General features: G+C 46.9%; 53 protein-coding genes and 2 pseudogenes (2 of these 55 cut by a window edge). 14 read left to right on the top strand and 41 right to left on the bottom strand.

Features of this window, described 5'->3' with window-relative positions:
• From istB to AM1_RS36645, 3 genes and pseudogenes are all read right to left on the bottom strand, one after another.
• Positions 1-774: the 5' portion of an IS21-like element ISAcma26 family helper ATPase IstB gene (gene istB, locus AM1_RS36655; protein WP_012168214.1), read on the bottom strand. It extends 45 nt beyond the left edge of the window; only the first 774 of its 819 coding nucleotides appear in the window; its start codon is at positions 772-774; its stop codon lies off the left edge, out of view.
• Between the two features lie 430 nt (positions 775-1,204).
• Positions 1,205-2,209, bottom strand: a pseudogene (gene istA / locus AM1_RS43810) (IS21-like element ISAcma26 family transposase); the annotation flags it as partial.
• Positions 2,210-2,691: 482 nt separating this feature from the next.
• A complete protein-coding gene (locus tag AM1_RS36645) occupies positions 2,692-2,907 on the bottom strand; it encodes a hypothetical protein (RefSeq protein WP_012168363.1) in 216 nt (71 codons plus the stop codon).
• A 404-nt stretch (positions 2,908-3,311) separates the two neighbouring features.
• Between AM1_RS36645 and AM1_RS36640 the strand changes: the two are divergent.
• Positions 3,312-3,553, top strand: a pseudogene (locus AM1_RS36640) (hypothetical protein); the annotation flags it as partial.
• A 58-nt stretch (positions 3,554-3,611) separates the two neighbouring features.
• Here AM1_RS36640 and AM1_RS36635 read toward each other — a convergent pair.
• Both AM1_RS36635 and psbU read right to left on the bottom strand, forming a co-directional pair.
• Entirely contained in the window at positions 3,612-4,814 is a 1,203-nt protein-coding gene (locus AM1_RS36635; RefSeq protein WP_041661514.1) for a peptidylprolyl isomerase, read from the bottom strand.
• A gap of 145 nt (positions 4,815-4,959) precedes the next feature.
• Positions 4,960-5,403, bottom strand: coding sequence for a photosystem II complex extrinsic protein PsbU (gene psbU, locus AM1_RS36630; protein ID WP_012168360.1), 444 nt, complete (start codon positions 5,401-5,403; stop codon positions 4,960-4,962).
• A 1,298-nt stretch (positions 5,404-6,701) separates the two neighbouring features.
• On the opposite strand from psbU, the gene AM1_RS42770 reads away from it, so the two are divergent.
• Complete coding sequence (locus tag AM1_RS42770; protein WP_012168358.1) at positions 6,702-6,857, top strand: hypothetical protein; 156 nt, start codon at positions 6,702-6,704, stop codon at positions 6,855-6,857.
• A 12-nt stretch (positions 6,858-6,869) separates the two neighbouring features.
• Here AM1_RS42770 and AM1_RS36625 read toward each other — a convergent pair whose 3' ends face one another.
• From AM1_RS36625 to AM1_RS43805, 10 genes are all read right to left on the bottom strand, one after another.
• Positions 6,870-7,715, bottom strand: coding sequence for a serine/threonine protein kinase (locus AM1_RS36625; RefSeq protein WP_012168357.1), 846 nt, complete (start codon positions 7,713-7,715; stop codon positions 6,870-6,872).
• Between the two features lie 669 nt (positions 7,716-8,384).
• Positions 8,385-8,768, bottom strand: coding sequence for a DUF1622 domain-containing protein (locus AM1_RS36620; protein WP_012168356.1), 384 nt, complete (start codon positions 8,766-8,768; stop codon positions 8,385-8,387).
• Positions 8,769-9,280: 512 nt separating this feature from the next.
• Positions 9,281-9,823, bottom strand: coding sequence for a hypothetical protein (locus tag AM1_RS36615; RefSeq protein ID WP_012168353.1), 543 nt, complete (start codon positions 9,821-9,823; stop codon positions 9,281-9,283).
• Positions 9,824-9,962: 139 nt separating this feature from the next.
• Positions 9,963-10,868 (bottom strand): hypothetical protein, encoded by a 906-nt coding sequence (locus AM1_RS36610; protein ID WP_012168352.1) that lies wholly within the window; start codon positions 10,866-10,868, stop codon positions 9,963-9,965.
• Positions 10,865-11,089 (bottom strand): hypothetical protein, encoded by a 225-nt coding sequence (locus AM1_RS36605; protein ID WP_012168351.1) that lies wholly within the window; start codon positions 11,087-11,089, stop codon positions 10,865-10,867. The genes AM1_RS36610 and AM1_RS36605 overlap by 4 nt, the downstream gene beginning before the upstream one ends.
• Before the next feature lie 765 nt (positions 11,090-11,854).
• Positions 11,855-12,121: a hypothetical protein gene (locus AM1_RS36600; RefSeq protein ID WP_012168349.1), complete on the bottom strand. Its 267-nt coding sequence runs from the start codon at positions 12,119-12,121 to the stop codon at positions 11,855-11,857.
• Between the two features lie 8 nt (positions 12,122-12,129).
• Positions 12,130-12,819 (bottom strand): hypothetical protein, encoded by a 690-nt coding sequence (locus AM1_RS36595; protein ID WP_012168348.1) that lies wholly within the window; start codon positions 12,817-12,819, stop codon positions 12,130-12,132.
• Between the two features lie 63 nt (positions 12,820-12,882).
• The gene (locus tag AM1_RS36590; RefSeq protein WP_148216129.1) at positions 12,883-13,296 is read right to left on the bottom strand and encodes a hypothetical protein; all 414 of its coding nucleotides are present in this window, start codon (positions 13,294-13,296) and stop codon (positions 12,883-12,885) included.
• A complete protein-coding gene (locus AM1_RS36585) occupies positions 13,289-14,344 on the bottom strand; it encodes a ParM/StbA family protein (protein WP_012168346.1) in 1,056 nt (351 codons plus the stop codon). The genes AM1_RS36590 and AM1_RS36585 overlap by 8 nt, the downstream gene beginning before the upstream one ends.
• Positions 14,345-14,888: 544 nt before the next feature.
• Positions 14,889-17,153, bottom strand: coding sequence for a phosphate ABC transporter substrate-binding protein PstS family protein (locus tag AM1_RS43805; protein ID WP_012168344.1), 2,265 nt, complete (start codon positions 17,151-17,153; stop codon positions 14,889-14,891).
• 200 nt (positions 17,154-17,353) lie between these two features.
• Between AM1_RS43805 and mobF the strand changes: the two genes are divergently transcribed.
• Complete coding sequence (gene mobF / locus AM1_RS36565) at positions 17,354-21,283, top strand: MobF family relaxase (RefSeq protein WP_012168343.1); 3,930 nt, start codon at positions 17,354-17,356, stop codon at positions 21,281-21,283.
• 188 nt (positions 21,284-21,471) lie between these two features.
• Positions 21,472-21,882: a site-specific integrase gene (locus AM1_RS36560; RefSeq protein WP_012168342.1), complete on the top strand. Its 411-nt coding sequence runs from the start codon at positions 21,472-21,474 to the stop codon at positions 21,880-21,882.
• Between the two features lie 560 nt (positions 21,883-22,442).
• On the opposite strand, the gene AM1_RS36555 is transcribed toward AM1_RS36560, so the two are convergent.
• Positions 22,443-22,679 carry a hypothetical protein gene (locus tag AM1_RS36555; RefSeq protein ID WP_012168340.1) on the bottom strand — a complete coding sequence of 79 codons (237 nt, stop codon included), beginning with the start codon at positions 22,677-22,679 and terminating at the stop codon, positions 22,443-22,445.
• 243 nt (positions 22,680-22,922) lie between these two features.
• A complete protein-coding gene (locus AM1_RS36550; protein ID WP_012168339.1) occupies positions 22,923-24,446 on the bottom strand; it encodes a hypothetical protein in 1,524 nt (507 codons plus the stop codon).
• Between the two features lie 268 nt (positions 24,447-24,714).
• On the opposite strand from AM1_RS36550, the gene AM1_RS41875 reads away from it, so the two are divergent.
• Entirely contained in the window at positions 24,715-24,897 is a 183-nt protein-coding gene (locus AM1_RS41875) for a hypothetical protein (protein ID WP_148216128.1), read from the top strand.
• Between the two features lie 68 nt (positions 24,898-24,965).
• The gene (locus AM1_RS40630; protein WP_083776924.1) at positions 24,966-25,160 is read left to right on the top strand and encodes a hypothetical protein; all 195 of its coding nucleotides are present in this window, start codon (positions 24,966-24,968) and stop codon (positions 25,158-25,160) included.
• 8 nt (positions 25,161-25,168) lie between these two features.
• Here AM1_RS40630 and AM1_RS36545 read toward each other — a convergent pair whose 3' ends face one another.
• From AM1_RS36545 to AM1_RS44165, 3 genes are all read right to left on the bottom strand, one after another.
• Entirely contained in the window at positions 25,169-25,606 is a 438-nt protein-coding gene (locus tag AM1_RS36545) for a hypothetical protein (protein WP_012168337.1), read from the bottom strand.
• A complete protein-coding gene (locus AM1_RS36540; RefSeq protein ID WP_012168336.1) occupies positions 25,596-27,398 on the bottom strand; it encodes a type IV secretory system conjugative DNA transfer family protein in 1,803 nt (600 codons plus the stop codon). Before AM1_RS36540 ends, AM1_RS36545 begins: the two co-directional genes overlap by 11 nt.
• Before the next feature lie 295 nt (positions 27,399-27,693).
• Entirely contained in the window at positions 27,694-27,816 is a 123-nt protein-coding gene (locus AM1_RS44165) for a hypothetical protein (protein ID WP_269150248.1), read from the bottom strand.
• A 345-nt stretch (positions 27,817-28,161) separates the two neighbouring features.
• Between AM1_RS44165 and AM1_RS36535 the strand changes: the two genes are divergently transcribed.
• From AM1_RS36535 to AM1_RS36525, 3 genes are read left to right on the top strand one after another with little or no spacing between them, the layout of a single operon-like run.
• Positions 28,162-29,001, top strand: coding sequence for an SDR family NAD(P)-dependent oxidoreductase (locus AM1_RS36535; protein WP_012168331.1), 840 nt, complete (start codon positions 28,162-28,164; stop codon positions 28,999-29,001).
• A 23-nt stretch (positions 29,002-29,024) separates the two neighbouring features.
• Positions 29,025-29,843, top strand: coding sequence for an oxidoreductase (locus AM1_RS36530; RefSeq protein WP_012168330.1), 819 nt, complete (start codon positions 29,025-29,027; stop codon positions 29,841-29,843).
• A 36-nt stretch (positions 29,844-29,879) separates the two neighbouring features.
• Positions 29,880-30,878 carry an AraC family transcriptional regulator gene (locus tag AM1_RS36525; protein WP_012168329.1) on the top strand — a complete coding sequence of 333 codons (999 nt, stop codon included), beginning with the start codon at positions 29,880-29,882 and terminating at the stop codon, positions 30,876-30,878.
• 15 nt (positions 30,879-30,893) lie between these two features.
• Here AM1_RS36525 and AM1_RS43800 read toward each other — a convergent pair whose 3' ends face one another.
• From AM1_RS43800 to AM1_RS36505, 5 genes are all read right to left on the bottom strand, one after another.
• Positions 30,894-31,040 carry a double zinc ribbon domain-containing protein gene (locus tag AM1_RS43800; protein ID WP_238549399.1) on the bottom strand — a complete coding sequence of 49 codons (147 nt, stop codon included), beginning with the start codon at positions 31,038-31,040 and terminating at the stop codon, positions 30,894-30,896.
• Complete coding sequence (locus tag AM1_RS43795) at positions 31,031-31,294, bottom strand: helix-turn-helix domain-containing protein (protein ID WP_012168328.1); 264 nt, start codon at positions 31,292-31,294, stop codon at positions 31,031-31,033. Before AM1_RS43795 ends, AM1_RS43800 begins: the two co-directional genes overlap by 10 nt.
• Positions 31,295-31,354: 60 nt before the next feature.
• Positions 31,355-32,230: an alpha/beta hydrolase family protein gene (locus AM1_RS36515; protein ID WP_012168327.1), complete on the bottom strand. Its 876-nt coding sequence runs from the start codon at positions 32,228-32,230 to the stop codon at positions 31,355-31,357.
• 64 nt (positions 32,231-32,294) lie between these two features.
• On the bottom strand, positions 32,295-33,140 hold the full coding sequence (locus AM1_RS36510) for an SDR family oxidoreductase (protein WP_012160901.1): 846 nt from the start codon (positions 33,138-33,140) through the stop codon (positions 32,295-32,297).
• 62 nt (positions 33,141-33,202) lie between these two features.
• On the bottom strand, positions 33,203-33,859 hold the full coding sequence (locus tag AM1_RS36505; RefSeq protein ID WP_012160902.1) for a TetR/AcrR family transcriptional regulator: 657 nt from the start codon (positions 33,857-33,859) through the stop codon (positions 33,203-33,205).
• 192 nt (positions 33,860-34,051) lie between these two features.
• On the opposite strand from AM1_RS36505, the gene AM1_RS44705 reads away from it, so the two are divergent.
• Positions 34,052-34,261: a Tn3 family transposase gene (locus AM1_RS44705; protein WP_049783922.1), complete on the top strand. Its 210-nt coding sequence runs from the start codon at positions 34,052-34,054 to the stop codon at positions 34,259-34,261.
• 1 nt (position 34,262) lies between these two features.
• Here the strand turns inward: AM1_RS44705 and AM1_RS36495 are convergent, their stop codons facing one another.
• The 3 genes from AM1_RS36495 to AM1_RS36480 all read right to left on the bottom strand — a co-directional run bounded on the left by AM1_RS36495 (position 34,263) and on the right by AM1_RS36480 (position 39,121).
• Positions 34,263-34,481: a hypothetical protein gene (locus AM1_RS36495; protein WP_012168325.1), complete on the bottom strand. Its 219-nt coding sequence runs from the start codon at positions 34,479-34,481 to the stop codon at positions 34,263-34,265.
• A gap of 450 nt (positions 34,482-34,931) precedes the next feature.
• The gene (locus AM1_RS36485) at positions 34,932-38,132 is read right to left on the bottom strand and encodes a D-alanyl-D-alanine carboxypeptidase family protein (protein WP_012168323.1); all 3,201 of its coding nucleotides are present in this window, start codon (positions 38,130-38,132) and stop codon (positions 34,932-34,934) included.
• 494 nt (positions 38,133-38,626) lie between these two features.
• Positions 38,627-39,121, bottom strand: a complete 495-nt coding sequence (locus AM1_RS36480) for a hypothetical protein (RefSeq protein WP_012168322.1) — start codon at positions 39,119-39,121, stop codon at positions 38,627-38,629.
• A 377-nt stretch (positions 39,122-39,498) separates the two neighbouring features.
• Between AM1_RS36480 and AM1_RS36475 the strand changes: the two genes are divergently transcribed.
• Positions 39,499-39,897: a hypothetical protein gene (locus AM1_RS36475; RefSeq protein WP_187153007.1), complete on the top strand. Its 399-nt coding sequence runs from the start codon at positions 39,499-39,501 to the stop codon at positions 39,895-39,897.
• Between the two features lie 201 nt (positions 39,898-40,098).
• On the opposite strand, the gene AM1_RS36470 is transcribed toward AM1_RS36475, so the two are convergent.
• The 5 genes from AM1_RS36470 to AM1_RS44160 form a co-directional block, all read right to left on the bottom strand.
• Positions 40,099-40,839: a class I SAM-dependent DNA methyltransferase gene (locus tag AM1_RS36470; RefSeq protein ID WP_041661532.1), complete on the bottom strand. Its 741-nt coding sequence runs from the start codon at positions 40,837-40,839 to the stop codon at positions 40,099-40,101.
• A 133-nt stretch (positions 40,840-40,972) separates the two neighbouring features.
• Complete coding sequence (locus AM1_RS36465; protein WP_012168318.1) at positions 40,973-41,428, bottom strand: DUF29 domain-containing protein; 456 nt, start codon at positions 41,426-41,428, stop codon at positions 40,973-40,975.
• Positions 41,429-42,693: 1,265 nt separating this feature from the next.
• Positions 42,694-43,188: a hypothetical protein gene (locus AM1_RS36460; RefSeq protein ID WP_012168316.1), complete on the bottom strand. Its 495-nt coding sequence runs from the start codon at positions 43,186-43,188 to the stop codon at positions 42,694-42,696.
• Between the two features lie 173 nt (positions 43,189-43,361).
• Positions 43,362-44,738, bottom strand: a complete 1,377-nt coding sequence (locus tag AM1_RS36455) for a hypothetical protein (RefSeq protein ID WP_012168315.1) — start codon at positions 44,736-44,738, stop codon at positions 43,362-43,364.
• Between the two features lie 33 nt (positions 44,739-44,771).
• Entirely contained in the window at positions 44,772-44,900 is a 129-nt protein-coding gene (locus tag AM1_RS44160) for a hypothetical protein (RefSeq protein ID WP_012168314.1), read from the bottom strand.
• 209 nt (positions 44,901-45,109) lie between these two features.
• Here AM1_RS44160 and AM1_RS36450 point away from each other — a divergent pair, with 209 nt between their 5' ends.
• Positions 45,110-46,420, top strand: a complete 1,311-nt coding sequence (locus AM1_RS36450; RefSeq protein ID WP_012160919.1) for an IS701-like element ISAcma8 family transposase — start codon at positions 45,110-45,112, stop codon at positions 46,418-46,420.
• Here the strand turns inward: AM1_RS36450 and AM1_RS36445 are convergent.
• The 8 genes from AM1_RS36445 to AM1_RS36410 form a co-directional block, all read right to left on the bottom strand.
• Positions 46,417-46,845 (bottom strand): hypothetical protein, encoded by a 429-nt coding sequence (locus AM1_RS36445; protein ID WP_012168313.1) that lies wholly within the window; start codon positions 46,843-46,845, stop codon positions 46,417-46,419. The genes AM1_RS36450 and AM1_RS36445 overlap by 4 nt on opposite strands.
• The gene (locus tag AM1_RS36440) at positions 46,838-47,317 is read right to left on the bottom strand and encodes a hypothetical protein (RefSeq protein ID WP_012168312.1); all 480 of its coding nucleotides are present in this window, start codon (positions 47,315-47,317) and stop codon (positions 46,838-46,840) included. Before AM1_RS36440 ends, AM1_RS36445 begins: the two co-directional genes overlap by 8 nt.
• 66 nt (positions 47,318-47,383) lie before the next feature.
• On the bottom strand, positions 47,384-48,802 hold the full coding sequence (locus AM1_RS36435) for a hypothetical protein (RefSeq protein ID WP_238549401.1): 1,419 nt from the start codon (positions 48,800-48,802) through the stop codon (positions 47,384-47,386).
• Positions 48,687-49,832, bottom strand: a complete 1,146-nt coding sequence (locus AM1_RS36430; RefSeq protein WP_041661512.1) for a hypothetical protein — start codon at positions 49,830-49,832, stop codon at positions 48,687-48,689. The genes AM1_RS36435 and AM1_RS36430 overlap by 116 nt, the downstream gene beginning before the upstream one ends.
• Positions 49,833-49,835: 3 nt before the next feature.
• The gene (locus AM1_RS36425; RefSeq protein ID WP_012168308.1) at positions 49,836-52,961 is read right to left on the bottom strand and encodes an ATP-binding protein; all 3,126 of its coding nucleotides are present in this window, start codon (positions 52,959-52,961) and stop codon (positions 49,836-49,838) included.
• An 11-nt stretch (positions 52,962-52,972) separates the two neighbouring features.
• The gene (locus AM1_RS36420; RefSeq protein WP_012168307.1) at positions 52,973-53,629 is read right to left on the bottom strand and encodes a hypothetical protein; all 657 of its coding nucleotides are present in this window, start codon (positions 53,627-53,629) and stop codon (positions 52,973-52,975) included.
• Positions 53,630-53,713: 84 nt separating this feature from the next.
• Positions 53,714-54,577 (bottom strand): hypothetical protein, encoded by an 864-nt coding sequence (locus AM1_RS36415; RefSeq protein WP_012168306.1) that lies wholly within the window; start codon positions 54,575-54,577, stop codon positions 53,714-53,716.
• A 60-nt stretch (positions 54,578-54,637) separates the two neighbouring features.
• Positions 54,638-54,913 (bottom strand): helix-turn-helix domain-containing protein, encoded by a 276-nt coding sequence (locus tag AM1_RS36410; protein ID WP_012168305.1) that lies wholly within the window; start codon positions 54,911-54,913, stop codon positions 54,638-54,640.
• A 910-nt stretch (positions 54,914-55,823) separates the two neighbouring features.
• Here AM1_RS36410 and AM1_RS36405 point away from each other — a divergent pair.
• Complete coding sequence (locus AM1_RS36405; RefSeq protein ID WP_012168303.1) at positions 55,824-57,095, top strand: sigma-70 family RNA polymerase sigma factor; 1,272 nt, start codon at positions 55,824-55,826, stop codon at positions 57,093-57,095.
• Positions 57,096-57,621: 526 nt separating this feature from the next.
• Positions 57,622-57,671, top strand: the 5' portion of a protein-coding gene (locus tag AM1_RS36400) for a plasmid replication protein, CyRepA1 family (RefSeq protein ID WP_041661511.1). 3,706 nt of this gene lie beyond the right edge of the window; the window shows 50 of its 3,756 coding nt (coding positions 1-50); it begins with the start codon at positions 57,622-57,624; its stop codon lies beyond the right edge, outside the window.

Below are 57,671 nucleotides of genomic sequence, written 5' to 3'. Positions count from 1 at the left end.
TCTCTGAGTCGCTGATTTGCGCCGATAACTATCGGCTTGAATTTCGATAATCAAGCCATGATGAATTAAGCGATCAATGGCAGCCACCGCCATCATCGAATCAGTGAAAATGTCATCCCATTGGCTGAAGGGTTGATTCGCTGTAATCAACAAACTTTTTCGTTCATAGCGATGCGCAATTAATTCAAACAGAACGGACGTTTCCGCTTCCGACTTTTTGCAATAGCCCAAGTCATCCAAGATCAACAGATCATAGCGGTCCAGTTTTTTGAGCATTGGATGCAGCTGCAGTTGGAGCTTCGCCTGTTGCAGTTGCTGGACCAATGCGTTGGCTGCAAAGAACTTCACCCGCTTACCGAATTCCAGCATCTTTTTGGACACCCCAGTGGCCAGATGTGTTTTTCCAACACCCGAGGGCCCCAGAATAAGGCAATTCTCGGCGCGCTCCAACCAACCCGGATCTGCGGCTAATTGCATCAAGGGAGCTGGATTGAGCTGGGGACAATGGCTAAAGTCAAAGTTGGTAAAACTTTTTGCGTTTGGGAGCCTGGCTTCGGTGAGGGCACGTTTTAGACGAGCTTGTTCTCTTCGTTGGGCCTCCGTTTCGCACAAGGCTAGTAAGAATTCCGCATAAGACCAGTTTTCCTGCATGGCTTGGGATTCGATAGATTCCCAATGGGTCAACATGTGGGAGAGCCTGAGCTTTTTTAAATAGAGGCTCAGGTGCTGGTAGGGGCTCAGCGGGGACTGAGCAGGAGGGGAGGAGTTTGTCATAAAGTTCAAGTGAATGTTGTTCAATGCTGAGTTCAGGAACCTGCTTCATCTGAGGCGGCTCAAACTGTTTTTTCAGGCGATTGAGGGTAAGGCTGGATGAGCGAAGCTGCTGCTGTAAGTACACTGCTACGGCCTGTTCTTTATCTTGAACCGCAGCAATATACAGGGCTTCCACGATGATCTTGGCAGCCTGCTCCAGGTCAAATTGGGCTTTGAGCTGTTCCCAGATTTGGCGGTATTCAGGATTGGGAAGTAGGTCTGATTGCCAGGTGCAATAGATAAAAGCACGAGGCTTCAATCGCATTGAACCAATAACATGGCGATAGTTGATGCAACGGTCGCGACGTTTGCCTTTGCCACTGACGCGCTTCCTCGGCAATTCCACCACCGGGTGTCGCTCCAGATAGCCGACAATCCGGTCATGGTATAGATGCAGTTCCAATTGACGACCAATCAGTCGAGAAGGGACGGTGTATAGAATGCAGCGAACATCGATGGTGCTGCGTTTGCTGACTTTAGCCGTGAGCACTTCATAGTCAGGGGTTCGATATTTGGGCAGTGGTTGTAGATGGTCTTTCTCTTGCTCATACTTGGTTTGGCACTGCTGATTCAACTTGGCAACCTGTGCATCAATTAAGGCTTGATACTCAGCAACGCTCGTAAAATCTGCACTGCCGCGCAGATAGATCGCCTGCTTAATTCGGTTCTTCAGATGACCATGGGGAGATTCAATGGAGCCATTCTCATGGGCTACACCTTTGTTGTTACGAGTGGGTTCTAGCCGATAGTGGTCACACAGTTCGTCGTACAGACGAGTGAGGTTTTTGGACCGGCGGCCGCCCATGTTGCGATAGGCTGCACTCAAACTATCAGTACGATGCTGTGTAGGAACACCTCCACAGGCTGCAAAGGCATTTTGCAATCCTTCTGAGAGGGCGACAAAGCTTTCGCCTCCTTCGATGATCTGGGCATATCGCCAGCCGCTGTATCCCAGACGGTAATGGTAAATCAGGTGCTCAAAGGGTTTGCCGGCAATGGTAATCGTGATGCCCTTGAGTTCTGTAAAGTCGGAAAACCCTTGTACCCCGGGTTCATGACGCAATTCAAACATCACTTCAGGGCTTGGTCCATGTAAGGCTTTCCACGTTCTCACCCGACGTTGTAGGGTCCGCAGGACTTGGGGATACTGGCCTGGATACTTATCCTGCAGGTACTCATACAGGGTCATGGGTTTGAGGCGTGGGTCTCGACGCAGCATTGGTTCTAGCTCGTCTTCCCACACATCAGCTAAGGGGTCGGGAACGGTGCGTTGGTCCTGAAGGCGGCCGCGATTAGGTTGATGGGTGCCGGCCTCAATTCGTTGTCCGGTTCTTGTAGATATTTCGGCAATGTAAGCTGCATCAGCTTGTTTCAAGCCGAGGTCTCTTCCGTTCATATAAACACGAGTATGATAGGAATCAATTCTTTTGTTAGGCACTTGTACAGCCCTCTATTGATTAGGGATGTAAAAAGTGTCTTTTTTCTTGAGATTGAATTCTAGAAACGCGATCTCACACATCATTTCTAGGGAATTGAGATCTAGTTTTATCCTTCTCAGGGGATGCCTGGTTTCTTCATAGCTATAGCCGACGTGACATCGTCATTAATCCGTCAGCTCGATTGTCGTCTAATAATCTGAGGAATTGCCGCTCTGCTTCACGAATAAGCATCAAATCTGAGCATCACTTAAGCACTATCGGTTTCCGGGTAGTCTGTTCCTCATTCAGCTCTCTTCCGCAGGATTATCTATCTACAAGAAATCCATAGAAAATAAATCTGAAAATTCAGTCTAGGGCTGCCCTTACCAACAAGATTCACCTAATTCCTATGAACAAGTATCACAGATCCGATCGCAGCCAACTCCACCCCAAAAACACCCTAATCCCAATCCCGTAACCACCCTTGTTCTTTCGCCGCTTGGGCAAGGACCATCCGCATCCACTCAGACTGATTATCCACGTGCTCCACAATGGCATCCTTGAGCCGCTGATCCAGTCTGAACGTCACCTGAGCCGTTCGGGGTTCGTCCCCCTCTGGTTTAAAGCGCTGAGCCTTAAATAAAGGGGATAGGGGTTTCGTTTTATGTCCACTCATTGTCTCTATCCATACCCTGAAATGCATGGGATTTGAGCCAATGCTATCACACTAGGATCTGCTTATACCTCCCCTCAGACAAATAAATTATAGTGATTGAATTTCCCTCGCACTGCATAGGAAAATTAGATATATTATTGACATGGATGAGAGGGACTTCTCTACAACCCTCAATCCTCTGCACTAATCAGGTCCATAGCCCATCGGTGGGGGCAATCAATACCCACCCTCCAGACGATGCACTCGGGATATATCAGGAAGTCTAAACCTCTTCCAACTCGCTAACGGGGCTGTTCCTCAGCGAGAGAGGGCAGAGAACGCTGAGCGGATCTATCCAATGTTTCTAGTCGCTATACCAGGAGAAATTTATGGATAACTCACAGACCATCCTGGATTTACTCACACAGGTGCAAGAGAAAGGAACTTCTTTATGTGCTTCCGAGTTTCAACAAGAAAGCTGGACCGAGTACTGTGACGAGATTGACTATCCCAAGCAAACCGATTGGGACCGATGGAGGCAGGGATTCATTGTCCAACTCAGTGAGGGCTTTGAAAGCCTGATGACTCCAGGAAAAAGCTTGGGGCAATTCTCTAAGGTATGGATCCGAGAGATTGGCTTCGAGGGGTTCAGCCAAGTAGTCTGTGAGTGGGGTTTGCATTTATAGTAGGGGCCAATTTGAATCAGTCATTCGATTTGCAGCAGTTCAAGCCATGCCCTTTAAACTGCTACTAAGTCTTTGAACAAGGATCCAATCTAGATACCGGAAAGTGAAGGCGTTTGGTGGAGAGATATCAACCACCTTAGCTGAACGTAGAAGGTCACCTTGCTGTAATTGAGCTAAGACCTCTTGGCCCGCAATCACGTATCCAAAAACAGCGTAGCGGCCATCTAGAAGGTTTAATCCAGCAGGAGTCAAATCAGGCTCAAACAAGTGAAAGAAAAATTGAGACGAGCCACCGTTAGGGTCGCCCTGTGGATGTCCCATGGCGACAGTCCCATAGGCAGAAAAAGGAAGGACTGGTTCAGACAACGATAAACCTAGCTCTTCTAAAGTAGCCCCATAAACAGCTTCAGAGTCCCCTTTGACCATTACCTCCAAAGGAATAGAGCGATATTGCCCTGTATCAGGATCAATAAATCCCGCTTGGGGACCTTCTGGATTCCCCGTCTGTACCACATAAGCCTCATCTTCACGAGTAAACGTGAGGTCATCGTAGAACTCTCGCTGAACAAGATCTAGGAAATTACCAGCGGTGATTGGAGCGTTATAGCCATCCACCATGATAGTGATGGGTCCCTTGCTAGTGTCGAGGGCAACAACTGCTCGACCATTGAGCTGCGGTAGCGTTTGATAGTCCTCGGGTATGTTGACAGAATATTCTGGCACCATAGAAGCCGCTAACAAATCGATAGAGTTCCAAGCCTGTGTTCGTTTAGCTACGAATAGGTCTTTACTTTGCTCGTCAGACAATATTTTGAGATCGGCTAGTGCTGCGTTGATTTGATTCATGCGGACTAAAGCTTGAGGCCGATAGGGAGTGGGAATATCAGAAAGAAGGTCTGAAGCTTCTCGATTAAACGTTTTAATTGCTTTTGATATCTGATTTCCCACCTCAGACCATTGTTTGGGTTGCATCCGCGCTGTGGGATCATCTAGTTGAGGTGGCATCTCTTCTAGATATTGATGAATAGTATGAATAGCTTGGCTATCAACAGGCAAAGCAAGCCTCAATATACTCATGGGATTAGTGAACGCATCCCCTTGAGGCAGAGCAGCCCAGCCAATTCCTACATCATTGTTTAGCCAGCCCATCGACATGACACCCCAGGAAAAAATAATACCGACAACCAATAAGGTGAATCGATGGAAGATTGAATTCCAAAGTTGGCCCAAAAAATTTTTCATGGTGGATGGACCCAATTGTTGGACACAAAGGGTTAAATCAGTTATTTCAAGCCTGGGATTGACTGACTTATAAACTACTTCTTAATGTTCATGGCCTTGCCGCTATAGGGATGGAATCGCAGCATATTCCATCCCTATAGAGAACTTAGGAACGACGGACAGGGTAATAAGCCCCTGTGTTATAGCGGTCTTGACCTCCGACTAAAGCTGGATCTGGGTCAGTTACCGTAAAGTCACCCATGTGCTGCTGCAACAATTTCTTTTGAGGTTCAGTTAAACCATCAATATTTAATACTTCTTCTACACTGCTATAGGGTGCATTCTGAACCACTTTACCCGCAATAGTGGGATAAAGTCCCTTATATTGGCTAAAGGCAATGACATTCGTATTATTCAAGTCGATTTTTTGGCCATAGTCCGTTTCGAGTTTGGCATCTACGGGATTACGGTAAGCAGCAGCCAGGAGACCTGGTGAGTTGGATTGCCCTTGGATATCCAGAGCACTAACAGGTTGTAACCAACCCATCAAACTTAAACAACTTGCTACTACTAAGGTTAATAAAGCAAAGCGGCGGATGAATAGTCGCATATGAATAAATTCCTTCCTATTAATCAGATATAAACAAGAGAGCGAACGAAACTGAATAACTAAAAAGAACAGACACCAAGGAATATAAAAATTAAAACTATCCTTCTACAGAAATAGTCCAGTTAAAATTCATAAGGCTGTGGCAAAAAAAGGTTTTTACTGAAAGCGAATAGCCTATGGTGAAATATCCTTCTCAACAAGGATAATTACGAAAATATTCTATTGTCTAAGAGAATGCTGAATACAATTACAGCATCTCTAGGCGGTTGCTTAAGAGAAGTCTAATGATAACTATTATCTCACTGTTATAGAGAGGAATCTTCAATAACACTGATAGACAGCAAATACTATCATTAATCTATTGCTCACACAGACCTAAACGCTTGAAGAAATCATTTTCTTAGACTCCTACATAATCTAGCTATAGATGTTTAAGCTAGATGCTAGTAGAATCTTCAATCAAATGATTTAGCGATTTTAAGGATAGAAATGAGCACAGGCTAATCAGGTCTATCAATGTAGACCATGATTCATTTACTGAGCTTTAATCACGGTTGTACTTTAGTCTTTTTCTTTTAGAGTGAGTAAAAATGGAGTCTATAAACTTTCTATGAATATTACCAGAATTATAGTTGTTATATTTTAGTGATTAGTAAAAGTAAAAAATTATAAGAGTAATCACTCAATATTCTTTTACATATAGCAATCTGTAGATTCTCAATCTGACAAGTGTTTGAGGCTAATCCTCCTATTAGAGCCTTAATTTATCCATTTAAAATAATTTTATCAATCCTCTACATCACCACGAGAATACTTTTTAACCTTGGGCAAATAGAGTCTATAGGTATGATATGAAGCCAGCTCTTAGGACAAAGATAAAGCAAAACACACAAGAATTATCTCAGGCACCTATGTGTTAACTTAGGAGTCTTCCATCACCAATTGAGATGGTATGTAAACCTCAGAATATCTCAGTGAACACTCCCCTAAAGCTCATCAGCGACTCTAGGGGAGTGGATCTGTTTAACAGGAATTTGATCATTCATACGATAGAGTCATGAACTGACTCTCTATCAAGTTATCCATTAACTTTGAGGAAACTGTGGGGATATGTATGGTTCAAATCAGGGGGGATTTTCCGCTCAATTTGGCTGACTTGAATGACAGGTCAGAATCTTCTCTTGGCTTACAACTGTTCTGTTAGAAGATTTCAAAAAGTACCAACCAAGTTCTGCTTAGTACTAGTCAAACTCCTAAATACTCAATTGATACTATGCAGCTAACTACCCCACCCCACCATGATCACCCTCACCGGGAGGACCGCAGACTACATCCTCCAACTTCGCCACCAAGTTTTACGGCTAGGATTACCTATCACTGAGGTCATTTTCCCAGAAGACCACGACCAAGGCCAGAACCGGGAACAGACAACCCGGCATTATGGGGCATTCTAGCAACGAAGATTCTTACATGGTGGAAGGTTCAACGGGAACCTCCTGCAGAGCCACCAGCATTTCACGGGCTGTGACGAACCGCTGCCCTGGATCATAGTGAATCGCTCGTTCGAGGATATCAGCTAGCACAGGGTTGATCTCTGGTACATATTGACGCCAACTCACTTCCCCATAAAAGTGAAATTCCTGTTCGAACTGGTTAAAAGAATTCCCTATCATTAGGATGATCATGGTTAAACCAAGACTATAGTAGTCGCTAAAAGGCCCCGTTCTACTGCCCTTGGATTGCTCGGGAGACCTGTAGCTAAACGGGACAATACGGGGGCCAGGTTCATCATGAAGGTTCAAGAGGCTGGTGATTTCTTTAAAAACTCCAAAATCAGTCAGTACAACCTTACTGTCTCCTTTTCGCCAGATGATATTGCTTGGCTTCAGATTCAAATGCAGGATGCGTTGACTGTGGAGGGAGTCCAATGCAAGCAAGGTCTGACATAAAATTTCTATGATTATGCCTGGTTCTACAGGATATTCCCATTTAGCTAATGATTGGCCTTCAATCCATTCACGAACCCAATAGAATTGTCCTTCTTTTTCGAAGCAGGTATATAACTTAGAGATTTGGTCATTTTCGCTACTAACCTCCACAAGGCTTACCGCTTCTTGGTTCAATCTCTCTTGAACTAATTTGATTTGTTTAGGAGTCCTCTGATTAACCGTAGGATTCAAGACAAACGGTTTCGTTTGTTTGACCACACAGAGCTGTTTAGAGGGGTGATGCAAATCCTCCGCTAAATAAGTGATTCCACCGTTTTGCTCACCAAGTTGCTTGATGATTCGATACTGATTCTGAATAAGCATCACAGCTTTATTTTGAAGACACTCTTACCAATCAAGTCTTGACCCAGTCACCCAATAACACCAGATGATGACGCACCACTCGAAATGAACAAGATGGCATTTTTAGAGGTGGGGGCGATCAACTAACATTCAAGCTTACCCAATATCAAACGAATGGATCATATTCCGGGATATTTCGCATTGGGCTTGAAATAACTTAAAACTTATCTTCAAGAGGTTCAGTGACCTAGTCAGAGTAGCTAGGCAATATGAATTCTATCGAGAAAATGAAAGATAAGGCTTAATCGTGAGTTGCGATCTCATTTCCGAATACCAGCCCTAATCCCGAACCTCGAAAATTTTACTCAGTGCAGCGTCAAGCTAAAAAATTAGGGTAGACAATCTTCAGAAGGCTTTCATAATAAGACTTACCAGAGATTCTCACCCTAAAATTCAGTCTTGACGATGTATTAGGCAACATAAATCCCCTGCAGAATCTGAGATTTTAGAGCTTCAAAATCATTCAACGGTATTTCATCAGAAGGATTGCAGAGCTTCCTAAGCAGCATTTCAAGCATGGGATTATCGCTGTTTGGGGTATCGTGGCCCTCCTAAAACAACGATTCTGAACTATCCTTACGAATTTTGAATTATCCATCTAGCATCCAGGTCTTATTAATCGGAGTTGGATCAATTAGTCTCGTCTTCATCTAAGTGTTTTTGCATCTCAAAGACCTCGATCAGCTCTTTGTTCAGAAAGTAGTTGAGAAAGGTACGAATGATGGCGATAGCACCCAGTTTCCCTAACGCCTCAAACGTTGGGGCTACGGTTGTGGCTAAGACATCTGCCCCCAATTGAAACTCAAGGGCTAACGCCAACCATCGGCCAAAGGTTAACCTCAATCGCCCCAGGGGGAATTGAATACTATTGCGACGGCGGCGCAGAGCAACTGAGAGCTTGATGCTCACGAGCAGGCCCAACACAATGCAAAAAGCCGCTACTGTTTCCAGTACCACTTCTAAAAAAGATACGATGATTTCCAAGTTGCCTTGCAAATGGTGGACGACTTCCATCAATCTTCAACCTTGGCCAGCACAACACCCTGCCAAAGAGACTACCTTGTTGTGTACCTTGTTTGAGCTATTCATGCTGGAGGATTGACAACTCAAAGGCTTAAGTATTCCACGAACATTTTCTACCTCATCTATTTGGAAACCTGCTAACAGTAATACCTGCCTGCAATTGCATGTGCAAAAGATGCCTAGCTCAAACCCAGAGAAATCACCGTTAAGGATGGTGTTGGCGAGATTGAGAGAGCCGAAGAGTCGATCCAGGTTTATAGTTTTTGCTGACCTGGTTCAGTCTCCAGATATAGGTAATACAAAATCCACAGGGAATCTAAAAACTTGAGTGAATTAATAGGTACGATATCGGGAATTGGTTTTGGAGTGCGATCGCAAACCCCAATACCAATAACTCACACTCAAAACGGCACATCACCAGAGATATAGCTTTGATATTACAAAGACCACATTTGCCAAGGGTTCAAAATCCTGGTGAGAGACAACCCTCTCACTCTTGGGCCTTACCCTAGAATATGGTAGTCATCACCCTTAAATTGCGGATTACCCTCATCATCTAAACAGGGGAGCACCTGCTCAAAAAGACCTCTCAAAAATATATCGTTAGCCTTGCCTTCCTCGTCATCGACTAAAAGGGCTAGCTTATCCCACTGGGGGTATTTATGAAGGGGATGGGTTACTGGCTTCCTGTTATAACTACCGTCCCAAGCAAACTGCTCATCCCAAGGGATTAAATCAGGATACTCGCTTTTGTCGTATGTATCGGTGTAAGTCTCCAGATAATTCTTAGAGATGTACTCGAAAGAGTTTTGGTACTCTAACGTTTTTTTCTCGGGGATCGGGTGAGCAAGCTTCAAATGGTCTACATCAGGCAGAAAAATTTTGTAAGTGGGAAATTCTTCTTTAAATGCAGTCTCGATACTGTCTAAATCAGATTGTACGTTTAGGACCCAGAACTTCTTAATTTCGTTAAGGGCTTTTTCTGCATGGTCGGGGTCAGTGAGAGGGTCGAGCGTTGTTCGATAATGTATGTTTAGTAATGGCATTGATTTGACCTGTAAGTTTGCAAGATTTACTTTATTCGTCGAAAAACAGAAAGTTAGAGATTGGATGCATTAATAGGTGCAATGTCGGGAGTTGGTATTGGAGTTTGCGATTTCATTGCCACAGTACGAACCCCAATACTCAAAACGGCACGTCATCAATCGTTAGCTCAGGAATTGGAGTACCACCGTCCTCACACTCAAATTCCCGGCATTGCTCAGATGGGTTACCCGTGCCACAATCGAAGGGCACAACCGCGCAGCAATCGTAATACTTGCCAATATATTTGCACCGGGAGCAGCAACGAAAGGGACGGAAAAGCGTTTGCTCAATTTCATCTGTTTCGTCTGGTGGATCATGATCAGGGTCAAGACTCCAAACGATATGATTGTCTCGAATAGTGGGCCAGATCTTCCCCTCGTTGTAAAACCGCTGTGTGTCAATGTGAACTGTTGCAATCCTTGCTGGATGCTCCCACAGCCGAGCATCGGAGCAAATCTGGATAGCCCCCTGCAAAGCATCTATGGGGCTAGTCTCCGTACCCAAATCACTCAGCCTTGCAATTAGGGCAGTTCTAGCTTGCTGTTCTTTTTCCCTTACTGTTGTAGCTTTAGTCTGTAATGGCCTGACCCGCTTTACTAGAGCCATGTCCAGCGCTCCCACTCGTTGAGCGATTTCAGCTACATCTTTGGTGACGATAGCAAGCTTTTCATCAAACGAGGTATCCAGAATGGCATGAGTATGCACCTGCGGATCGTCAGCTCTGGCCCCTCGTCTGGCTTCAGAATTGCCAGTTACACTGTTGGGCTTTTTATCTTCCAGGGGACAACCTTCGCGAGGTTTCAACAACCAGCACCCAACCACAGAAAAAGATATCGTAAATGGAATCGTAAGTGCCCAAAAGGACCAAGAAAGGTTTTCTCTTTCTTTTTTAGGTAAAGCGATGAGTCCTACCAGGGTTGAGATGGCGATGACAATAAAACATGCAATCGCTAAACTCTCCCACTCCCAACCCGGAGATTCATCATGGTTTTGAGTATTTGTCATAGCTGCCACCCATAAAATCGGTGGACAATGCCCACCCGGATAGCCTTAGATAGCTGAGACTCAGGTGGTATCAGCGGATTGAACTCACTCAACCAGGACGCAACCCGGTCTAGGATCTGGTCTGGTGGGAATTCCTTGCATGGATCTGGGTGCTGGCCGTAGTCGGTCTGGTGGTCTATCCAGGCTTGCTCGAAGTGGCCAAAATAGGGGTTAGTCGTCATGCTGGTGACCTCGTTATAATTTAGGGAAAGGATTGGTAACGACCTCTTGGACTGGAAGAGCTAAGGGGTCGTTTTATTTGGTTAGGTGTGAAGTCTGGAGGTTGGTATTGGAGATGGGTATTGGAGTTGCGATGGTCTGCGACCAACCGTATGTCATCACATCTAGGCAATACAGAATCTGCCTGGAAAATGAAATGCTAGGGTGCCTTCAACCCTGATCAAGTGGCTTGGTCGCTGAGGGAATGGGAGTACCTCACTTCAGTATCAAAATCCAGGCACTAATCCCTAAGACCCAACCAATGGAGCCTGCGAGGATCAGTAAGGGGGTAATCAGGATCAGAAGAACAATCAGACGGCCTTTCATTAGATAACCTCCATAATGTAGTTTTCCGTCAGCATTCGGGCGATGGTTTCAAGTTCTTGTTCTGGTTGGTCTAGAGTTACTTTCATAGCTGAGTCCCTATAGTTAGGTAATACAAAATCCACAAAGAAAATGAAAAGTTAGAGCATTGGTATTGAGTAGATAGGTGGGGAATCAGATAGGTAATACAAAATCCACAAAGAAAATGAAAAGTTAGAGCATTGGTATTGAGTAGATAGGTGGGGAATCAGATAGGTAACACAAAATCCATAGAGATTTTGAAAAGTTGAAAGACTGAGTGAATTAGTAGGTGTGATGTCAGGGATTGGTATTGGAGTTTGCGATGCCCGAAGGGCGGTCTTCGACCATCGCAACAACCACAATCCCCAACATCACCCCCGAAATCACTTCCCCGAAACCTGCTCAATGGGCGAAGACACAGCCGCATTCTGCCCAGCTAAGTGATTGAGGAAGACCCCAACGGGAAGACCAATGAGAATGCCGATGCCAATAAACGCGATTTTGAACCATGTCCCTTCTCGTTTAATTTCCCTCTCTGTCCGCTTAATGCGCTGGAGCTTTTCAAGCTGACTGATTTCCTTGTCTTTGAGCTTTAAATCAACAATGCGCTGTTTGATAGCCTTCTCGTTTTCCGCAAGCAGGCCATCCATCCGGGCCGTTAGTTGCTGCTGGACAACAATGGCGTAGGGTTCTGTACTCCAGTGAGTTCTCCCTGCTTTTTTTCAGCTCCTTTGCCCTCCAAGCTAGCGGTCATCCGCGCCATAAATTCAGCTTTGAATTCCTCGGAGAGGAGTTCCTTAGCTAAGCCCTGCCGATACTTGGTCATAAATAGAGTCTTCAGCCGTTCCTGTTCCTCATAGGCCAGATCTGCAAACCCTTTGATTTGAGAGATCGTGGTCGCAATGGCAGCGTTCGCCTGCTCATCAATGAATCTATCCATCTGGACTGATTCAGGATCAGCCTCGGCCTCAACGACTGGGTGCGTATCCTCGACCACGGGCTGAGGGGGAATGATGGCCTCAGCGGGAGAGACACAATCATTCACCAGTTGGCAAATCTCCTCAAACCGCTCCCGGTAGTCAATCAAACTCCCCCCGGCATCAATAATGCACTGGTGAATCTCGTCAAATTGGGTGCCTGTTATGCCAACGTTATGAGCGATATTCCGCGTATAGCCCTCAATATAGTCTCGGCCTTTCTCCTCATGGCTAACTTTCATTGCCAATAGGGTTTCGGCCTGCTCATCTGTGAATTCGGTCTGGTCTGTCCAGCCGCAAGCCTCCAACATCGGCTCTAGATGTTCCTTGGAGGTCTTCAGGATTTCGAGGATGTCACCAATGTTATGCATGTCGTTGTCCTTCTTTAAATAGCGTTAATGGGAACATAGGCAGATTGCATCGTCAGCAGCAAATCAGAATAAATTGTTCAGTGGATCGCCGCTTTGTTCTGGGGGAGATGCTGAATAAACGGATTCCTGGGCAGCAGACGGTGGTTGTTCCTGGGTCACTTCAGAGGTAACTGCTGGGGGCACTTTTTCAGTTACCTCTGGGGTCACTTCAGGAGTAACTCCCCCACCCCCGATCATGTCCAAGGCTTCTTGGTGAAAGCCTTTAATGGTGAGTTTGCCGCTATTGATATGACCTTGAACCTCTTTCTCTGGCAAGTCAGCCAAGGTTGATCCAAGTGGCCCCACAACGGACCACATCGCTTGAATCATCACCCGCTCCAAGTTGTCGCCAAAGTAGCCTCGCAAGGCTTCTAACCTCCGACCATTGAGGGATTGGTCTGGGTACTGGAGCTGAATCTTCATTGTCCGTCTACCCATGGGTTGCACCCTCCATCAGCAAGAATGAATCGGTGAACCGGGGTTTGATTTCCTTGTTCTTGGGTTCTTGCATATCGGGATAGGCGGCAATCATCGACTTCAAAGAGTCAGCAAAAAAGGCTAGACGACCCCCAAAGATTGCTTTTAGCTCTGGCAACCAGACTCGCATCGAGCCACCCGTCACATAGATTTTGGACACGGTGTTGACCTTGGGTTCTAGCATGAGTTGTTGCAGGATGCGTCGCCAAGTCCGTTTCTTGGCCTGCTCAAAGTTCATGCGAGCTTTCTCTAGGCTGTCTTCACCCACGAGCCGCTTGAGTCCCCCCTTGCCCACGGCTTCTAAGTGTAAGAACTCAGCTAAAAGCAATTCATCATTGATGTAGCAGGGAAACTCATTAATCAGGGCAATCATGCCCATACCCGTAATGGTCTGACAGGCATGAGCTTGAATCACTTGATTCCTCACGGGCACGATGGAGATGTCTTTATGACCAAACATCAGCACCAGGGCATCAGGGACGGTGACCCGTTGAGCAACCCCCGCCCCTTCTGGATAAACCCGCACTCGATTAATCCGCAAGCTGGGTTTAACGCCATTGAGTCTGACTTCATAGAGGGCTTTCGTCAGGTTGGCTTCGAGTTGCTTAAATGTTTTCCTTTCGCCCACGGGCAGCAACACCCGCAGATCCAAACTGCCCTCAGTGAAGTCTTCTTGTTCAATAATCTTGCCGAGCATTCCTAAGACCCGGATGGATGCGGTGTTAGATTTGGCTGCTCTGACACGAGTTTCATGGAGGGCGTATCGGGCTGATTCACCCACGGTCCACGCTTTACCTCTGACTTCAATGGTGCAACTATCTGGGGTTAAGTCCCGGTGCTTTTCCTCGTCAACGGCATTGGCTTGAGTAATCCAGCCTTTGCGAGGAGTGTCCCGCTGGAATCCGCCCACGAATCCCTCGGCATCGTTCGGTGGCCCTTTATCAATCGTGTAGCAACCCTTGCCCAAACTTGAGCCCATGTCAGCGGCAACGGTCAAGGTGTAAACCATTTTTTTGTCCTCTGAGACCTACCCAAGAAACGTAGGCAGAATGACCTCTGAGGTGCAAACCAAAAACCCGGTTTTTTTACGGTTTTCTACAGTCAGTTACAGTCGAATACAGTTGATTACAGTCGAGCTGCTCGCCAACGGCCAAATCCCACGCTGCGCACGGGTTCAAGAGGTTGCTGAAGGACGTCTGAGGGGGAGTCCCACCTGGATACACCTATTCGCCACTACTTGGGGCTGCATAATTTTGCAGTGGGATTTTTTACTTCAGTTTTTTGTAGCACGTTTGCAGTATTTTGACTACAAAACTGTCACACGTTTGAAACTTTTACACTACAGAGTTGTAGTGCATCTGAAACTTTTGTACTACAAGATTTTTCTGTTGACTTTGGTGGAATCTATCCCAAACACTCTAGAAAAATCTTGCTGAATATCCAAAGGGGATCGCTTCCTTCGTAATCCAGCAGTCTAGCTCAACAGTCAGCCAGAATGGAGGTGGAGCCAGAGCCAAGTAATAATTCAAAGCCTTAAGTTTTGCGTTTAGTAGCTAGAGAACGTCAGTTAGCTCAACGTTATTTGTTTTCCCATTTGGAAAAACAGTCCCCGTTTTTCCTTCCTGAAAGCGGGCTAGTGCTTTGGCATAAATCTCATCAGATAATGGGATGTAACCTACATTAGCTACGAGTTGCCTGTTTTTAGGATTCAGATAGAACTCGATAAAAGACTTCACTTCAGGGCGATCTATAGCAACCTTGCTGACATAAATAAACATCGGTCGTGCTAGTGGGGAATAGGTCCCTTTCGAAATAGTTTCATCGCTAGGAGCGATACATCCGTCACCGTCGTCGATTTGTACCGCTTTGAGAGAATCTTTATTTTCCTCATAGTAGACATAGCCCAAATAGCCCATCGCATTCTTATCACCAGAAACACCCCGAACAATGGTGTTGTTGTCTTCACTGGTGGCGAAATCGCCTCGGCTGCCTTCCTCACCTGTGATCGCTTCGTTGAAATAATCAAACGTACCTGAGTCAGTACCTGGACCGTACAGGGTTAGAGGAACATCTGGATAATTAGGATTGACCTGATTCCACTTACTGATATTGCCTTGAGCACTCTTTGACCAGGCAGTTTTCAACTCATTTGTAGTCATACAGTCAGCCCAATCATTGTCTTTATGAACAACGACAGACAACACATCATAGGCAACCGGGAGTTCAATGTACTCAATGTTGTTCTTAGCGCATAGAGCAATTTCTCTTTGCTTAATTGGGCGAGATGCATCACTAATTTCAGTTTCACCAGAGCAGAATTTCTTGAAACCCCCACCAGTTCCAGAAATACCCACTGTAATCTTGACATCCTTATTAACAGACTGAAATTCTTCAGCTATTACTTCGGAAATGGGAAAAACACTGCTAGAACCATCGATAGCTATAGAGCCTTTTAAGTTGATTGAGGTAGTTGATAAGTCAGATGAGACAGTTGGGATCGGATCTGGATCACGAGAGATGGTGGACAATCCATATAAGCTCAATGGCACCACAATCAATCCAAATAAGCCCACACTAATCAAAGTTTTACGGGTAGAACGAGGCGTTTGTGAGACTAAGTTTTTTGTCGAGAGTATGGCAGCTTTTTCTTCTCGCTGGTCTGCTTCTTGCTTAAGTTTTTTCTCGTGTTGTTTTTGTTGGGCTTGACGTTGAACTTCTGCTTGCTGTTTGATTCTTTCTTGTCGTTTTGCTTCGGCTTGCTTGAGAATGGGCTGTTCTATCTGATCCACTTCAGCATCAGCTAACCCCAAGGATTGCTGAAATTGTTTGAGACCGTCTCGCACATGGGCCTCCAAAGGATAGGCAGATTGCACAGCATTACTAAACTCTGCCTCATACCGCTGCAGTTGCTCAGCCTCTGCTTGGGCCTTAGCCCCGTCTAAATCTGCTAGAACTTCGTCAGCACTTTGGTAGCGGTCTTCGACTTCTAATTGAAGAAGCTTATCTAGAACGGTTCCTAATTCAGAGCAGATGGGCTGTTGCAAATGTTTTCGCCATTCCGCTAACCAACCATAACCCTGCTTCCGCCATAAACTCCAAGGGTTAATCCCCGTCATCAAATGAAAGCAGCTTGCCCCCAAGCTGTATAAGTCACTATTAGGTTGGGCAATGCCAGATTCCATCTGTTCTGGGGCAGCATAGCCCAAAGAACCCACCATTGTCCCGGCCATCGACACAATAGACTTGGAGAGTTGTTTGGATACCCCAAAATCAATCAGAATCAGCCTGCCATCATTCTCTCGGCGCATGATGTTCTCAGGCTTGATATCTCGGTGAATCACTTTGCGACTGTGAATCGCCGAAAACACAGGTAGTAGATCCTTCAATAAGGCAAGGATCTTTTGATCGTCGAAACATCCTTGCTCTTTTAATTCCTTGAGAAGGTCTTGACCTTTTACATACTGCTGGACAAGGTATAAATAACCTCCTTCCTCAAAATAAGCAAATAAGGAGGGGATTTGAGGGTTTTCCCACAACTGCTGTAACTGTTCTGCTTCCCGCATAAACAGCTCAACCACTAACTTATTGGCATGGGAGCCTTGCGCTTGATATACAAGCTGTTTGACCACACATTTTTCGTTTAACTTATCTGCATCTTCTGCTAAGTAGGTTTTCCCAAATCCTCCACGACCCAGCGGCTTGATGATTTTGAATCGATGGCGAAGTAATGGTATTAGCTCCGTGCCACAAGACTGACAAAACTTGGACGAGTCTTGATTCAGGGGCTTCTCACAATCTGGGTTGAGACAACAAACCATCGATTTTCAGCCAAAGAAATTTCCATTATCGACCAGCATAACCCTAAGCCAATATCTTCTTGGATGGGCTGATAGCTCTCGTCAAAAAGACGAACTACTCAATCTGGCTAGTCGTTGATTGTATGTCTTCCAAGCATTTGGCCCTCACATAACAATCTGCCTATCCTCTACTCGGAACCTCCATTTCTGGGAATAGGGTAATGCTAGACATCACCACCATCAACTCCAACATCAAAGACGGTGCCCGCTACTACACCAAAGAGGAAAGCTACTACAGCCAGGATGAAGAAGTTCAAGAAATGACGGAATCAGAATGGTTCGGCAGCATGGCACCCAATGAACCTTATTCCGCTGAACGCTTCACAAAGATGTTCTACGGTGATCTCCCCAACGGCCAACGCATGAGGGGCGAAGTCAATGGTAAAGGCAAAGAACGCTTAGCCTATGACCTCACATTCACCGTTCCTGGAAAGTCTTTGAGTATGGCAATCCATGGACCCAACGGAGACAAGCGCCTTTGGGAGGCTCATGTGGAAGCCGTCAAAGAAGTGATGGTGATTGTTGAGAACCGATATGCCGGGGCACGAGTCCAGGCCAATGGAAAGCGCCAAGCCATCAAAACGGGTAACATCGCTGCCACTCTGGTTAATCACCATGAATCCAGGGCAGGTGACCCCCATGTCCATACCCATGTTGTGCTGTTTAATGGCACTCTCTGTCCAGACGGAGAGTATCGGGCCTTATGGTACGAACCCCTCCGCAATAGTGGCGTCCTCGGTGACCTCTACCACCAGAAACTAGCCCTTAAAGTCCAAGCATTGGGCTATGAAATCCGGGAGACGGCCACGGGGTTTGATTTAGCAGGTGTAACGGATGAGCAGATTGAAGTATTTAGTAAGCGCTCTACGGAAATCGAAGACTATCTCAAAGAGAAGGGCTGGAGCAATACTCCAGCGAACAGACAGAAAGCCGTCTTTGAAACCCGAATCGCTAAGAACATCACGGAAAGTCTAGAACAGAAGCAGGAGCGATGGGGCCATGAGATGGAAGCAGTTGGCTTCACGGGTCTCACTCCCGCCAACCACCCGATCACCCCAAAAAGCACTGAAACACCCAGAGAATTACTTGACGCTGCTATCGGCCATCTAGCAGAACGCCAGTCCAGCTTTAGCCTTGAAGACATTCAGCGCTTCGTCTTTTCTCACCTCCGCAGCTTTGATGAAAAGCCCCTAAACCAGGAGATTGATCACCACCCAGATCTACTTACTGCCTGGGATGGTCGATACACCACCCAGACCGCAGTGGATCGAGATATCCGCATCATCAACCACTGGCTCAAGGGCAATAATAGCGTTACTCCCCTCAATCCTATCGCTGACTTCAGCCATACCATCCTCAATAGTGGTCAGTCTGAAGCGATGAAGCGATTGCTCAGCTCACCAGATCAGTACCAAATCCTTAAAGGACTCGCAGGTACGGGCAAGACCACAGCATTAGGAATTGCACGACAGCAGCTCCCCCCTGAAACCGTCATCAAAGTCTTTGCGGCCACCCACAATGCCAAGAACGAGATTGCTGAATCCTTTGACCTGGAAGGCGCAACTATCGCTCAACTGGCCGTCAGTGAACCCACGACGGAATCCAACCAACTCTGGATACTCGATGAATCAGGCATGGTTGGCTCTGATGACTTTGAGATGGTCATGAATAAAGCAACCAAAGTGGGCGCTCGGGTCTGGGCTGTTGGAGATACTGGACAGAATGGAGCCATCGCCGCAGGCGCACCCGTCCGAATGCTCATGCATAGCGGGGCCACTGTCCATAAGCTCAGTGAAATCATCAGACAACAAAACAAGGAACAGAAAACGGCAGTAAAGCTCATCGCTGAAGGACATGGCATTGAAGCGCTCAATGTCCTCGAAAAACAGGGGCATATCCATGAGGTCGAAGATGCTGACACTAAAATCTCAGCGGCAGTCAAGCAGTACATTTCATTACCCCAAAGCCGACGAGATAAAACCTTAGTGGTGATCGGGACCAATGCCGAGAGAGAAGCCTTCACGGATCAACTCAGAGTTCGACTGATCGAAGAAGGGAAGCTGACCAACAACACTGAATTCACACAGCTCAAGAATCGCAATCTCACGAAGGTCCAGAAGAAACGAGCGGAGAACTACCGCAAAGGCGATTTACTCGTCCTCCATCGTAAGCACCGCACCTATACCCAACTGCAAACCCATGTCCCTTACAAAGTCTTGGCAGTTGAAGGTCAACATCTACGAGTTACGTCACCAGGGGGCAGGCAATTCAAGATTAATCCCGCTCAACATGAAAGAACTGAAGTCTTCACTGCAAAGCAAAATCATATTGCCGTAGGAGATAAGCTCAGATTCACTTCAACGAATAAAAAGGAAGGGATCTATACCCATGCCTATTTAGAGTGCATCCGTATTCAAGAGGGGATTGCTACGGTTCAAGGCAACAAAGGCCAAGTGCATCAGCTCGATCTCAGTAAGCCCCAGCAAATTGACCATGATTGGGCCACGACGACCTACCGGGCACAAGGCGGGACCAATTCCGAGACGATCTACATTGCCAGTCTCAATCCCACTTCTGCTAGGGAGTCTTTCTATGTCGGTATTTCGCGCCATCGGACCAAACATATCTCTGTATTTACAGAATCTCTAGAAGACTTGAAAGAGTGGGTCGCCACCTCCAACGCCCAAGAGAATGCGATTGAGACCCTATTCGACCCCCATGAAGGTTGGACCCCTGACTATACGGGAGTGGAGAAACCTTGGCAGCTTGACATGGACACCTGGGCCGAGATGAAGAGCAGTGGCATTCATCCCAGCTTGTTAACCCCAGAGCATCTGAGAAGTGAGGCAGGGAGTTCTGAACCATCAATCCGAGACAACGTTTTGCTAGAGGCGTTACTCGGAGCTGAGTTTACCAAACCGAAATATGGGGCAGGCCAAGAAGTCACCCACGAGATGAAGCGAAAGCTCAATGGCACTCACAAGGTTAATGGCAAATGGGTCGATGATCCTGAACGCGCCTATACCCGTATTGCTGAGGGAGGGGGATGGATTGGCTATGGGGGGACTGATTTACTCTCCGTCATCGAGGGGAACCCACAACCGTCTTCCTATTGCCAGGTAAAGCCGAAGACGCCCCGAATCTTTGATGGTGAGGAAGTGAAATACGAGACACCCAAAGGCGTTGACCAGCAGGTATTCTTGCCCCATATCCCGGATGAAATTACAGAGCTGATCTATCAGCGTAATGCCATCAGTCCGACTCCAGAGGAGCGGGCCAAGGGGGTTTGGTATGTGGCCGATCAGTACAACCTACCCATTGTGTTGACGGAAGGACTCAAAAAAACCTGGGCATCCCTCAGTCAGGGACATCTAACGGTAGGATTACCGGGGGTCACCGCTTTGTATCGAGCCAAAGATGATTTCGACCATCGCCTACCCCAGCGAGAGTTATCGGAATATGGCAAAGCATTAGCTAAGCCGGGACGAAAAATCACCTTTGCGTTTGACCAGGACACTAAGCTATCGGCCATCTTCAATGTGCGTCGTGATTTGGTCCGCACCATTGAACTGCTACAAGCTGAGGGGGTCGTCTGCAAACTGGCACCGTGGAATCCGAAGTTAGGCAAGGGGTTGGATGATGTGATCGCTAAGGTGGGACCACGCTATTACAATGCCGCCATTGCTAATGCAATTTCCCCAGATGCTGAAGTCAAGCGTCATTACAAAGGCCAGTACAACTCTATTGCCAAGCGGGTCCAGAAACGCTTAGGTGAGATGCCCAAGGAGCGGGTTGACCTGGAGGTTTACGCCTACTGTAAGGAACATACGGAACTCAATGATGCTTATCGGTTCATCTCAGAGTCAGATCATATGCGGGCGGCCACCCCAGAACAGAAACGGCTGTATTTATTGGCGATTCACAAAGTCTCACCCATCTATGAGGAGCTAATGGACTCAGATAAGCCGATTAACTTCAATCAGCGGATGCCTGAGATGGTGCAGAATCGGGTCAAGTTGCAGATTGTCAAAGAAAAGCCCACGCCATTACAGAGTGAGCAAATCAATTTTGATATTGGGCAGTCGTATTAAAATTTGAGGTGAGCAATCTCGTAGGTGTATGCCCAGGAAAAATGCCTGCCTCTTTTCTGGACAGGCAATTGTAAGCAGTAGTTCTATTGTACTACTAGAGTCTAAATTGGGGAATGAACTATCAATACTCTTAAGTTGCTGTTATCAACACATAAATGAGCCACGATCACTCGCAGGAGGACAGGAAAATGGCAAAAGTCTACACTGGCAAAGTGGTCATCCCAGCGAATCAAATGAATGAATATCTGGAAGCCATGCAAGCCGCAGAAGAAGCCAGAGCACCTTTTAGAAAGTCCCTTGAACAGCTCAATCGAGACTTTGCTGGCTTCCTCTCTCAAAAGTACTCTAAGAAAACCGTTAGAAAACACACCAACATTGTCGAGCTGTTCATTCACTTCATTTGTGGCTATACCGATGTCGAAGCCATAGACGAAATCACTAAAGGCATGGTCAATAGCCATTTCAGGAAGTGGTACAAACGTAAGGTCTGGGATTCTTCAACCGAAAGTGATTTACGAGTAGCACTCAAGAAGTTTTTCCAATTCCTAGCCACTGAAAAGGGAATTACCAATGAAAAAGTGTTAGCTGCATTGAAATAAATCATGAGCTTGCTGCACTTCTCGCTTTGCATTCAACATATTATGAAAACAAAGTTAACTTAGTTATAGTTTGTTAAGAACTAGCTGTACACTATTTTCATAATTAGATTTTTATGCACCTAGCTGTTTTACTAATGTCAATTTAAACTTGTAGTGGCCTACTTTCAATAATTGACGCTTTAGTTTTCCAGCACTTTCTTATGCCTTTTTTAGGCTAGGAATAAGCAGAAGAATTCAAGATAAATGCTAGTACTTAATTTACGACTCGTTACCTAATTCTCCTTTAACGAATCGCTTGAGTAGGCTGTGCCGTTGAAAGAGATGGCTAGTTTTGCTCTTTTCTGTTGCTAGCATTCTCCAGGCAATAATCTATATCGTGTGAATGGTGACCAAAACAACTGATCTGATCCATCAAATATCTAGACTGACTTGGTTCTTTGCTATCTTGTTTGTTATCCTTTCAGGGCTGTTTATGAGTCTCTACGGTTTTATTCGCTGGCGGTTTTGCGTAGATGGAGTGTTATGTACCTTGCTCCTTCACCCCATCCATTTCTAGTACATCAGCCTGCGAGAGGGCAGTGATGGAGTTGGTGCGATTCAGCAATATCGCGAATCAGCAGTATGTGGTCATATAGATAGTCCTCAGCAGCTTTTCGTTCGTCTGTTTGCAGACTTTTGTGTTGTTCTAGGTGAGACAACACCCATCCCACCAAACCTGAGTCATCAAGCTTCTCCAGGGAGTGCTGGGGTATTTCTTCAATCATTTGCCAGAGTTGACGGAGAAGAGGAGGTGACATCGCAGTAAAATCGCTTAATACTATTGGTGCTTATACATTGATTGCTATACATCTTATTTTTATGTTTTTTTAAGATGTGCAGCAATCTTGATTTTAAGATCTGGTTTTAGCTTTGTGGTCGAAGTACAAACATCTTTACGGCAAAGCACCTACAACTCCTTCAAGTAATACTTTTTATTGCAAAAAGAAACCTCTCAATCGCTGTTCGATCAAGAGATTCAAAGGCTTGCCAACGGCACTTAATTAGAGGCCCGGTGCCATCACTGCTGCCTGTTTTTGCTCCTCCTTCTGCTGTACTTTCTGCTTGGGTCGCTGTTGCTGGGCAACCCTAGCCTGAGCTGTCTTCACCGTGCGGGCAATCACTTTTTCTGCAACCGAGGCTCCTTTGTCTGCCGTGAGACCTTTGAAGTGAGCGGATTGACCCAACATCGCCCGCACTTCTTTGGGCTTAATTCCATCTTTTAAGGCGTTATCAGCGGCTAGTTTGACTCCTTTCAAGCCAGGTGAAACATTGGCTCCATACTTGGACCACAGACCCTCGGCTGGATTATTCGGAACTGTGGCTTGTTTGGCCTCTGGCTGCTGCTGTTGAAGGTGTTCCTTCGTTTCCATTTCAGCGCTCAAAGATTGCTTGGCTAAACCCATCGGGTTATGCAGTATCCGACCCTTTTTGATATTCAGTAAGACTTTATTCCCCTGCTTAATCACCAGATTCCCCCCAAAGGCTGCGGGGTCTTCCAAGGCTTGCTGCAAGGCATCTCGTTGAGAGTCCGTGATCGAGGTGGATGGATCTGGGGCACCGTTCTTCATTTTGAAGATATCAATGCCATCCATCTTGATATACAGCCGATCCACGTTCATATTGCCAGCGGCTAACTTGTCCACTAAACCCAATACATAATCTTCTGCTTCTTGAGAAGATTCAGAACGAATCGGATTGACCATATTAGCAGCCGTCTCCACTGCCGCCTCAAAGATATTGGCCTGTGTCCCTCGCTCTGATTGACCATTGCCATTCTCTGAGGGCTGAACGTTGATCTCAGGCTGGGTGCCGTTTGACTCGACTTGAGCCGCAGCTTTGAGTTGGGGTTCTGCTTCGACTTGAGTTTTATCCATAGCCAAGACGGTTGCTTGCTCTGGAGATTCAGTGGGCTGAACCTGGGTAGTCTGTTCTTCGCTGTTAGACAATTTTGCAAACTCCTGTTCTACAAATAATTCAGCATGGATGCCGATTTGACGGATATGACTGGCGACACTGGTGAGAAATTCTTGAGAGCGCTCTAATGCCTGTTGACCATTGGCGAGTATTTCATTGATGGTCATGGGTCGAATCTTCTGAAAGGCAACGACGGCAGAATTCGCCACTGTGCGGCCCAACATCAGAGAAGTACCCACAGATCCCACGGCATGGGTGACCATATCCTGGCCTGCCAATATCACCTGAGAAGATTCTGATGAAATCCAATTAAAGCTGGTTTGAATCCCGCCAAAGGCTGGCAGGCCAGACATCACGGATTCCCCAAAGTTGCTCATGGCTTGTTGGGCCAGAGAATGGGTGCCAGACTGGAAGGCATCACTCCCCCACTTGATTGCTGTGCCTGCTAGGGGAGCAACAAAGGGGGTATGGGTGGCCGCAGCCGCTACGACTAATGGCACCCCCACATTTTGAATCCCACTCTTGATGAATCCAAGGGGGATCGGGGACACGGCAAAGGCGACATCCTCGGCCTCCTTCGCTGTGTTGTATAGGTCTTTGAAGGTAGACATTTCAAACCCTCGCGAGGTTTACCTATGAAACATAGGCAAGATGACCTGTGAGGGACAAATCGTTATGTGAGGATTGGGTTTGAAGACTGTTATCTATCGTGCTGATGGTGAGAGATCGTAGACCTAAATCAAAGAATTTTCTGGGGCAGAGAGAAAAATAGGCAATCGAAATTCATATAAGTTGCTAGTATCAATAAACGTAAAATATTGATGATTTTTCTAGATGCAGTGATACCGTTTTTCTAAATCGTTTTAGAGTTTTAATCTCATGAAATATTGCTTAATTGGCCTTGCAAGCACTATTGGACTTTCTCTAGGTTTAACAGCAATAAATTTCACCAGTGAAATAGCTAGAGAATCTGACGAAAGAACATTTAAATTTGATTATCCGCAAGACATTAATCAGGTTGCATTTATCTGTACTTTTTTCCCTTGTGATCCTTACCCATAATTGCTGTGAATCAAGATATTTCCTTCTTTGAATTTGCCGTTACTTAAATAACAAAGGATTAACACCTCATGAAATACTGCTTAGTTGGGCTTGCCAGTGCGTTGAGTCTATCTATGGGCTTCATGTCTATAAATAATTCAATAAACATCACAGAAAAGTCTTTCGGTGACAAGCTCAATATTGAGCAAAGTCATAATGCCGAATTACATGCCATCGGATGCCATCCTATTTATAATCCACAAGCATGTAAATTTGGAAATTAAGAGGTATTTTACAACCCCAAATCCTGTGACTGAGACTGCCTTTGACTCTGCTTCTGGGACTGATCCGTTTGCTGAGATCGACGATGTTCTACCTTCTCTCGATTCAGTTCATGTTGTGCCCTGGACAATACCCGGTCCTCATACAGCTTCACTTTCTCCGCTGACTGGGTTCGCTGAGCTACTTCCTTGATCGAGTCACCCGCCCTGACAATCTGCCTGAGCTGTACTCCCTTGAGTCCTCCCTGCATCCCAGCTTTGACGTTGGCGATATCGTCGGCTCGTGACTCAAATTTGATGGACACGCGATTGTTGTATTTAGCGAGTTGTGCCTTGAGTATTCGTAGAGTCTCAGCCGTCAATCTGGCGGCTTTCTCTACGCCTTCTTCGGCCAGGTGCATTCCTTTCTCAGCATCCCGTTCTAAGGTCTGGTCTTGACTAGGCTGCATCGTCCATCTCCTCCATTTCGTTTACATCAGTTGCGTCTTCAGTGCCTTCTTCTGCATCAATTTCTGCGGCTTCTTCTTCAATGGCGTAATACTCTGGGGGTGGGAGTAGATCCTCTGCGGCTGCGGCTCTGTTCTCCATTGCTACTTGGATATTGATCTCTCCAAAGTGCTTCTGATGTTCTTCTTGGAGGCTGGGTAGGATGTCCTCTCGCCATGCGACTTTACACTGCTTCCTTATCCTGGCTTGACGGCTGTTCTCGTTATAGGGAAGCTGTTTCTTCTCATAGATGATCGGGTGACCGTTGGTGGAGGCATCGACGATGATGCATTGCCCCGGTTTCTTCATGGCATCTAAACGGTCTGCCGTCATCAAATCCACTTGCTGAAAGCTGTCGTTGCGACTCCGTGAATGGTTGGAACCAAAGGACTCGTTTTCCGTGGTGCTGATGATGGTTTTCTTGCCTAAGCGGTTGGCGATGACTTGATTACTCTTATAAGATCCTTGGTTCATATAGATCCGGGTCGGCAGGTTGGCGGCGATGCTTTCCCAGCGCTTCTCGCCATAAAGTTCCTGCATCTGTTCTTCTTGTTGATAAACCATCCACATCAATAGACCATTCTGCCGTCCGAGGGCTGACCATTTCTTGGCGTTGGGATAGAGGGTGAAACTGGCTTCTTCGATGATCACGCCTAGGTTGTTCTGGCGTCTGCGGGTATAGCTGATGTTGCGCTTGATCAGCATATGTTGGGCGGCGGCGAGGTAGGTCTTGGTGGCTTCTAGCTGGTCTTCATTGATGCGGAAGAAGATGGCTTGTTTGCCTGTGAGGTCCAAGGGGATGGTGGTCTTGGTCATGCATTTGGCAATCTCGGGGTCGAGAAATTGTACCCAGTTCTGGCTGGCGGTGGATTGAATGGTGGGGCCAGGGTTTGCACTGCTGGAGCTGTTGGCGACGGTCCTCAGTCCTCGGCTTAGGTGAGTCATAAAGTAGGGGAGTCCTTTCCCCATCTTGTCGTTGTCTTTGGCTGCGGCTAAGCGTTCGGCGATGTTGTTGAGGCCCATCAGTTCCCAGACCATCAGCATGTCAGCATATTCACTGCTTTTGGCTCCGAGCATCATGGACTGTTGTAGGAGGTCAGACTGGGGACCGAAGTATTGATGTCTGCGTTCATAGTTCTCGGCAGCATTGATGTTGATGCCTCGGGTTAGTTCAAGGGTGCCTGCGAGGTCTTCATCATTGGCAATCAGGTCGAGGAGGTTGAGGCCACCGGAGAAGGGGAGTTTATCTGCGGAGTACTTTGAGGTTTCTTTGATGCCAGGGGCAAGAAAGTGAAGGTCATAACCCAAGTCATGAAGATAGGCAGCGGTTTTCTCCATGAGTTCGCCTTTGATGTCACTGATCATCAGGGAGGCTCCATCTTCCGCGAGGGATTCGATGAGGCGAAGGGCAAAGCTTTCAGTTTTTCCGCCACCGCTTTTACCTGAGACAATTCCACCGGGATTAATGGGACCAAGGGTGATACCTGTTTCTGGGTTGAGCTGGATCGCGGACTTTTCGATGTCGCCTTCAGCTCGGATCAGTTTGGCTTTGTTGGACCCTTCTTTGATTTCTTTGGGGGTGGCTTCTCTGGCATTTGGCATTCCCTCTGGAATTTGAGTTCTGCATCGATTGAGGGTACTGAGCCAGATGATAAAGACGATGCTGAGAAAGCCCACAGTGAGCCAGCCATAGTTGATGGGAATGTTGTGGAACCCTCTGTATTCTGGTGAGGGTTGGGTGGTTTGTTGGGGCATATGAAAATTCCTGCTAGGTAGGGCTAACGGGAACATAGGCAGATTGTATGGTGGGGTGCAAATTTATTGATTGCAGGCTGTTGACTAGTCAACAACAATCTTTTTAACTCGATACCTACATTTTTTCTTAGTTACTTCCCCGATTTTGAATATTTCTGAGGTCTGGCCGAGATACGTGTAAAAACATTCAAGATGGTCCCAGAAACTATATATAGAAAGACTTTTAGAGATCTAGTTTTTTCACTTCTTGATCACCTTATAGGATGTCAAACAGCTCCGAAAAGCTTTGCCTAGACTAGATTTCGTCAAACTTAATCGGTAGTTGAATGGCTTGTTCAAAAGGTACAGGTACAGTCTCTAAGTCCAAGACAAAATCTCCAAATCGCTTCAACTGCTCTGTGAGATAGGGGTGTGGCAAAGAGTTGTGAAACCAAGGAATCACTTTCAACTTGAAACCACTCTGCTCAATGCCCGTGATGTCATTGATGTTCTAAGCCAAGTAGCAAGGATTGCTCAAAAGTATTGAACAGAACGATATTCCTTGTTGCTTTCCTCTGTTGGTTAGAGAGTATAAAAAGTTGGCGTGTAATGCTACAAAATTGACGCATTATGTCACTCCCCAAAAAACTTTCAGCCCGTATGCTGTTCTCAAGAAATCAGAATTAGCTCTCAATCCAAAAGTGACTGGGAGCAACATCACTAAACGAAAGCACTTGCAGCTTTCCATCTCACAACAATAATCTCAACCGTAAGGTAAAAGTACATGGATAACTTTAGTAATAAAGTCATCGTCATTACTGGTGGAACAACCGGAATCGGCTTTGGTTATGCCAAGGCATTTGGCAAAGAAGGCGCAAAGGTTGTGATTAGTGGTCGGCGAGAAAATCGACTACAAGAAGCGATAACAGCGCTCAATAATAATGGCATTGAAGCCAAAGCTATCCTCGCAGATGCCAGTAGCTTGGAAGACACTGAAAAACTGGCCGACTTTGCTTGGGATAGTTTTGGCAAAGTGGATGTACTCATCAATAACGCTGGCATGATGGTGCATCACGCGCCAGTTCTAGACATGCCCCTAGAAGATATTCATGCCATCTTCAACGTCAATCTGTTTGGTGTCGTCATTGGTTCCAAAGTATTTGGTAAGCGCTTTGTTGATCAAGGCACTCCAGCAGCTATCTATAACATTGGCTCGGAAAACTCTCTTTTCCATGGGACGCCTTTTAATGGTGCCTATGTTGCTACTAAGCATGGAGTGCTGGCCTTTACTCATTCACTGAGAGAAGAGCTACCAGACTTTATTGACGTTAGTTTAATTTGTCCAGGCTTTGTTGTATCTGAATTGGGGCCACCCGAGAACATGCAGTATGGTATGCCGACTGATCAGTTTGTGAGTATAACAATACCTCAGTTAAAAGCCAATGAATTCTATGTTGTCAGCCATGCTTACAACGTGGTGATGTTACATCAAAAACAAAAAGCTTTGGCCGCTGCTTATGCAACATATGCTCCCCGTTACGAAGGGGATGTTCGATACGACGTCAGAACGAATCTCAGTCCTGTTCTGCAACAACAAGTGGGTCAATCCCTACGTGAATTTTAGTCTAATCATTGAGGAGGATAATAATGAGCAAAGTCATCTTGATCACTGGTGCATCTTCAGGTATGGGGCTGGAGACCGCTAAGTTACTTGCCCAAGAGGGCCACAAAGTATATGCCGGGGCAAGAAGGATTGAGCGCATGGAATCGCTTAGATCTCTAGGGATTATCCCGGTACAGATGGATGTTACCAATCGCGAAAATAATCAGAAGATTGTTGACCAAATTATTGCCGATGCAGGACGAATTGATGTCTTGATCAATAATGCTGGATTTGGCTTATACGGACCAGTAGAAGATGTACCCTTAGACGATGCACAATACCAATTTGACGTAAACCTGTTTGGATTGGCTCATTTGACTCAAATCGTGCTGCCCTATATGCGCCAACAGAAGTCAGGCAGGATTATCAACACCTCTTCTATGGGTGGGAAAATTTATACACCGCTAGGAGCCTGGTACCACGCTACGAAACATGCCTTGGAAGGCTGGTCCGATTGTCTAAGGATTGAGACAAAGCCATTTAATATTCAGGTTGTCTTAGTGGAGCCTGGTGGTATCAAAACTGAATTTGGCGATGTCGTAGGTAAGCAATTGCAAAAGTATTACGACAGCAGTGCATATCAAAAACAGATGGATCCTTACCTCAGGATGATGGCAGATCCTAAGGCTATGGATAATGCCACAGAACCGATTGTTTTAGCTAGGGTTTTTGTCGAAGCTGTTAATTCCAAGAACCCCAAGCGCAGATATGTCAAAGGCTCCATGGCCAAGCCACTGATGTTTATCAGAAAATGGTTAGGTGACGGAACCTTCGAGTTCATAATTAACCGAGCATTTGGCTAACTGGTGGCTCGACTACTGTGCAGGGATATCGTTTCAATGAACCCAACAAACCATAAATTCGTATTGGATTCGGGCTGGCAAGTCTTGCTGAAAGATTTGGGTGTGTCTCCCCAGGCGATATTACGTCAAGCGAATTTACCCCTAGACCTATTCTGCCAGCCTACTCCTGCCCTAACTTCCACGGAGTATTTTCGTTTTTGGGAAGGGTTAGAAACTCTTTTATTAAAGGATCCAACTTTTCCGTTACGGATTGCTCAATCTATCACCGTAGAGTCTTTCAGCCCACCTATTTTTGCCTGTATTTGCAGCGAAAATCTCAATCAGGGTATCCAGCGATTAGCCTTATATAAACGATTGATTGGCCCTTTTCGCCTTGATGTTACACAAACTATCCATGACACTCAGATCGCCCTGGGAGAGCTTCCGGGACACCCACCGATCCCCCAATCTCTCATTGCTATGGAGCTAGCGCTACTCGTGCATTTGACTCGATTGGCGACCCGCGCTTTCATTATTCCACTTAAGGTGCAAAGTACTTTCACGATTCCCGGTTCAAAAGAATATGAGGCTTTCTTCGGTGTACCTCTGGACAACGGTGAGCTTGATGGTGTTGTCTTTTCAGCGGCAGATGCGCAAAAGCCATTTCTAACCGCTAATGCTGGGATGTGGTCGATTTTCGAGCCTGAATTGCACAAGCGTATGCAGCATCTAGAAGTAGATGCGCATTTTCGGGATCGCGTTCGGGCTTGTCTAATGGAAATTCTTGCCAGCGGTCAATGCACGATGGCTGATGTCGCGAAAAGGCTGGCAGTCAGCACACGCACTTTACAGCGACGGCTGCAAGATGAAAATACAAGCTTTAAGCAAGAACTGAGCAGCTTAAGGGCGGAATTGGCTAATCACTATCTTGTTAATACACCCTATTCAAGTGCAGAAATATCCTTGCTGCTTGGCTATAGTGAACCCAGTTCATTCTTCCGAGCCTTTCATCTCTGGACGGGGAAAACTCCCGACATTGTACGTGAAATGTCATAATCTAGCGACCACGATTTATGTGTTGACTGGAGTGGATTTATAAGCTTGACCACAGAAGGAACAGAACCGATGTTTGAGGGAAAGCATCGGTTCATTGCATTGACTACACCAACTTCTTAGCTCAGCAGCACAAGCAAAACAGTATTTTGCTCTTAGAGGCATCCGTAATGGATCCGGGATCGTTCCCAGCACTCAGCAAGTTGGCAGAACTTCAATCGAGAAGCCGCCTCCACAGCAATCCCTCGACATACAGCCTCAAAGTACTCTGCTGGCACGCCTAGGGCATAAGCAAGACCATTCTTGGTTTTGTGATTAAGTTTAGTGGTCTTCCCCCGTTCAATCTTGCCAATACTCTGCAGATGCACATTTGCTTTAGCCGTTAACTCTTTCTGATTGAGACCTTGACCAAGACGCAATCACCTGACATATTCAGCCAAGGATTCACCGGGGTTTGGCGCTTGAGGTTGCTGGTCGTATTAGATGTGCTGATCAAACCAGCCCACAAACGCTTCTGGAGACCGTCCCAGATAGTCGTAGCCCGCAAACCGGCTGGCTTCTAAGTCCAGCATCCGCAGATCTTTTTCCACGGTCAGGGCATCGTAGTAGGACCGCACCATGTCTAGATTGGTCCAGGGATCGTTCTGGTTCTGAAGGACCAATGTGGGGACTGAAATTTTAGGGGCATCGTTGATAAAGTTGGGCTCAGCCATATTGAAGCCAAGGCGATCGCGGGAGACCTTGGCCCCAGCGCGCTCCATAAATCCAGGCATGCCCAGTGCTTTGACGAAGTAGCTGTAAAGCAGGGGCTGCACGTTAACCAGCGCCTTTACCTTGTCACGACTGGCTAACCCATCTGCTAAGCCGTAGGCATAGGTGGTGGAAGCAGCCCCCATGCAGATACTAAGCAGCCCCACACTGGCATTGGCAAACTCAGGTCGAGCCGAAACAAAGTCTACTGCTGCCACGACATCCTTAGCTTCTTCAGGCCCCCAGCTCACCCACGGAATCGTACCTAGGTCGCTTTCTCCATGCCCCCGCAGGTCATACATCAATACGGAATAGCCCTGCTCAGCAAGGTATTTGGCCTGGCGTAAAAACTTGATGTCTTCTTTCCAGGGTGCGATCGGCCCTCTGCCTTTGGGAGACCAGCCACCACGGTTGCATTGCACACCAAAATGGCTCTGCACAATCACGCGGTCTGTGCCTCCTTTGATCAACCAGCCCCGCAGGGTTACACCGTCACGCGCTTTGAACTCCACATTTTCGTAGTTGAGTCCATAGTCTGTAGGACTGTCAAACAACGGTGACTGGGATGGCTTGACCATCATATTGGAAACCATATTGCCAAACATATCTGACCTCTTGATGAGCGTGATGACGTTGAATCGTGTGATGACTGTGTTGGCGGGTGACTTATTACACTGGCGGCATTAGTAATGGGGTAACTTGGTCGATAAAGGCCTGGCGAGAGTCAGCTTTAGCGATCATCCCTGCTAGCATTTCTGCATCAGAACCGACCGGGTTGTTGATGGGGGTGTCTTGGGTCGCACATTCAAAAATTTTGTCGGCTACTTCTTGAGGATCAGCAACTTGGCCACCCTGGTTGGCCATCTTCTGAGCGACGTCTTGCAAGTGAGTATGCAACTTCTCAGCATGAGCCACTAGTTCGGCATCTCCAGCTTTAAGGATGTCGCTGGTATTGGCATTAAACCGGGTCGTCGGATAGGCCCCAGGTAGAACACTTTTTACTCGAATGTTAAATGGCTTGTAATCAAAGGCCATACCTTCCGTGAGGCCCTGAACAGCATGCTTGGTTGAGGCGTAAATTGAGATGGTGGGTGCGGCGAGCATACCTGCCATGGACGTTACGTTAATGATGCAGCCTGATTTTTGTTGACGCATAAACGGCAAAACGGCACGGGACACATTCATGACGCCAAAGACGTTGGTTTCAAACATTGCCCGAATGTTTTCGTCTGTTGCTTGCTCAAACAGGGAGTGGCCACCGTAGCCTGCGTTATTAACCAGCACATCAATGGTGCCAAAGGTGGTGATTGTCAATTTAACCGCGACTTCAATACTGGCTGGTTCAGTTACATCGAGTCGGGTTACAACTACATTTTCAAGTTGTGTGAGGTCCGTTTCGCGCTCCGGAGAACGCATTGTAGCCACCACATTCCAGCCAGATTGCTGAAACTTCAGGGCGGCCAGTTTACCAAATCCTGAACTTGCCCCTGTGATTAGGACCGTTTTCTGATTCATGAGTTTGACTCCTGATTGTGGTGATTGAGGGTTGATATTGAACGGCTTTGCTATCGGGTAAATTATTCGTTATTGATTGCGATCGCCCCATGAATTAACGCGGATAGTCCATACGTCATCGTCGATTCAAATTCCCAGGGGGGCTGATTGACTTCTGGATGCCGCAGCGCTTCCAGCAAATTTTCACTGGGATTAGAGAGGGGCCAAAGGCCAGCAATCATTGAGTAGGTGCATTGAATCACCATGATCCACTGCTGCTGATTGAGGCGGGGGAACACCGATACCAAACTCTCTAATAGTTCTTGGTAGGTGGTATAACCTTGTTTTTTGAATTTAATCAGTTGCTCAACGGAGGAATTACGCTCCATGGAGATTGAAAGTTGGGGAATCAGATTGAGTAATGTTTCATGTTGCAGCAGTGTTTCGACCCAAACCTGAGTCATTTCCGATACGTTATCCACCGATGCCATTTGCTGAAGTCGGTTTATTAATGCGCGCACAAATACAATTTGTTCTGCTTCGTAAATGACTAAGAAAATCTCCTCTCGGGTCGAGAAGTAGCGATAAATATTGGCTTTGCTAATTCCTGCTTCACGGGCAATCCCGTTGAGGCTAATTTCTTCATATGCCAGCTCAGAGAAAAGAGACTGAGCTGCTTCAAGAATTTCCTCTCGCCTAGCAGCTTTTTGGCTTTGACTCCGTGCTCTTGCCCAACTCATAGATAAATAAGTAACCACTGGTCACATAATAAGCAACCACCAGTCACTTGTCAACCTTTACTTGGCAGTTCTTGTCTCTCCGAAGGGCATTGGCCAGTCGAAAACCATCACAAACCACTACCTAGCGGAGTAGGAAGTAGAAGTATTGGAGGGATTGAAAGAAAGCCGCTGTGTGGTAATTTAATCAGCGCTGTGATTTTCCAGAATGCCGTTGATATGTCTCTGGCATTGCAACAGCTCAGTGCGGAGGGATATCCGATTGATCGTGAGGCACTGGCAACGATGAGTCCTTATCTGACTGAGCAGTTGAAGCGGTTTGGAGATTTTGTCTTGGATCTGGAGACCGTACCTGTACCTTTTGAACAAGCCATTCAACTACCGATTAAGTTTGACGAAATCTAGTCTAGGCAAAGCTTTTCGGAGCTGTTTGACATCCTATGAGGCGATCTAAAAGTCTAAAAGCTAAATCTTCAAAAGCACTGATGTATATAGCTTCTGGCACCATCTTGCATGTTTTTACACGTATCTCGGCATGCCCCCTTTCTGAATCAGAACAACAGATGGTTTGGCAGAGTCCAACCTGTTCTTTAGGTAGCATGAGAGATTGAACGGTAATTTGCATGGGAACACGCTAGAAATAGACTAACGAAACCACAGACAAGATTTACCGGGCAGCCAAAATCATTTCCCTGATTGCGACCGAGCTGCTTGCCTTAGTTTATTAAAGACTGCTGTGCCCAGCCGATCCTCATATACTTTCTGAGAAGGGTAGGAACCTTCAAGATATGACAACACTTCCTGACAGTCTCCTTGGGCATTGGTTCTGAGGTAAGTTCTCGCATTAGGTACACCTGGAAGGTTGTAGCCCTCTCGAATCAAGTGGTATTGGCTTCCATTGTGCTCAATTGAAGCAAGTAACTTTGCTGAGTCAGACGGAGAACCTTCCTCTTGGCTTAGCCTAATCTGATTTAGGCATTGCTCGGCAGCGGGGTTGGCTTTGGCAGGGGATAGGTTAGCCAGACCTGCTATTAAAAACGTTGTGAATATAAGTGTTTTTCTCATGACTTTTTGCTCAGAATGGTTGGCTGTAACCGCCTAAAGGGGGGAGGTTAACGTATTTCCTTGGGTTTACGATGGTGCCCGAATTTGGGTCCCCAGTCACGAAACCTTCTTTAACTCCAAAGTCAATGTGAGGCCCAGTTGATTTCCCTGTGCTACCCACAGTTCCAATAACTTGCCCTGGGTCCACTTTATCGCCTACAGACACATAATTGTTTTGATTGTGCCCATACCAAGTAGCCAACCCATTTCCGTGGTCTATCAGGATATAGTTGCCATAACCTCCAAACCACTCTGAGCGAACAACTACGCCCCCATCTGCCGCCTTTATAGGTGTCCCAGCATCCCAAGCTAAGTCTATGCCTGAATGGAAGCCCGTTCCTCCATAAACTGGATCGGTTCGATATCCATAATCGCTGGTGACCTTATATTGCTGACCCGATAATGGATCTTGTAACTCCCCAGAGGCCACACCGGAACCCTGAACAAAGGGACTATTACTCACCAACAACGTAGGATTACACCGCTGTGAATTCGTATTGATTGCAGCCAACAATGGATTCTGCCCTGCATTCCCATTCGGACCATATTGAGCCAGAATTGCTGGGTCTTTCCAGATGTCATGCTGTTCAGCTCCACCCGGTAAAGAGGTGAACTGACCATACCGAATCACATTCCCCGCTCGACTGTAGACATGCTGACCAAGCAATTGATCTGCTTGCTCAAACTCACCCGCCTCAATCAACCCAAGAATGTCTGTCCCAATCTCGTCACCAAAGGCTTGGATCAATGCGACGGTCGCCTGATCGCGTTCGGCTTTATTCGTGGACCAAGCATCTAAACCATACCGATCCAATATTATTTTGCGAGTCTCAGGGATAAACTGATATTCCCCATAAGCCCCAGTATTGGGATGGGCGTCAATATCCGTTCCCCCAGATGATTCACCCAAGGCTATACGGGCGAGATACTGTCTCAAACGATGTTGAGGATCTGAAGGCGTTGAAGTATTGCCTTGATTATGGTCTGTATGACTTCCAGCAGCATTCGCAAAGGTCTGTTGGGCTTGACTCGTACCCACGAATCGCCAGTGCCACGGCTCAAAGTTGATTCCCTGACGATTGTTCTCTGGAAAGCTCAACTCAAACCCATACTTCCCAGCATTCTGTTGCATCCAGGCATACTCAGGTGTATTCGCAAAACGAGTCTCAAGCGTGGGGTTGGCATTCGTACCCACATCCACGGCTAACCCCGTGTGATGTTCACTGTGACCTGCGGGGGCTGACACTTTAGCCGCTGCTTCAGGAGAGCCTTGCCTTTGAGTCTGGAGGTCGAATAGCTGCTGTTGGGTCTGATTGTCCCTAAAGCCTGAAATCGCTTTGATATCCAATCCCTGAGCGGCTGCATCTGCCACCATTTGCTCAAAGGCTTGGGCTGCATCTGGGGCTAAGGTTTCCTGTACCCCATCGACGGAGGTCACGTTGACCAATTGACCTGTGGTTTCCGCATAGACGAAGTGACCATAGAGGGCATTGTTATTCGGTGGGGGACTATTCCCCGCTGTTGTCGTTCCCCCTAAGAAGTCAGGGACTTGGCAGAAGTCAATGGTTCTAGTCTTCTCGTTAATCCCTGGAAAGTAATCTTGGACTCTACGACGAGCGAGGATCGGGAAGATGCCCCCCACTTTGACTTTCCACGGGGTTTTGAAACTAAAGATATGAGCCGTGCAGTGCTTCTCAAATAGGATGGTGACGCAGATCTGAAAGTCGATCCATAGCCTTGCTTCTGCGGGTTTGTCATCGTATTCCGTGATGTCTCCCAGACTGAATTTGGTGAGAGAGCCATTGCCAAAGGGTTTGATGCCTGCGCGTTCTTTGTTTCCAAACAGACAGAGAAACCCTTTACATCCTGGGACTTCCTGATCTCGACTCATCCACTCTTTTCCTAGAAGTGGATCACCAAGTATCGTAGTTCCTGGTTCAAGAGGGGCCATCTCAAACCGAGGGAACCCTCGCTCTGGTCGCTTGCTCCTGCTCGTGGCACTCTTAATCCCATGTTCTGGCTTGAATTTGGCGTCAGGGGTGCCACCACTGATCGGCCTACCATAATGTTCTTCTGGCCCATCCTGACCACTATGGGCCGCATCGAATTTACCTAAGATATCTCTGTTAAACAGGGTAATGATGACGGGAGCGACGATGGACCCAAGGGCCGTATCACCGAGGCCAGGGACTGATCCTAGGATCTTGTCTTCTATGCCAGGGAACTGTTCTAGGGCCATATCTGCCAGTTGAGGAAGGGCTTGGTCTAGGGGCTGATTGGCGATATGGACGATGCCCCCAATCGGTACTCGCTTGAGTTCGGGGAATTCTTTGATGATTTCATTGAGGGTAAAGTTTTGGATCTCATTAATGGCATAATTCTGGGCGCGTTGTCGGGCGGTTTCCCAGTTGCCTTCTATGACTTCAATGGTGAGTGAACCGACGGGTAAGCGGCGCAGCTCTGCGGGAATGTCATTGCCAATTTCTCGAAGTAAGACTTGTTCACCTTCTTTGATGGCCCCTTTCCAATTGCCATCTAGGAGGTCTTCAAAGGGGATATCTTTGAGGGCTGGGTTTTTATTCAGTTCGTTGATCAGAGCTTTCTTACCTGTACTCAGGGCATTGCGTTGAAGCTGCTTCTGGGCACCTGTGGGGTCGAGGACGACTCCGACGACGGCTTGGAATAGGGGAGCGGAGTCTTTGAGTTTGATATCGCCGTTGTTGTAAATGTCTTTGACCTGTTCGAGGTTGAGGCCATTGACTAGTTCAACCTGGCCGATGGGCACTCCGCCGATGTCGGTGCCAATGGCATTGTTAAAGTCTCTAAGACTGTGTTTAGTGAAGCCTGCAAATTGAGGGTTTTGCTTTAAGTCTCCAAATTTGATGATCCGATCTGGTGTGGCTCCAGCGGGCCAAGCACGGTTGGGGTCATAGGTGAGGTTGGGGTCATCCACGACAACCCAACCAGGAGAGCTGGCACCGGGGAGACTAGAGAAAGAAACCTCTTGGGCTTCCGGGGGTGGGTCATAGATTAGCCCAGGAACATTGGCAAGTTCGGGGGCTGGATAGTACCCGACTTGTTGAGTCTGACTCCAGACAGGAAGGGTCTGGGAAGCGGCGATGAGGATGGAGGCGATGAGGGTAGGGCATCGCTTGAGAGCAGTGAGGGTCACAAACAGAAATCCCCTGTAGTTGGGCTACAGAGGAAACATAGGTAAGATGGCCTTTGAGGTGCAAATTGAATCTTGGTGACCTAGATATCCGCATAAAACCCACTCGCTGAAATCAACGAGTGGGTGAAAAAATCTAGAAAAATATATGACGAAAGATAGGCAAATTACCCCATAGATTTTAGTCAGCTTAAAGGTATGTGTATTACTCTTAACTGACTCTATCTAGCTCTTCCTTTAGACTTGAGATAAAAAGTCTGGGTAGACTCATGGCTAAGAGATGTAGTCACTGTAATAGCACTGCCCTAAAACGGTCTAGACATAAAAACTGCGCTGAAAAGCTTCTATTGGTTATCAGAATCAGACCGTACCGTTGCCGTGATTGCGGAAAAAGAAGTTTCCTCTTTTTCTAACTGAGAACGGTTAAACTTCCCCATCACAGCGCCCATAGCATTAGGCTCATCTAATTCACACTGATTGAGAAGATAATATAAAGTCTATTCTTTGAGAGAAGAAGCAACGGAAAGGAAATAACTATCTCCTTGAGGCTGCAAGTCAAAATTAGCAATATAGCGCTGAAAGCTTGAAAAATAACAGTCTTTACGCTCAATCATCTGATGGATTAAGGTTTGCAACTCCATTCGATTCTTTTGGTTCATCCCAGAGGCAGCTTCTGACAAAATAATTTCTATAGCTTCTTGGCGGTCCTCATCGGGTAATAAGGCGATATTCCAGGCAAAAACAGCAATACTCAGCAAGGATTTCACATCTTCAAAACTAGATGTTGTTTCTTTGTAGGGATCAATAAATTCCTCCAAAACGTCAGACATTTTGGCAACGCCCTTTGGGCTAGTGGCTATGTCCTTAATAAGGTCTTTTCCAGTTGTTTTCTGTACTTTTTTTTGCAACCGCTTGAAGGATTGAACGGTTGTTTGTTCATCATCTTGTTGTTGATGGAGTAATTCACTAAAACCTTTAGATTTTCTAGCCATAATGGTTCTTCTGATGAGTCTTCTTGAAATTAAGCAGCCAGATGCACACTAGATTAACAAGAACTGGCAATGAGCAATGAAATCCCTCCCAAAGCATGGTTAGGGAGGGGGAGAACGCATATTCTTAGAATAAATCCAAGAACTGACAAATTACTTTGGTAGTAGCAAATCAAAAGAACGGCACAATCTCAACCTCGCCATCAAACCACCAATCCTGCTTTCTTTTTCAGCCCATTATGCTCGCAGATAAAGTCGAATCAAAATTCCCACCTGGTGTCATAATGCCACGGCCAATCCGCTGCCTATGCGACTTTTTGGACAATCATGGTTATCCGATCAGTGGTTGCTTCGAGATTAGTACCATAGGTGATGATGATATGGCGGCTTGGTTTCCTAATGACGTGGCAATGCAGCAACAGTTTGCTGTGTTTGGCCGTGGCTCTACGGGTTCCGTATATGCTCTTTGGCTTCGAGATAACCTCGATACCGAGCTTGCTCCAGTTATCGTTCTTGGATCTGAGGGAGAACTGCTGGTTCTTGCTACAAATTCGCTAGAATTCTGCCGCTTATTGGGTTGTGGATATGACGAATTGGAGTGGGACGACCTTACCCAGAAAGCCTCAGGTTGGAACGCTACTCAGCCATTGCGTAACTGGCTGGCTACTAATCTAAGTATCGATTGCCCGCCAACGGGTGACTCAATTGTCTCTGCAGCCAAACAGCAGTTCTCAGGCTTCCCTGATTTTATTCAACAGTGGCAAAGGGAAAACCTTTGACGTGTGATATCGATGAATAAAGAGTCTGGAAAACCATGTTAATCAGAGAAACGATGGGAGTAGGGCATCGCTTGAAAACAGTGAGGGTCACTAACAGAAATTCCCTGTAGATGAGCTACAGAGGAAACATAGGCAGGATGACCTTTGAGGTGCAAATGGGTTGATATGTCAGGGGTTGAGGCCAGCAATTTCTAATGGCGTCTAATCGCCATCACTAGATTTTTCCCAAACTGAGACGTGAGAACGACTGGTATTTGTAAAGGGTTCGTTCTTCCAGCCTCCCCACCTTCCTTTCAGTTCTAAATTGGCAATCCTCGCCATCAGATCTAGTTCTGATGGCCAGACATAGCGACATGGAATACAGGACAGTTCTATTTTTGAATCTCTCACCATCATGTGATGCGACTCTAAGGTTTGAGAGACGAAATCATAGTCATCTATTCCCCAATGATCATCCCCGAATTCAAATACATGCTTGGTTTCACCGAAGGGTATTCGCTGAAGGCTAGGGACTATAACCTCGATAATGAAATGTCCTCCAGGTTCGAGATGAGCGGCTGCGTTCTGGAAGCATTGAACTTGTGCATCTTGAGTCGTCAGATTCATGATGGTATTGAATATCAGATAAACCAGGGAGAATGAGCCTTCGCATTTCGTGGTAGCAAAATCTCCTTGAATGACGGGAATACGATCTCCACCCGTTTTTTCAGCAAGTTTAGAGAGCATAGCCCCAGAAAGATCGATTCCATGAACTTCAACACCTCGCTTTGCTAGGGGTAATGCGATTCGGCCTATTCCAATGCCAAATTCAAGAACCCTACCATTCCCAGCAAGCTCTTTCAGGCAATCAACGACAGGTTCAATTACGTCAGGGTTAAAGGAATCTACATCGTTGTCGTAAGTTTCAGCAACTGCCTCACCAAAATATCCATCATTAGACATGGCTAAAATAGGCATCCTATGAATGCGTACATGAGAAGGACTACTCAATAGCCCATGAGGTGTAAATCTAATTTAGGGCTGCCAGATTGCATATCAAGGTCTATAACTTGAATTCTCGTAGATCAGCAGGTTGCTAGTCCATCCCATCATCTCTATTAATCAATTCCCAAGCTGTTATCCTGACATCTTCTGGGCATTCCTCAGGAATCGATGCAAGGGAAATCTGATGGAGAATAGATACTTTTATTCGAGCATACTTGTAGCAAAAGTTGAAACTAGATAGAGCATGACGATGCAGGGAGGGCTCTTTCTCAATCCACTTATGGATTTCAGCTTGACTGGTCAGGACGTCTTTATCCCAACTTTTTGTTTGCTTCTGAGGCTTGTATTTAACAGTAAGGATGAGCACCAGCAGATTTTCAATCTGTCCTTCGATTACGTCCTTGTACCTTCTCGCCACATCTTCTATTTCCTCAATTAGGTTTTCAAGATCTACCAAATCAAACTTACGAGCTTTCAGTAGTTTTGCCTGCTTCAAAGACCACTTGACTACATCTGTTTCATATAGCGTCTGAATGTTATATGCCATAGCTCATTGAGACAAATTGTGCTTCTTTCAATCACTCCACCAACTCTATCAATCTGATGATATTTTCATCGGGTAGAACTACTCTTACTTATCCACTACACAGAAAGCGCTCAGTCCAGCGATGGAGTGCCTTAAAATATATTTCCCTTATTCGAAGTATACTCCGAGATATAAAACTGGTGCTTCAAACTCCTTTCATTCCAAATAAAATACACAGGAATGTCATGAAAATTACGACTCTTTCTATACTCAACTGCCACAATATTAACGAAGCTACCTAAACCAAGTACGAAAGTGAGAGCTGTGGTTAAGCGCTGTCCTAGATGTAGAAGTCGTTATCTTACCGAATCTCGACTCAGAGGATTCCATGAAAATGTACTTCTGTTTTTTTCGGATTCAGCCTTATCGCTGTAAATCATGCGGACGCAGATTCTACGGATCCGCTAGCAACTCTCATTCCAAATACGAATTACCTTTCGGAGATCTTCTGAAATACCTTTTTACTAGACCCTTTAGAGCATTGCGGAAGTTCAAGACATCCCGTCATTGATCAATACTTCCCTTCAAGAGGAGTTGTATTTTTAGATTTCGCGTTTGAGATCGAGAAGCTGAATTAGTGTCTATATATTCCTAAAAATGAAGGAATATTTTTATTTAATTTATCGAGAAAATTTAAGGTTTTATGAATTCAATGGATGTAACAATTCAAAGGTCCGATAAATCTGATACCTGCTAATACCCCACCTTGCTTGACATGGTGAGCGTGGGGTTCCTTGAAAATTTAAGACGAACCAACCGAACATATAACGCGTGAGCATCAAACTTCACTATATTCAGCAAGTATCTCTCTTGCTATGTTTTTGTTTAGTTAGTCCTAATCAAAAGGTATTGAAAATTTCTAACCTGTGATACATATATCTTGGAAACATCCAACAGAACTTGCTGTCCAATTACCCTTAAGTTGGACGGTTTTTTGAACGGAATGAGGCTCTGCAACGAAATCCCTCCCAACGCATGGTCAGGGAGGGAGAAGAATGCATACTTCCAGAATAAATCGAAGGGTAGAAAAGCTGTCTTCTTTTAGGCTATTCAACCCACTGGAACCAACTCAACCTCTCCATCGAACCGCCAGTACTGCGTCACTTCCCTGGTCCTACGCTAAGGGTTAGAACAGAAGGTACGCTTGTAGGCCCAGAAAAATTGGACAGAGTTAAAGGATAGACAGAATGGCCCTTGGAAGGGAAATCTATTGATATAGCAGGAATCTATTCTTCAAGAGTAGAGGCGACTGAAAGAAAATAGCTATCCCCTTGATCTTGTAAATCAAAGCTAGTAATACTGCGTTGGCAAGACCAGAAATAGTGGTCTTTGCGTTCAATCAGTTCCTCGACTAAGCTTTTCAAGCCCTCTATGATGTCCTGATCAGTGCTAGAAGCCATTTCTGAAAAGATCTGTTTTAGTGCAACTTGGCGCTCTTCCGGGGATGTCAAGGCAATATTCCAAGCCAAAACAGCAATTTTCAAAAAATTATCAAGCTCTGAAATACTGGGGGTTGTCTGTACGTATGGTGCAACTAATTCTTGCAAAACTTCTGACATCTTGTTCACATCCGGGGGGTTGAACACCATGTTTCGGGAAACGTCTTCTCCCGCAATTTCCTTGACTTTGTTCTGCAGCCGCTCAAATGAGTCTGCGTTTTTTTGTTCTTGACGCTGCTTCTGATGGATTAATTCACTAAAATCCTTAGATTTTCTAGCCATAATGCTTCTTTAACGCAGACAGTCTTAGATTAAGCAGCCAGGTGTAAATTAAATTAACCAGAAGTGGAATGAAGAATGAAACCCTTCCCTAACCTTAATCTCAAGAGGGGGAAGAAAATATATATTTTGGAATATGTAACCCAGAATAGTCAAACTACTTCAGTATTTGCAAATCACCCCACTGGAACCAACTCCACCTCCCCATCAAACCGCCAATACTGCGTCACCTCTCTGGTCCTACGCTGAGGATTAGATACCAGTCGGGAAATGTGATTCCCTCCCCGCACATCCGCTAACTGGTCTGTGGCAATCTCCCCACCAATTGCAGCCACTGTCCCCATCACTCTATCCCCGAAAGACTCTCCTCCTTGACGCTTCAGTTGCGATCTCAGATACTTGGTATTCTTGCGCCTCACTTCCATCGTCCCTGGTTCAATCTCTTGACCATTGATGCGGGTGACATAAGCCGTGAACTGCAAACCATTCATCTGCTGAATCTTGGCCTCAGCCGTCTGGCCCTTGTGGGGTCCACTGGTAATTTTCAGAGGAATGACCATCTGTTGAGCTTCTTGGGGCGATATCCATTCCACATGGTCAATCACTTTGGCCTTCATTGAGGTGCGCGTCGGTGCAGCAGCGCTCTGGCCTGCACCATAGAACTCAGCCTCAAACTGATCCACCGTTTGAATCTCCCCTGCCATAAAGTTCACCTGATAGTCAGGCTTTACTTTAGTTCGAGGTTTGGCCTTGCTTTGACTGGCAAAGGCCAACTTAACGGGCTTAGTCTGGGGTCTTGGGGTATAGGCGGGACGAGGGATTGTCGGGTTTTTGCCAATGGAAGCGGTCTGAGATGATGACTGGGGTTTTTGACTGATCTGATAGCGGTTACAGCCTGGAACGTTGATATTCCGCTCTACATAACCCACACATTCACTCAAGGAGGGGCCGCTAGGCTTAGAATTCGCCAGTAGGGAAGGACTGGGCTTAGCTGGAGTATAGCTACGTTTGGGAGTGGGGTTGCGATAGAGCCGACGAGGAATACTAACGGTATTCTGGCGCTGAATGGGTTTCCCACGCACGGGCACGGGTTTCTTCTGTTTGGCTTGTTGTTTCTGAGCCTGCTGCTTGAGCTGTTGTTGCTTGAGCTGCTTCTGTTGCTGTTTAAATGGCTCTAACTCTGCGGCCTGAGTCAATCCCATATTGTCTTGGGTGAGCTGGGCTTTCTCTAATTCAGACTGCTGAAGCTTTTCCGTCAGCTCGATAATCTGCTTATCCTTGTCCCCCAAGGCCATCACCTTCTGGGGTTTGGGTCCCCAAATCTTGTAGCCCACAAACCCCATGATGATCAGGGGGATGGCGATACTCCCAATCCTGAACCAGGGCTGGAGATAGTAGGGGTGTTTGACTTTATCCCCTGGATCGACCATTTTCTCCAGATCGTTGATGGGCCGACCTTCAGAAATCTTGTTCTCTTCTAAGAGTTCATTGAGTTCCGGGTCATCCAACAATATGGCTTTGGCTTCCTCGACCTGGCGTTTATCTGTCGGCATGTCTCGCTCCTTGTCTTTGCTCTCTGGGTTGTTCTAGGTGGGCAGATCCACAATGTTGGTAATCAATAGCTCTGAATGCAGGGCATCATCAATCATGCGGCCCAGGTCCGTATCGGCAATTTGCCAGTTGGGCCTAAACCCTTGCACAGCTCGTAAGGTCAAGATTTTATTGACCTTGACGGGGTTATAAATCAGGTTGTTTTGACCATCAAAACGGTATTGGGTGGCATACAGCCTGACATCCCATTCATGGGCTTCTGCATCTAATCGCTCAATCTTGGCACCCGTAATGGTGGTCTTTGTATCCCTCTTTTATCACTTTAGACAGATAAAAAATAGACTATTCTCAGTTTCTATTTTTCTAATGAGTGATGTCAGCTTCAAGAAGTCCAGAACCAACCATTGGCTTTGTTGATGAGTACTGCCAACTATTTGCAGAGTTATTTCCCCAAGTCCGCAGTTATGAAGCCTTCAAGCATCTCCATCTGGGGATGATTAGTGATATCAAACGTAAATCATTGCCCGCCATTGCAAGAGCAGTGGGCTTGGAGAACCATCAAAGCCTGCATCATTTTCTGAGTGAATCACCTTGGGTAGCGTCACATTTGTCTGACAAGAGATTGGACATCATCTTGAAAATACTGGATGGGCGCAGGTTAATTCTATTGATCGATGAGACGGGCGATTGCAAAAAAGGCAAGAGTACCGACTATGTGAAACGGCAGTATATCGGCAATGTGGGCAAGAAAGAGAATGGCATCGTCGCAGTCACTGCCTACGGGCTGTTTCAAGGGATGATTTTGCCTTTGTCCTTTGAAGTGTACAAACCCCGAGAACGTCTTAAAGAGGAGGATGAGTATCTCAGCAAACCCCAAATTGCTGCTGGAATGATCCGACAGTTGCAAGGGATGGGCTTTTGCTTTGAGCTCGTCCTGGCTGACAGCTTGTATGGGGAAGCTCAAACAAACTTTGTGAATGTCTTAGAGGAGTTAAAGCTGCCCTATATCCTAGCGATTCGTAGCAATCATGCGGTGTGGTTACCCGCAGAACAAGCAGTCTTTGCCGAACCGTGGCAGTCATTTGAACGAACCTTCAGCAATGGCACCACTGAAACTCGTTACAGGCAAGAGATCATTTATGGCCAGCGACACCACCAGAAGCGCTATTGGCTATTAACCACGGACCCCCAAACGCTACCAGAGAACTCAACCTCTTATGTCATGGCAGCGGCACCCGAGATCAAGCTGGATGAAATTGGGGATTGCTATGGCTTCAGAACTTGGATTGAGTATGGTCTCAAACAGTCTAAAGATACCTTGGGTTGGGCTGATTTTCGCATGACGCACTACGAACAAATTGAAAAGTGGTGGGAGATAGTGATGAGCGCTTTCTTGATGGTGAGTTTGTTCGCTGATGTCTTCAATGACTCTTGTCCAGTGGCACATCAACACTTTGCGCAGCATCCTTGGTGGGATAACCAAAACGGGTGGAAGAATCTGCTCAATAATGTGCGCTTGATCATTCAACCGTTAATCAGTTGGAATCTTCTAAAGCGCTGGTTAGAAGTCTTTCCCAGCCGTGCTTTGAAAAAGGGGTTTGAGCAACTCACATCAAAGATGGAGGCATTTTGCTGTCCACTGGTGAGGAAATTGCTCAAGCATCCTGATTTTCTCTCTGTCTAAAGTGATAAAAGAGGGGTATGGTGGGACTGGCCTACATAGTTGGCAAAGGGATCTTTGGCTTTGGCATAGGCGACATGCTGACGCCCTAACCACTGGGAACGAATATCAGGATGGATCTTGAAAGCTTGGGTGTACATAGGCAGGGGGTAGATCAGCTTGCCTTCACGGTGACCCTCGCCATTCATCGGCCAGGTGTAGGCCACGGAGACAAACTCCTGGGCAAACCGCATCACGACTTCATCACTGCGATAGAGGGGGTCCACGGGCTGACCTTTGACCACTAACCCGGAGTCAGTCTGGATATACACCTGAGAGGGGGCTTGCGCTCTGGCTCCTTGGGTAAACCAGGAAAAACAGACAAGGATATTCAGCAGTAAGGCTGAAACAACTAATAGGGGGAGGAAGCGAGATATTTTCTTAGTCATCGTCAAAGAGCCATTCGTCTTCATACAGCATGAAATCCTTATCTAAATCAGGATGCAGGGGTGGACGCCCCCCAGATGACACTGCGCTAAACAGCAGTTGGACTGCCAGGAGAAGCAGAACGAATCCCGTGAACCAAAACCAAAGGATGTACACATGGTCAAAGGTCCAGCAGAAGGCAAAGTAGAACAGCACCGTCATCCCGTAGATAAACCGGAAGTCTGACCACCAGAATCGGAAGTCTGGGACAAAGAGCTGGCAAATGATCAATCCAAAGCCCAAGGTGAAAAAGGAGTCCACCCCTGCAAGCTGATCTGCCCCAGCAAAGATGCGGTGGTAACCCGCAAATAGGGTGAGAACGGTGCAGGCCATCAACCCACCCAAGGGAGTCAGATCTGCAAAGACCCCACGAATGATGATCAGCAACACGGCAAAGACGATAAATACAACGGCGATGGTTGGGTACAAGGGCATGATTTTCTCCCTTTAGTCACGGTTGCAATAAACATAGGCAAGATGTCTTTTGAGCAGCAAATCGGTTTAGTAATATTGCTCTCGGCGGTTCCGGGCTGAGATCATCACTGAGGTGGCAATCCCTCCAGCGATGCCTCCTGCTGCACTGGCAACACCCAAGGCACCCCCTCTAAAGCTGGCTGCGGCCTTAAACCCACCCAGGAAGATTGAACCGGACACAATCGGTGCAAGTAATCCATAGGTCAAAGGGAAGATATACCCACCTAAGTCCACTAGGGTGGGTCGTTGCAGCATCAGGGCCACTATCCCAATGCAGAAGATATTGGCAAACTCTGCTAGGGAGAACATCAGCAGGGCGAACAGGTTCAAATCAAATAGAAAATGTCGCTTGGTGGGCATTAGGGATATGGCGTAGGTAATGGGTGCTCCCACTGCCGTGAGATAGAATCCCATATTTAGAAACGAGGTCCAGGCCCATTGAATGGCTCGGAAGATCAGACGATAGGTTTCTTGGGCTCCATGTCTGGCTCCATCAGCGGCCAGTTCTCCTAATTTTTGAATGGGGATGACGAAGATATCCAAGTTCTCGGCTACGACTCCAGGAACCCCATCGACTCCATACTTTTTGAGATCTTTGACGATGGCAACGTTGGTGCCCACACAGCCTTTTTCACATTCTGCTGCCACTTGCGCTTGCAGACTTTGGATATAGGTGACCATGGACTGGATGCACTGAAGCTTTTTGTAGTACTGACGCTGTTCATCCGTCAGGGGCGTCTCGGGGTTGGTGGGTTCTTCTAGGGAAGGAATGGTGGTAATGGGGGTTTCAATCAGGTTGCATTGCTTGGCCCGAAAGGCGAGGCTCTCTCGATACTTCTCTGACAGATAGGCGTCTTTAATGGCACTGCGGAAGGTGGTGGCGAATTCTGTTTGAGCATAGGCTTCTCCCATAACCCCTAAGCGGGCCTGATTGACGAACAGCCCCACGGCATGGACCCCGGCAAACTGATTGGCGAGAAGGGCGAGGATGATGACGACGGGAAAGACACTTTTGATGGTGAATTCATTGCCTTTTCGCAAGCTGGTGCCGCTGAACATCATTCCTGACCCGTAATGGAGGAGGACGACGAATAGGGCAATCAGGGTCACCCAACGAACGACAGTGCTCACGGATCCAAAGGCAATTCTTCGGGTATCACCACTGATAACCGTGGAGCGGTCAAAGGTGGCGTTCCAGAGGTCATCCCAAAATGCGTCATGGGCAACGGACGGTTCTAGATCGCTAATCAGGTCTTCGGCAAAGTCGGCATGGGCATGGCTTGCCATATGCAGGACGATAAGGATGCCATAGATTAAGGCAATGATCAGTCTACGGTTGCGTTTGTCCTGAAAGATTCGGTTGAGGTTCCACCAAACCTGGGAAATGAAGCAGGTTACTGGTGTCGGCTGCGGCCAGGTGGCGATACATGTCCTTGCGCTTTTCATAGGAATATTGGTTGTTGAGGGTGGTGAAGATTTGACCTGACTGGCGGAGTTGAGCGGCATCTAGGTATTGGGAGACGGTCTGTTTGTCTACGAGGATGGATTGGGTAGTGACGATATTGCCCAAGGCTGAAGTGTTGCGGACCATTGATTCGTTGATGGCATTCAGTTGAAAGGCATTGCCCGCCAGAATGTTGGCAATCTCGGTGTTTTGCTTCGTCTCAAGTTTGTTGACGGCTTGGGTGGATTTAGCGCTTTGAGCTGAGGTGCCGTATTCACCAACAACGGTGCTGGCATAGATGCTCTGGTCTTTGACTTGGGTCGAGGCGAGGACGGATTCTAGCTCTCCTTGAGCAGCGGCAGCGGCAGCGTCTCTGGCATCAGCGGCGACTTGATCTTGGACTTTGAGGATTTCTTGGGCTTCAGGGGAGTAGATAAAGTCCCCGGTCTTTTGAATGGCGTTTTTATAGACGATGTTTTCGTTTAAGGCTTTGACCCGCCATTCATAGGGTTCTTTGGGTTCTAGCTCTAAGGCTCCGATTGAGCCAGCTGTGGCATAGGCGGGACCTTGATTCCCTTGACCGATGAGGATAGGGGTGGAGCGATTCGAGGCAGTGGTGGCTTTTTGGGGGTCAATGATGCCGTACTGTTCGAGGACGTTGAACACCCCATCGGTAATGCTGTTGGCATTCTTACCTCGGATGCCGTCATAGACTTTTTTGACGTTCTTATAGGTCTGTAAGCCTTTCTGGGCTTTACCGAGGATATCGAACAACTTCAAGGTACTGGAATGAATCGGTCTATAGTTGCTCGTACCCAAGAAGATGTCTTTGAGGAAGTTGGGTTTGGGGCTATCGTCAAAGGGATTATCCTGGGTGACACTGACATCCCCGGTGGTATTGGGAACACCCGATGGGAAGGTGGGGGCATTCGTCGGTAGGGTTATGTCATCAGAGAAAACCTGGGCTTGGGTAAGCTGAGGGCTAGAGAAGACAATGATTAGAGAAAACAGTACGGCTTGTTTACGGTTCATGGCTCAGGCTCCGATAAGGGAAAGGGGCAGGTTGAGTTTGTAAGCCCGTTTCAGCAGATGCCCAAATTTGATATAGCCCTGGAGGGGATTATCGGGATAGAGAGCCAGGATCCGGTCTCTGGCTGCGGTTTCTTCGGGTTGGGTGCAGACAAGAGCAATCATCAGGGCTGAGGTGTAGAACAGCAGCTCATAGTGTTGATTCCCTTTACGCAGATACCAGGAGGTGCAGAGTTCCGCCAGGTTGGGGGCATATTCGGCTCGGACATATTTGGAGAGGATTTCGGGCTTGAGGCGCAGATGCTTAGCGGCGTTCTCTACGGCGGTGGGATTGCAGTGTCCATAGAAGACGGCATCCAGGTTGCTGAGGATATCTCGGCCTCCCTCAGACTGGACAAGGGTGTTTTCCTCTGTGCCCGCGATGACAACGTTCTTGGCTTCTTTGCGGCCTCGGGTGCAGGTCTCAGCGAAGCGGATGGAGATGGAGCGGTACTTAAAGGTGGTGGAGATTTCATCGCCAAAGATGGCGGAGCGGGGATAACGAAAGGACTGGAGTTCCATCAAGTTAATCGCTGCCATGGAATAGATGACGCTCTCTTGGGGGTCTTGCAAGTCCGTCAGGCCAATGACAAGGGTTTGGAGGTCGAAGTTAAAGGTGTTAATGCCATTGATGGAGGCTCCGAGGTCCGTGGTGAGGACGGCTTCCAGTTCCGTGCGGATCATGGCGATGGCCTGCAGTTCTAAATCCTCACAGTCTTTATCCTGTTTGTATTGCTTTACCCACTGGGGAAAGTAATCTACGAAGTCTTGGAGGATAGGCATTCGTTTGGAGTCTTCTGAGCCGAAAGCAGCAGCTTTGGCAATGCGATAGCGCTGGTCAATGTCCGCTAAGGCCCGCCAGTCTTGATAGCTGAGGGCCAGGACAGATTTGATGGTTTTGTAGAGAGGATGGTCGAGGTCGTCACCGAGGACTAAGGCCCGCAGGAGACTGAGATGGTTTTGCTTGATTTTCTTGAGGAGTTGGACACTGAGGAGGTCACCTGCCCAGCTTGTATCGATTTCATCGAGTCCATTGATGATGTGGGATTTAACGTCGAAGTAGGCTGCGGAGACACCAATTCGTTGGAGCTGGATCATAAACGGCTGATAGGTACTCTTGCCGTTGCCGGGGGGCACATCAATGACGACGGTAAAGATGCGATGGATGATGTTCTCTAGGATCATCCGGTTCATCAATACGGACTTACCTACCCCCATAGGTCCAAAGATGGCAATCAGGTTCTTCTTCAGGGCTGTGTTGAGATGGACGGGAATGGCAACGCCTCTGGAGACAAAGGGGATGCCCTGCTGATCAATGGTCTGGGGATGGACGAGGGGCATCAGGGGAACCCCCTGATTGCATTGATATTCTTCTCGCCGCAGTTGGGGCTTGGAGAACAGGCTTTGCCAGTGGAAGGGATGACTGGAGATCCAGTGGGTCATGAGGTGATTGCTGACTTGCTCGGTCTTGCTGGTGGGCAAGCGGCGAATTAGGTCTTGGACAGCAGCGGTAAGGCTGGCTTTATCTTTGCGATAGACCCAGATACCGAGGCTGACTTTTAAGGGCCAGCGACCGGAGCTGAGTTCACGGGAGGCATCCACTAATTCATTCACATCGGCTTCTGCTTGGACGTTGCGGGTGCTGTGGAGCAGTTGAGCATCGATGGCTTTGCGGTTGCGTTCTTTGATGGCGGAGTTGACGAGCTTCAGGCGGGAGTCGGGTTCAATCTGGGTGATTTCTGAGATGAGGCGATAGCCATGAAATCCCTCTAGGGCTTGGAGGAGAAATTTCATATAGCCAATAGAGAGGAAGTTATCGATCTTGTTGTAGGTGCTGAGCTGATTGATTTTGACGAGGGCAGCCCATTGATTCTTGATGGGGTGATAGAGAGTGTAGAGGTAGGGGGTGGGTACGGCGGGTAACCCTCGTTCGGGGCTGAACAGTTCTCCGAGGATGTGATAGGGCAGAGGCTGATTCTCGCTGAAGGGAGAGAGGCCCGCTTCACTGTAGGTAATGGATTGGGGGCAGGGGTCAGCGGGTTCTGCATGGGTGTCTTCCCAGTCGATGGCCCACAGGTCTTCTTTGGTCATGGGCTGGGGTTTGACACCCATTTGAGTTAACGCTTTGGCGGTGGGAATATATCCGGCTTGATAGGCTCGGTCTAAGACTTTCTCCCAGGCTTGTTTGGAGCTAAAGCCTTCGGGTTGGGGGTTGAGATACTCTTGGAAGGTGCCGACTAGGGGCTGGGTATGGGCCAGGAGCTTATCTAAGCGGTCTTCTTTGACGGCATAGTCATCAGCGAGGCTGAGTCTGTATTTGGCATAGACCCGGATGACGGAATGGACGAGTTTACCGTCTGCGGCTAAATCAACGGCGACTTGGGCCTCACTTTTAATCAGCTTTTCACTCAGGGGGTCGAGGTCATGGTGGGTGACGAGATCATGTTGATGTAAAAGGACTTGATCTGCAGAGCCTTCCACGTCCCAGAAGAATTTGAGTTCGATGCCAGGGATTTTCTGGAGGGCCATGACGATGGCTTGAAGCCAGTCCATGGCTTCTTGTTCTGACAGGGTGGGGTCGATGCCTTGGAGGGTGAATCCGAAGATCACCATGGCTCGGTCCTGTTTATCTTGATGGACGAGGTAAAAACCAATGTCTTCACCGAGGAGCATTTCTCCATAGGCTCTCAGGTCAAATTCGGGTTCTATTTTCTTTAAGGTTTTCTGCTTAGTTTGTCTACGGAAAAGCTGACTGAGTTTGAAGGGTTCAGGTAGTTCAATCACCATCAGGGGGATTCCTGCTTTGACTTGATAGTTGGGACGGTCACTGTAGTACCGTCGCTGTTTGCTCATACGGGCGAAGATGCGGGAGTAGTCTTTTCCCAGGGCCAATACGGTGAGGACAAAGATGCCCAGCCATAGAAATGCGGCCATAAACCAGCCAATGGAGAATCCGAGGATAAAGCAGATACAGCCACTGGCGGCGAGGGTGATGATCTGCTGTCCACTCAGGAGTTGGAATTGGGTGGGGCCGATGTAGGGGTTGATTTTGCCGTAGCGCAGTTCTTTTTCAATCTGTTCGGTCTGGTTCATGACTCAACCTCCTAGTTCAGTACGGAGGTTGCGCCTTGGGGCTGATTCTGTCCACCGACGGGGATGGGAGCGGCGTTGCCGTTATTACTCAATTGCAGGTTAAAGACGGTCACCAAGGAGGCGATCACCATCATGGTGATGATCACGTTCAGGTATTGGGAGAGGACTTCAAACAGGGTGCGTTTGCTGTTGTGGGATTCTGCCCCAGCCATCACTAAACCGACAATGACAACGAGGAAGAAGACAATTATCAGGGCAATCATAAAGGCGCAAAGGGAGTAAGCGAGGACGCCACCCAGAAACCAGCCCAAGGAGGTATCCACGGCTCCGAGCATGGGGCCGATCAGGAAGAAACCGGAGTTACAAGCACTGGAGGGGGCATTGCCGACGTTTTGGGCTTTCACCATGGATGGGGTTAGGGCGATCATCCCGGAGAAGAAGAGATAGAGGCCCAGCTTGGTTTGGATGTTGAGCGTTTGGTAGAGGTGGAGGAAGAGGGCGGTGGACCAAACCATTGCCATAATCTCTAGCCCTGCGATCTGAGTGCCTGGGGGGAGGGGGAGGATAAAGGGGCAGAGGGTGAGAAGGATGCAGAGTAGGGGAGCTGACCAGGGTGGTCCATGTTTATGGGCATAGTGCCGTGCGGTTTGAAGGCATGGGGATAGCATGAGGATTCAATCTCCGAAAGGGGGATGGTTGAAACATAGGTAAGATGGCTTTAAAGGTGCAAGTTTGCTTTAACGGTGGGCTTTTCAGCGACTAACGCCACCGTGGCCGAGGAGGTCATTAAAGGTTTTCTCTGGTAGTCGAGACCAGCGCAAGGCTTTATCAATGGATACGCCACGTTTGAGATATCGAGCCATCGACTGAGCAAACCAGTAGTGGTCGTGATGGCGGTTGGCTTGTTTCCGACCCTTCGGGGTGTGTAGTCCTCTGATCAGGTAGTTGGCTAAGGCTTTGTTGTCCAATGTGGAGCGGTCGATGAGGGGCCGACCTGTGGTTGAGACTTTGGCTATTTGGAGGATGGGCTTGGGAGAAGATCTGAGTTTGATGACGGGTGGGGATTTCGGGTGAGTGAGGGTTAAGGGCGGTTTAACAGGCTGTGCTGTTTTGGGTGGATTTTGGGTGGTCCTGTTGGGGCGGATGAGTTGGGTTGGGATAGGTGCAACAGTTGGTTTGATGGAAACTTGCGATACTTCCCCGATCACTGCATCTTTGGAAACGGTTTGGCTGGGGACGAAGGCTGTTCTGATGTTGTCCGGTTCGTTGCCAGACCGCTTCACTAGGAGCGTAATGGTTTGTTCTCCCCCTGGCCCCATGACCCGAAGGAAAACACTAGCTTTCTTGGCTGTGCCGTTTGGGGTCCACTTGAGAAGGAGTTGCTGATGATCGTTACGAGACAGGCTTAAGGCCCGCAACTGTTGAGGGTTACTGGGAAAGGCTTTGATGACTCGGTAGCGGGTATCCGTGAAGTCTAATAGATGATCCACATCTGAGACTTCTAGCTTTTGAGTTTGTTTGAAGGCTTGATCTATGGGAATGGTGGCGGGATTGGCGAGGGCTGACACGGATGTGATCGCTAACAGCCCAAGTGACAATAATGTGGTTTTGAGCATTTTCTGTGTGACCGATGAGGTACACAGGAAGGGTAGGGAGAGTGGGCTATAGGAAACAAATCACTCGTGGATCCTTGCTTCATCAGCTTCATCCATCGAGAAAGTCAAAACTATCAAGTCTTGAACCTGTATACGTTTCTTACCTTTCTTACGCATTGCATTCAAGGCCACAATAATTTGATTTAATCGTTCCCCATTAATACGAGGCATCTCGCTCCTTCTCATATTGATTACAGCGTTTTCACTAATTCCTAATCTGGCTGCCAACTGAGGTACGGAAATCTTGTTTGCAGCCATGTGTTCTTTGAGTTTCCAGGTTATCAATTGCTTAACCACGATGTACCCATCGAATCATAAACTACACAACTTTTACTGCAATCTAATCAAATTAAATGATGTTAGATTGAAAAGAGTGTTTTTAATTGCTTTAAATTATATAGAATTGATCTAAAATCTATATAAACAAGTTAAACTTGGTATTAAATCAGATACCATTCGCGTATAACGAAAGGAAACTCTAAAGCTCTACTCACACAACAAATCAGCCCCCTAGTCCACCTTGAAACAAGATTAGAGAGCCTTAAACCTAGAAAGAGGTCACATATTTATGGTAGGCAGCACCGCATTAAACTTACAAATCCTGCCACCCTGCCTACATCACAGAGATACTCATCACACCACAAACATGTGAGCACAAGCAGGCATTGAACAGACTTTGAATTCCCTAACCGCGATCAATAATTGCTTCAGTAAATTTAATGAAATTCACCTCTTACTGGATGCCTTACCTCTAGCTAGCTCGAACTTATCAATTTCATCAAAAACTCTATTTACTAGGAGGTGAATGATTGATAATTTTGGTACATATGTACTATATTTAATGAGAATGATTTCTATCTAGCTACACAATTCTCAATCTCGTCTCTGGGCTGTAAACAAACAGAACAGGCACTTAAAACAAATGGTTATCGGGGGGTGACATGAAGTATCAACGATTTCTCCACTACAAAACCGTTTTAGGTAATAGGGTATTTCGATCTTCGCTACCTAGATTGCCGACGACACAAGATTGCTATTGCCCTCTAACCGCGATCAAACAACCAGAGGGTCCGAAACCTTAAACACCGATTGAGGCTAACTGCACCGTTAGCCTTTGATGAAAAAACCAAAGACCCTCTAACCGCGATCAAACAACCAGAGGGTCCGAAAACCTTAGACACAGATTACGGATCTGAAGGTTTAAACAATGGTATACACCAATGTTTTCAATTCGCAATCCCTGGAGACCGGACCGTTTAGCCGCAAAGTCCAGTACCCACAGATTGAACGCGCTCAGGCTGGTGACAGAAGGGCTGAAGACCGTTTTATACGAAAGAATCAGCGGCTAGTCTTCAAGGAAGCTAAACGATATCGCGGATTAGTTGACTGGGACGATTTAGTGAATGCTGGAACCCTAGGACTATCCATTGCTATTCAAAAATTTGATCTATCGAGGGGCTTTCAATTCAGTACCTACGCTGTTAAGCCTATCAGAACTGAAATCAGGCAGTTGATTTGTGAACAAAGAGGACTCAGTAGAGAAATTACGAAACACCTAAAAAAAATTGATGAAGCTGAACAAGACTTAGAGCTGGAGTTAGAACGAAAACCCACTCTAGATGAACTGGCTGAACGTACAGGATATTCACATCGAGTAATTACTAACGCCTGGAATAAAGCACGAGTAGTTGATACCTCTAGCCTCAATGTCTTGACTGGGACAGAGCAAGGGATTGAATGTCTTGATTTTGTTGAAGATTTTGAACAGCTAGATTCTTGGGATTTTGCCGAGAGTATCAACATGAAAGACTACATTGCTCAGCTCCCTGATCGCGAAAGTTTTATTGTCCGTGCAAGGAGAGACGGTCATAGCTATCGCGAGATTGGGACAATGCTCAAGCTTTCTGGCGAAAGAATTAGGCAGCTTTATCAAAAGGCTCTTGAATATCTCAAGCACCTTATCACTTATGGATCTTGCCTAGTTCGATTCCCACAACCTGACAAGACCCAGCTAATTCATCCCGAAGGAATCGAGAAGCCTACTGTAAAAAGGGTTGACGCCTCACGGCTGGGCGGGAAAATCGGCAGAGCTATTCAAAAGATTTTCAAACAAACCAATAAGGAGAGTCATATTCATGAACCTGGAGAACTGACCAATGCTCAGAAACACATTCTGGTTTGTCGTCGGCGTAGCAGTCGCGGGGCTGCTAATGTCGCGGGGCATCGACTTACCTCAGAGAATCAGCGATGCCATCAACTGGAGAGAACTCAAGACGATTGGCGAGGACATCTGGGATTCAGCCCAGTAATTCTCAATATAATCTTGCTGCCATTAGCACTTGTATCTCAGTCTATTAGAGGATTACAGGACAATGATAGACCGAGCGAAAGGAGGTCAATAATGTCGTCCATTACTTCAGGTGTATCTAAAGTCATTGAGGGTGGATATAGGAAAGAACACCCTCGGCCACCAAATTAATTCCCAGATACCAATTTAGATTTTCTCTGATCAAGCAACAAATTTCTTCATTCTCATTCGAGGAACTGACCCATGTTTCCCTCATAAAATCATGCTGCTCAAGATTCTGAAACCCTTGATGATCTTTTGTTTTAAAGCCTTTGCGTATTGAGGGCTGAAGCGTAGTATGGTTCACTAAGAATCTTTGTATTTTTCCCCAGGAGGTGACGATGGCCTAAAAAAAAGGAATCCCGGCTACTGAAATAGCCAGGGCTCCAGGAAAAAACCAAATATTTTTTCGAGATTGCGGGATCTAACAACAGTTTTGGAAGACAGGCGTTAGTGACCCACGGGGTGTGTTCTAATTCTAGAGCAGCCGACTTTTTGCTGCAAGAATTTTGTAATTGAACTTTACCTACCACACCTCTCTATCTCGCTACTGATAAACGATAGAGGGATTTTCCATGCTTTCTATATTTTTATTCACCGAGCCGCTAATGGTTCGGGAATCGACTCATATACCCATGCATCATCAAGGAGGCCATCAATGACCTCCACACCATCACTCACTCTGAACTCACCTCATCTAGGCTTTGG

It is taken from the genome of Acaryochloris marina MBIC11017, assembly GCF_000018105.1.
Classification (GTDB): Bacteria; Cyanobacteriota; Cyanobacteriia; order Thermosynechococcales; family Thermosynechococcaceae; genus Acaryochloris; species Acaryochloris marina.
Note: the sequence above shows the minus strand (reverse complement) of the source record. Positions and strands in the feature narration are given on the sequence as shown.

What these genes read in the sequence shown, in the direction of transcription:
- AM1_RS36645 (WP_012168363.1), bottom strand. Translation starts at nt 2,907, where the DNA reads ATGAGTGGACATAAAACGAAACCCCTATCCCCTTTATTTAAGGCTCAG.
- AM1_RS36635 (WP_041661514.1), bottom strand. Translation starts at nt 4,814, where the DNA reads ATGAAAAATTTTTTGGGCCAACTTTGGAATTCAATCTTCCATCGATTC.
- psbU (WP_012168360.1), bottom strand. Translation starts at nt 5,403, where the DNA reads ATGCGACTATTCATCCGCCGCTTTGCTTTATTAACCTTAGTAGTAGCA.
- AM1_RS42770 (WP_012168358.1), top strand. Translation starts at nt 6,702, where the DNA reads ATGATCACCCTCACCGGGAGGACCGCAGACTACATCCTCCAACTTCGC.
- AM1_RS36625 (WP_012168357.1), bottom strand. Translation starts at nt 7,715, where the DNA reads ATGCTTATTCAGAATCAGTATCGAATCATCAAGCAACTTGGTGAGCAA.
- AM1_RS36620 (WP_012168356.1), bottom strand. Translation starts at nt 8,768, where the DNA reads ATGGAAGTCGTCCACCATTTGCAAGGCAACTTGGAAATCATCGTATCT.
- AM1_RS36615 (WP_012168353.1), bottom strand. Translation starts at nt 9,823, where the DNA reads ATGCCATTACTAAACATACATTATCGAACAACGCTCGACCCTCTCACT.
- AM1_RS36610 (WP_012168352.1), bottom strand. Translation starts at nt 10,868, where the DNA reads ATGACAAATACTCAAAACCATGATGAATCTCCGGGTTGGGAGTGGGAG.
- AM1_RS36605 (WP_012168351.1), bottom strand. Translation starts at nt 11,089, where the DNA reads ATGACGACTAACCCCTATTTTGGCCACTTCGAGCAAGCCTGGATAGAC.
- AM1_RS36600 (WP_012168349.1), bottom strand. Translation starts at nt 12,121, where the DNA reads ATGGATGGCCTGCTTGCGGAAAACGAGAAGGCTATCAAACAGCGCATT.
- AM1_RS36595 (WP_012168348.1), bottom strand. Translation starts at nt 12,819, where the DNA reads ATGCATAACATTGGTGACATCCTCGAAATCCTGAAGACCTCCAAGGAA.
- AM1_RS36590 (WP_148216129.1), bottom strand. Translation starts at nt 13,296, where the DNA reads ATGGGTAGACGGACAATGAAGATTCAGCTCCAGTACCCAGACCAATCC.
- AM1_RS36585 (WP_012168346.1), bottom strand. Translation starts at nt 14,344, where the DNA reads ATGGTTTACACCTTGACCGTTGCCGCTGACATGGGCTCAAGTTTGGGC.
- AM1_RS43805 (WP_012168344.1), bottom strand. Translation starts at nt 17,153, where the DNA reads ATGGTTTGTTGTCTCAACCCAGATTGTGAGAAGCCCCTGAATCAAGAC.
- mobF (WP_012168343.1), top strand. Translation starts at nt 17,354, where the DNA reads ATGCTAGACATCACCACCATCAACTCCAACATCAAAGACGGTGCCCGC.
- AM1_RS36560 (WP_012168342.1), top strand. Translation starts at nt 21,472, where the DNA reads ATGGCAAAAGTCTACACTGGCAAAGTGGTCATCCCAGCGAATCAAATG.
- AM1_RS36555 (WP_012168340.1), bottom strand. Translation starts at nt 22,679, where the DNA reads ATGTCACCTCCTCTTCTCCGTCAACTCTGGCAAATGATTGAAGAAATA.
- AM1_RS36550 (WP_012168339.1), bottom strand. Translation starts at nt 24,446, where the DNA reads ATGTCTACCTTCAAAGACCTATACAACACAGCGAAGGAGGCCGAGGAT.
- AM1_RS41875 (WP_148216128.1), top strand. Translation starts at nt 24,715, where the DNA reads ATGAAATATTGCTTAATTGGCCTTGCAAGCACTATTGGACTTTCTCTA.
- AM1_RS40630 (WP_083776924.1), top strand. Translation starts at nt 24,966, where the DNA reads ATGAAATACTGCTTAGTTGGGCTTGCCAGTGCGTTGAGTCTATCTATG.
- AM1_RS36545 (WP_012168337.1), bottom strand. Translation starts at nt 25,606, where the DNA reads ATGCAGCCTAGTCAAGACCAGACCTTAGAACGGGATGCTGAGAAAGGA.
- AM1_RS36540 (WP_012168336.1), bottom strand. Translation starts at nt 27,398, where the DNA reads ATGCCCCAACAAACCACCCAACCCTCACCAGAATACAGAGGGTTCCAC.
- AM1_RS36535 (WP_012168331.1), top strand. Translation starts at nt 28,162, where the DNA reads ATGGATAACTTTAGTAATAAAGTCATCGTCATTACTGGTGGAACAACC.
- AM1_RS36530 (WP_012168330.1), top strand. Translation starts at nt 29,025, where the DNA reads ATGAGCAAAGTCATCTTGATCACTGGTGCATCTTCAGGTATGGGGCTG.
- AM1_RS36525 (WP_012168329.1), top strand. Translation starts at nt 29,880, where the DNA reads ATGAACCCAACAAACCATAAATTCGTATTGGATTCGGGCTGGCAAGTC.
- AM1_RS43800 (WP_238549399.1), bottom strand. Translation starts at nt 31,040, where the DNA reads ATGCCTCTAAGAGCAAAATACTGTTTTGCTTGTGCTGCTGAGCTAAGA.
- AM1_RS36515 (WP_012168327.1), bottom strand. Translation starts at nt 32,230, where the DNA reads ATGTTTGGCAATATGGTTTCCAATATGATGGTCAAGCCATCCCAGTCA.
- AM1_RS36510 (WP_012160901.1), bottom strand. Translation starts at nt 33,140, where the DNA reads ATGAATCAGAAAACGGTCCTAATCACAGGGGCAAGTTCAGGATTTGGT.
- AM1_RS36505 (WP_012160902.1), bottom strand. Translation starts at nt 33,859, where the DNA reads ATGAGTTGGGCAAGAGCACGGAGTCAAAGCCAAAAAGCTGCTAGGCGA.
- AM1_RS36495 (WP_012168325.1), bottom strand. Translation starts at nt 34,481, where the DNA reads ATGCAAATTACCGTTCAATCTCTCATGCTACCTAAAGAACAGGTTGGA.
- AM1_RS36480 (WP_012168322.1), bottom strand. Translation starts at nt 39,121, where the DNA reads ATGGCTAGAAAATCTAAAGGTTTTAGTGAATTACTCCATCAACAACAA.
- AM1_RS36475 (WP_187153007.1), top strand. Translation starts at nt 39,499, where the DNA reads ATGGCGGCTTGGTTTCCTAATGACGTGGCAATGCAGCAACAGTTTGCT.
- AM1_RS36470 (WP_041661532.1), bottom strand. Translation starts at nt 40,839, where the DNA reads ATGTCTAATGATGGATATTTTGGTGAGGCAGTTGCTGAAACTTACGAC.
- AM1_RS36465 (WP_012168318.1), bottom strand. Translation starts at nt 41,428, where the DNA reads ATGGCATATAACATTCAGACGCTATATGAAACAGATGTAGTCAAGTGG.
- AM1_RS36460 (WP_012168316.1), bottom strand. Translation starts at nt 43,188, where the DNA reads ATGGCTAGAAAATCTAAGGATTTTAGTGAATTAATCCATCAGAAGCAG.
- AM1_RS36455 (WP_012168315.1), bottom strand. Translation starts at nt 44,738, where the DNA reads ATGCCGACAGATAAACGCCAGGTCGAGGAAGCCAAAGCCATATTGTTG.
- AM1_RS36450 (WP_012160919.1), top strand. Translation starts at nt 45,110, where the DNA reads ATGTCAGCTTCAAGAAGTCCAGAACCAACCATTGGCTTTGTTGATGAG.
- AM1_RS36445 (WP_012168313.1), bottom strand. Translation starts at nt 46,845, where the DNA reads ATGACTAAGAAAATATCTCGCTTCCTCCCCCTATTAGTTGTTTCAGCC.
- AM1_RS36440 (WP_012168312.1), bottom strand. Translation starts at nt 47,317, where the DNA reads ATGCCCTTGTACCCAACCATCGCCGTTGTATTTATCGTCTTTGCCGTG.
- AM1_RS36435 (WP_238549401.1), bottom strand. Translation starts at nt 48,802, where the DNA reads ATGAAAAGCGCAAGGACATGTATCGCCACCTGGCCGCAGCCGACACCA.
- AM1_RS36430 (WP_041661512.1), bottom strand. Translation starts at nt 49,832, where the DNA reads ATGAACCGTAAACAAGCCGTACTGTTTTCTCTAATCATTGTCTTCTCT.
- AM1_RS36425 (WP_012168308.1), bottom strand. Translation starts at nt 52,961, where the DNA reads ATGAACCAGACCGAACAGATTGAAAAAGAACTGCGCTACGGCAAAATC.
- AM1_RS36420 (WP_012168307.1), bottom strand. Translation starts at nt 53,629, where the DNA reads ATGCTATCCCCATGCCTTCAAACCGCACGGCACTATGCCCATAAACAT.
- AM1_RS36415 (WP_012168306.1), bottom strand. Translation starts at nt 54,577, where the DNA reads ATGCTCAAAACCACATTATTGTCACTTGGGCTGTTAGCGATCACATCC.
- AM1_RS36405 (WP_012168303.1), top strand. Translation starts at nt 55,824, where the DNA reads ATGGTATACACCAATGTTTTCAATTCGCAATCCCTGGAGACCGGACCG.